The sequence below is a fragment of the Pseudomonas sp. AM4(2022) genome, from assembly GCF_036346515.1.
GTDB lineage: Bacteria > Pseudomonadota > Gammaproteobacteria > Pseudomonadales > Pseudomonadaceae > Aquipseudomonas > Aquipseudomonas paracarnis.
Map to the genome: position 1 here is coordinate 57,169 of NZ_JAOTNW010000003.1, position 56,233 is coordinate 113,401.

The window sequence follows — 56,233 nt, forward strand, 5'->3', positions numbered from 1 at the left end:
CATGAACGACCTGCAACTGCTGGGCCCGCGGGCCTATGGCGAGGCCCTGGGCAGCGCGATACTCAAGGCCACGGCCGAAGACTTCCAGGTTGATGAGGTGCTGGACATCCCGCTGACCGGCGATGGCGAGCACCTGTGGCTGTGGGTGGAAAAGCGCGGCTTGAACACTGAGGAAGCCGCACGGCGTATCGCCAAAGCCGCTGGCGTGCCGTTGCGCACCGTCAGCTATGCCGGGCTCAAGGACCGTCAGGCCTTGACCCGCCAGTGGTTCAGCGTGCAATTGCCCGGCAAGGCCGACCCGGACATGAGCGGCGCAGAAAACGACACCCTCAAGATCCTGAAAACCGCCCGTCACAAGCGCAAGTTGCAACGCGGTGCCCATTCGGCCAACGGGTTCACCCTGCGCCTGACCCAGCTGGCCGGCGACACCGCTGCCATCGACGCACGTTTGCAGTTGATTGCCCGGCACGGCATTCCCAATTATTTTGGCGCCCAGCGTTTTGGCCACAACGGCGGCAACGTGGTGGATGCTCGCGAGTGGGCTGCCCGCAACGCCCTGCCCGAGCAGCGCAACGTGCGCTCGCGCTTGCTGTCCACCGCTCGCAGTTACCTGTTCAACCAAGTGTTGGCCGCCCGCGTCGCCGACGGTTCATGGCAGCGTGCCCAAGTCGGCGATCTGCTGGCGTTTACCGACAGTCGCAGTTTTTTTCCGGCCGGGGAAGCTGAATGCAGTGACCCGCGCCTGGCGATCCTGGACCTGCATCCCACCGGCCCGCAGTGGGGCGAAGGTGATTCGCCGGCGAAAGGTCTTACATACGAACTGGAACAATCTGTCGCCGCTGGCGAAGCTGACCTACGTGATTGGCTGGTGAAGGCGGGAATGAGCCAGGAACGTCGCATTCTGCGACTGCCCATTGGCGGGTTGACGTGGCATTATCCCGGGCCTGACATTCTGCAATTGGAATTCGTCCTGCCGGCCGGATGCTTCGCCACTGTCTTGGTGCGCGAGCTTGTTGATCTGGTGCCGGTGGGGCAGACGGACAGCCCATGCGTATTCTGATATCAAACGATGACGGTGCCACCGCACCCGGTCTTGCCGCGCTCCATGCTGCGCTGCAGGATTACGCCGAGTGCGTGGTGGTTGCCCCCGACCAGGACAAGAGCGGCGCCAGCAGTTCGCTGACGCTCGACCGTCCGCTGCACCCGCGGGTCCTGGCCAATGGCTTTATCAGCGTTAACGGCACCCCCACCGACTGCGTGCACCTGGCAATCAACAGTTTGCTGGAGCACCAGCCAGACCTGGTGGTCTCGGGGATCAACCTGGGCGCCAACCTGGGCGATGACGTGCTGTATTCCGGCACCGTGGCGGCCGCCCTTGAAGGGCGCTTCCTGGGTCGCACCGGCTTTGCCTTTTCCTTTGCCTCGCGGCAATTGGATAACCTGGCGACGGCGGCGTATTACGCGCGCAAGCTGGTGGAGGCCCATGGCTCCCTGGACCTGCCGCCGCGTACGGTGCTCAACGTCAATATCCCCAACCTGCCCCTCGACCATATTCGTGGTATCCAACTAACGCGCCTGGGCCATCGCGCCCGTGCGGCGGCGCCCTTGAAGGTGGTCGACCCACGCGGAAAGGAAGGATACTGGATCGCCGCGGCCGGTGACGCCGAAGATGGCGGCGAGGGCACGGACTTTCATGCGGTGATGCAAGGCTATGTCTCCGTTACCCCGTTGCTGTTTGATCGCACCTTCAGTGATGCCTTCAGTGGCCTTGACGGCTGGCTGGAGGGACTGCGTTGATGGCTCGTGAACAAGACGACCTGTTGCGCCGTGGCATCGGGATGACCTCCCAGCGCACCCGGGAGCGGTTGATCCAGCGTCTGTATGAAGAAGGCTTGTCCAACGCACAGGTGCTGGAAGTGATCCGGCGCACGCCGCGGCACCTGTTTGTCGATGAAGCCCTGGCGCATCGCGCCTATGAAGACACGGCGTTGCCCATCGGTCACAACCAGACCATCTCCCAGCCCTATATGGTCGCGCGCATGAGCGAGCTGCTGCTGGCGGCGGGGCCATTGGACAAGGTGCTGGAGATCGGCACCGGCTCCGGTTACCAGACGGCCGTGCTGTCGCAATTGGTAGAGCGGGTGTTTTCGGTCGAGCGCATCAAGGTGCTGCAGGACCGGGCCAAAGAGCGTTTGGTGGAACTGAACCTGCGCAACGTGGTATTCCGCTGGGGCGATGGCTGGGAGGGCTGGCCGGCACTGGCGCCCTACAACGGTATTATTGTCACCGCGGTGGCCACCGATGTGCCGCAAGCCTTGCTGGATCAATTGGCGCCTGGCGGGCGTTTGGTCATCCCGGTGGGCTCCGGCGAAGTGCAACAGTTGATGCTTATTATCCGCGAGGACGAAGGCTTTTCCCGGCATGTACTCGGTGCTGTGCGTTTCGTACCCTTGCTCAACGGCCCGTTGGCCTGATCATTTATTCGCGCGCAGTGAATTCTGTAGGCGGGGATGTGTCTTACGGCGGGGTCTATTGAATCAACATGCCTGGCAGCCACGATTAAACATGATGAATTTTTCCTTTCAGTCATGTGCCAGTAAAAAGCCAATGCCCAGTTATACTTGCGTCATATTTCAAGCCTGATCCAGGCGTTAACGTTCAGCCACCACAAAGGGAGCGGCGGGTGAGTCTCACAGGTCCTGCGCAGCGAATGAGTAAAACAAGCTTTCAGCGACTGGTGCTTGGCCTTGTCTTGAGTTCCTTATTGGCAGCCTGCTCGAGCACGCCATCCGGCGGTGCACGGGTCGTTGACCGTACCAACGCAACCCCCCAGCGACCCACGGTGACCACCGGCCAATACGTCGTGCGCAAAGGCGACACCCTGTTCTCGATTGCCTTCCGTTATGGCTGGGACTACAAGGCGCTGGCCGCCCGTAACAACATTCCTGTGCCGTATACGATCCATCCGGGGCAGACCATTCGTTTCGATGGTCGCTCAGGTTCTGCACCTACGGCAGTTGTGACAAAGTCGGGTTCTTCGCCATCGTCCTCGAGCAAGACCACCATCATCACTCGGCCTGCAGGCAGCGCCACGCCTACGGTTGCGAGCAAGCCGGCACCCGCGCCGTTGCCACCTGCCGGGCCTGCGCCGACCGGTTGGGGATGGCCTTCAAACGGAGTGTTGATTGGAAAATTCTCTTCAAACGGTAGTTTGAATAAAGGCATTGATATCGCCGGGGATTTGGGACAGCCTGTTTTAGCTGCGTCTGATGGGACAGTGGTGTACGCCGGGAGTGGTTTGCGGGGCTACGGCGAGCTGGTCATCATCAAACACAGCGATACCTACGTCAGTGCCTACGGTCATAACCGCAGGTTGTTGGTTCGGGAGGGGCAGCAGGTCAAGGTCGGACAGACGATTGCCGAAATGGGGTCAACGGGCACAGACCGGGTGAAACTGCACTTTGAGATTCGCCGCCAAGGGAAGCCTGTAGATCCGCTGCAATTCCTGCCCCGTCGTTGATGTGTTGCACAGCCTGTTCCCTCACGTAGAAGGAACAGGCTCCAGCGTTGCCAAGGATAGAGGCGTCGCTTGAGCTTGAGGTCGAACTCACCAAAGGACTATAACAATGGCTCTCAGTAAAGAAGTGCCGGAGTTTGACATCGACGATGAGGTTCTCCTTATGGAGGCCGGCATCGATTTGGAAACGATGTCAGATAATGAAGGGGTATCACCACCTTCAGTTCGCACCAAATCCAAGAATGCTGCTGCATTGAAGCAGCACAAGTACGTTGACTACACGCGGGCGCTTGACGCGACCCAGCTGTACCTCAATGAAATCGGCTTTTCCCCTCTGTTGACCCCCGAAGAAGAAGTCCATTTTGCGCGTCTGTCGCAAAAGGGCGATCCGGCTGGGCGTAAGCGCATGATTGAAAGCAACCTGCGCCTGGTGGTGAAAATCGCCCGACGCTACGTCAATCGTGGGCTGTCCCTGCTGGACCTGATCGAGGAGGGCAACCTGGGCTTGATCCGGGCTGTGGAGAAATTCGACCCTGAGCGGGGCTTCCGTTTCTCCACCTATGCCACCTGGTGGATTCGCCAGACCATCGAACGGGCGATCATGAATCAGACCCGCACGATCCGGTTGCCAATCCATGTGGTCAAGGAGCTAAACGTCTACCTGAGGGCGGCGCGTGAGCTGACGCAAAAACTCGATCATGAACCTTCGCCTGAAGAAATCGCCAACCTGCTGGAAAAACCGGTAGGGGAGGTCAAGCGCATGCTGGGCCTTAACGAGCGTGTGTCTTCGGTCGATGTCTCGCTGGGGCCGGATTCGGATAAGACCCTGCTGGACACCCTGACCGATGATCGTCCGACGGACCCTTGCGAGCTGTTGCAGGACGATGATCTTTCCCAAAGTATTGACCAGTGGCTGTCAGAGCTCACGGACAAGCAGCGTGAAGTGGTGATTCGCCGCTTCGGCCTGCGCGGTCATGAGAGCAGCACCCTGGAGGATGTAGGCCTGGAGATTGGTCTGACCCGTGAGCGGGTGCGGCAGATCCAGGTAGAAGGCCTCAAGCGCTTGCGTGAGATCCTCGAGAAGAATGGCTTGTCGAGTGAGTCGTTGTTCCAATAAACGACGCAAAATAAAATGTGGGAGCGGGCTTGTGTGGGAGCTGGCTTGCCTGCGATAGCATCAACTCGGCACAGCTAGTGCACCGAGTCGATAGGATCGCAGGCAAGCCAGCTCCCACATACAGCTGCGCTCCCACATTTTTTTTGTCCGTCATTACATCGGTGTAGCGCACCAAAATTCAGGCATAAAAAAACCCCGCTTTTAAGGGCGGGGTTTTTTCGACTAAGTCAGTACAAGTTAGATAACTTGTACTTCTTCAGCTTGCATGCCTTTCTGACCGCGGGTAGCGATGAAAGAAACCTGTTGGCCTTCTTTCAGGCTTTTGAAGCCGTCGGATTGGATAGCTTTGAAGTGAACGAACAGGTCGTCACCGGATTGTGGAGTGATGAAGCCGAAGCCTTTTTCATCGTTGAACCACTTAACGGTACCAGTTTGGCGATTAGACATGGTGTATCTCCTTGGACAAAGTTAACTGCGACTCAGGAAAAGCCCTGGCCGAGACTGAGTGCAAAGAGCAGGAAAAATTCTTGGAGATGGTTGGATCGAAATTCAACATATCGTGTAGAGATTCTCAGTGACACAAGCAGCACAGTGGCGCCACCTTAACCCTTTTTCCGGAACGTGCCAATGGTATTTCCGAAGGTTTCTCTATTTTCGTGACTGGCGGTGGTATTTACAGTCATTGGCGCCCGCCATCCGGGCCCCGGCCACGCTGGCTGAGGCTTATAACCGGCAGTGCATTGATCAAGAAAACCGGTGCGGCCTTTGAACCCCAACGCCGGCCCCGGTAAGATGGCCCACAGATTTATTTCGCCTCGCTATTCAGGACACCGCCATGAGCATCAAATCGGACAAGTGGATTCGCCGCATGGCGCAGGAACACGGCATGATCGAGCCGTTCGTCGAACGCCAGATTCGTGGCGAAGGCGACGAGCGCGTGATTTCGTACGGCGTTTCCAGCTATGGCTACGACGTGCGTTGCGCCGATGAATTCAAGGTGTTCACCAACATCAATTCGGCGATCGTCGATCCAAAAAACTTCGACGAAAAGAGCTTCGTCGACGTCAAGAGCGACGTGTGCATCATTCCGCCCAACTCTTTCGCCCTGGCGCGCACCGTGGAATTCTTCCGTATTCCTCGCGACGTGTTGACCATTTGCCTGGGTAAAAGCACCTATGCCCGCTGCGGCATTATCGTCAACGTCACGCCGCTCGAGCCTGAGTGGGAAGGGCACGTCACCCTGGAGTTTTCCAACACCACCACTTTGCCGGCGAAAATCTACGCCAACGAAGGCGTGGCACAGATGCTGTTCCTGCAGTCCGATGAGGCCTGTGAAGTGTCCTACAAAGACCGTGCGGGCAAGTATCAGGGCCAACGCGGCGTCACTCTCCCACGCGCTTGATCGAAAGCGCCTACGGGTAAAGGGAATTTGTCTGCAGAAAGTGACTCTATCTAGGTGTACTGCTTCGGCGCGTGTGAAACGCGCCTGGCCATACTTGAGGAGTACCTTATGAAGATCGACCCGCGAATCAGCGCAGAACTCGCCCGGCTTGAACCCAACCAGATTGGTGTTCTGGCCTGGTCCTTGATGGCCGACCCCGCCTATGCGGGTGGCATCCCTGGTCAACCCGAACCTGATTACCCACAGCCTACCGAACCGGGTGAGCCGACCTTGCCGGACGAGCCGCCACCCGCGCCTGTTGCCTGATACCTGAGCAGGCCTTATGGATTCATTGAATCGGCCAGACCTTGTGATCGCCGATTACATAGATTCGGCAGTCCTGGGCCTGCTCCACGGCATAACCCCCTGTAAACGCGCCAAAGGCTGGCAGCAGGCTTACCCGCATGCCCACCTGGAAGCACGGCAGGCGTAGCCGTTGGCGCCCTTTACCGCGCAAGTGGTACACCGGATGCACATGCCCCGCCAGTACATGATGGCTGGCATGGGCGTCGGGCTCATGTTGCAAGGCGAAAGGGCCCATCAGCAGAGGCTCCGCGACCACGTCGATGCCCAAGTCCAGTGGTGGGTCGCCGGCACGTTTGTCGTGATTGCCGCGAATCAAGATCAAGGCCAGGGTGCGATTGCGCTCACGCCAGGCCCGGATTGCGTTCAGGGTGCCGCTGGCGTGAGAGCCGGGGCCGTGCAGGAAATCGCCGAGAAAGATCAACTGCGCGCAGGGCAGGGCCGATAACAGCCTGTCCAGGCGTTCCAGGTTGGCCGTCGTCGTGCCCTGTGGCACCGGCTGCCCCAGGCTGCGATAGGCCGACGCCTTGCCAAAATGCGCGTCGGCGATCAGCAAACATTTACGCGCGGGCCAGTACACAGCTTTCTCCGGCAATAGCCATAGCTCTTCACCTTCCAGCGTCAGTGGGTAATGCATCAGCCTTGCCCTTTGTCGGCGACTTTTTCCAGGTCCTTGACCATCCGCGCGATGCGCTCCGAGAGTTTTTCCGAGCTCATGCTTTCGCGCATCCTTTCTACCAGCAGCGGAAAGGCCAGGGGCGTGGGCCGCTGGATCCTGTGCAGGTCCAACTTCAATGTCGACAGGTGATTCAGCGTCTGTTCCAGCCGGCGAATATCGAGCTCGTCCCGTAGAACTTCTTCCCCTGCCTGGGCCAGCAGCAGGTTCTGTGGGTCATATTGCTTGAACACTTCAAAGAACAAACCGCTGGAAGCCTGCACTTGTCGCGTGCTTTTCGGCGCGCCGGGATACCCGGCAAATACCAACCCGGCGATTCGCGCAATCTCGCGAAAGCGGCGCAGGGCCAGTTCGCCGGCATTGAGGCTGGCGACCACGTCCGCCAGCAGGCCTTGGGGGCTCAGCAACCTAGTATTCAACAACTGGGGCCACTGCACCTCGGTGGCGCTTAACAGCTCCAGGCCATAATCATTCACCGCAATCGAAAAGGTCAGCGGCTGCTGCTGGCTGACCCGCCACGCCAGCAAACTGGCTAGGCCCAGGTGTACCTGGCGGCCAGCGAATGGGTACAGAAACAGGTGCCAGCCCTCCCGCGACCGCAGGGTCTCGGCCAGCAGATGTTCGCGTGTCGGCAGGCCCGACCAACGCAATTGGGTGTGCAGCAACGGTTGTACCGCCAGCATCTCCGGGCCATCGAAGTGCCCGTGCGCGGCGGCATCAAAACGCTCGACCACCGCCTGGGCCAGTTCGTTGGAAAGGGGCATACGCCCGCCATTCCAGCGTGGCACGGCGGCTTTTTTCGCGTTGCTGCGGCGTACATAGGCGGTCATGTTTTCCACGCGCACCAGTTCCAGCAACCGCCCGGCGAACAGAAACCCATCCCCCGGCTTGAGCCTTGCAATAAAGCCTTCCTCGACACTGCCCAGGTTCTTGCCGCCGCCGCCTTTGCTCCAGAACTTGAGCTGGATGCTGGCGTCACTGACGATGGTGCCCACGCTCATGCGATGGCGGCGTGCAAGGCGGGCATCCGGGACACGCCAGATGCCGTGCTCATCAGGCTCCACCCGGCGGTAATCCGGATAAGCGGTGAGTGACAGGCCACCATGGCGCACAAACCCCAGGGCCCAGGCCCAGTCCGCTTCGGTAAGGTCGCGATAGGCCCAGGCGCCGCGGACTTCGTCCAGCAGTGCCGCCGGGATAAAGCCGCCGCCCAAGGCCATGCTGACCAGGTGTTGTACCAGCACATCCAGCGGTTTGTGCGGTGATTCCCGCGCTTCGATGTGCCGTTGGGCGATCGCGTCCTGGGCGGCCGCGGCTTCCACCAGCTCCAGGCTGTGGGTTGGCACCAGCGTTATCCGTGAGGGCCGCCCTGGTGCGTGGCCGGAACGTCCGGCGCGTTGCATCAGCCGCGCTACGCCCTTGGCGGAGCCGATTTGCAGCACCCGTTCCACCGGCAGGAAGTCCACGCCCAGGTCGAGGCTGGAAGTGCACACCACTGCCTTGAGCTGTCCATCTTTCAACGCTCGCTCCACCCAGTCCCGGGTCTCTCGCGATAACGAACCGTGGTGCAGGGCAATCAAGCCGGCCCAGTCCGGACGAGCGTCCAGAATCGCCTGGTACCAGATCTCGGATTGCGCCCGGGTGTTGGTAAATACCAGGCAACTGCTGCTGGCCTCTACCTCGGCTACCACTTGCGGCAACATCTTCAAGCCGATATGCCCGGCCCAGGGAAAGCGCTCGGTGACGGGCGGCAGCAAGGTGTCGACCTTCAGTGCCTTGGCCGTTTGCCCCTGTACATTGATGCCGCCGCCCTGTGGGACCAGTACTTCCAACGCGTGGGCCTGATTACCCAGCGTCGCGGAAATACCCCACACCATCAACTCAGGATGCCAGCGCCGCAAGCGTGCCAGCGCCAGTTGCAACTGCACGCCGCGCTTGTTTCCGATCAACTCATGCCATTCATCCACGATGACCAGGCGCAGGTGTGCCAGGCTGGTCTCACTGTCGGCACGGGCCAGCATCAACGTCAGGCTTTCCGGGGTGGTGACCAGGGCAGTGGGCTGGCGGCGGGTCTGGCGTGCGCGTTCGCTGCTGCTGGTATCGCCGGTGCGCAGGCCCACGCTCCAGGGAATGTGCAGGGCCTCCAACGGTGCTTGCAGGGCGCGTGCGGAGTCAGCGGCCAGGGCGCGCATCGGCGTGATCCACAGGACGGTCAGCGGCTCGGCAGGCGGTTTGCGTTTGCCTGTGGCGGGCGGGCGGGTGATGGCGAAACGATTGAGTGCGGCAAACCATAGGGCATAGGTTTTACCCGCCCCGGTGCTGGCATGCAGTAACCCCGACTGGCCGGCCCTGACCGCGGCCCATACCTCTTTCTGAAAGGCGAATGGCTTCCAGCCTTGGGTGGCAAACCATTGCTTGGCGAAGTCGTGGGTTTTTGCCATGCGGCAGCGGACGCTCTGGAGGGGTTAGTTCAAAGACCCTTCAAGCAGTGCCGACGTTCCAACTGCCTAATGCCAGTCAGTTAAGCAGGAGCGCTGCACTGTGGCGAGGGAGCTTGCTCCCGCTGGACTGCGTAGCAGTCCCCGTCTTTTTGAACAAAGAGCGGGGCCGCTTCGCGCCCCAGCGGGAGCAAGCTCCCTCGCCACAGCAAGCTCGCTCCTACTTCAAATTGCCACTCAGAAACTGCTGCAGGCGTTCGCTTTTCGGATTGCCCAGCACATCCTCTGGCAGGCCTTGCTCCTCCACCAGGCCCTGGTGCAGGAACAGCACCTGGCTTGAGACCTTGCGCGCAAAGCTCATTTCGTGGGTCACCATGATCATGGTGCGGCCTTCTTCGGCCAGGCCCTGGATCACCTTCAATACTTCGCCCACCAGCTCCGGGTCCAGGGCCGATGTGGGTTCATCGAACAGCATAACCTCCGGCTCCATGGCCAGGGCGCGGGCGATGGCGACACGCTGCTGCTGGCCGCCGGAGAGGAACGCCGGGTATTGATCAGCCACTCGCGCCGGCAGCCCGACTTTGTCCAGGTAGCGGCGGGCACGGTCTTCGGCGTCCTTCTTGTTGCAACCCAGCACGCGGCGGGGGGCCATGGTGATGTTTTCCAGCACGCTCATGTGGCTCCACAAGTTGAAGTGCTGGAACACCATCGCCAGCCGTGTGCGCAAGCGTTGCAGCTCGGCGTCGTCAGCCACCCTCATGCCCTGGCGATCGCTGACCATGCGGATCGCTTGGCCGTCCAGGGTCATGGCGCCATCGTTGGGGGTTTCCAAAAAGTTGATACAGCGCAGGAAGGTACTCTTGCCTGAGCCACTGGCGCCGATCAGGCTGATCACATCACCGGTCTTGGCCTTGAGCGACACACCTTTGAGCACTTGATTGTCGCCATAGCTTTTGTGCAGGCCTTCAACGGTCAGTTTGTACATGGGGCATGCATCCTCAAGGCGAAAGTAGATAACCGCTGCGGTAGGCCTGTGTGCCGGCGACATGGCAGATCACCATGCCGGCCGTGGCCATGCGACGTAGCGAACGGGCGTAAAGCAGCCCGGCGTGCTGGCAGTGCACAGGCGTTACGCGGTCTGTAATGGGGTCGATGATGTCGGCGACCCATTGCCCGGCCTCCAGGTATTCGCCTGGCAGGGCGTTGAATACCAGCAAGCCACCCACCGCAGTGGTCACCGGCTCTACCGCCGCTAGCGGGGTAGCCGGGTAGGCCAGGGCAGGTAAGGGGGCTGTATCGCCGCGAATGGCGCCGAAGTGGATCAAATAATCAATGATGGCCTGGCAGTCCAACGCGGCGAGGCCGTGGTTGACATCGCCCTGGCCGCGCAATTCGACGGTCACCGAAAAGCTGCCCATGGGGATCGGGTAGCGTTCGCCGAAGCGTTGCTGCAACTGCCACCACACCAGGGTGAAACATTCATCAAAAGACTGCCCGCCGGAATCGGTGGCCAACAGGTTGGCCTGCGAACCCAGGTAGCGCGCCAACGGTTCTACCTGTGGCCAGGCTTCGGGCGTGGTGTACAGGTGCGCCACGGCTTCGAAGTCGCAATGCAGGTCCAGCACCACGTCGGCATCGCAGGCCAGGCGTTGCAGCACCAGGCGTTGGGAGTGCAACTGGGTCTGGGCGGTTTGCGCGGCCAGGGCGTGGGACAGTGCGCTGCGGATCAATTGGGCATTGCGCTGGGGATCATCGCCCAGCAGGTCTTCGACCTGGTTGCCGACGTCTTCGCTGAGGTCGACAAACAGGCGATTGAAGTTCTGCCCGCTTTCCAGTTCGTAGCGGCCCAAGGGGATATCCATCAACACCTGTTCCAGGCCCACCGGGTTGGCGACGGGCACCAGCACGATTTCGCTGCACAAGCGCCCGGCCGTTTCAAGCTCTGCCAGGCGCGCCTTTAAATGCCAGGCCACCAGCATGCCCGGCAGTTCATCGGCATGCAGAGAGGACTGGATATACACCTTGCCTTCGGGCTGCTGCGGGCCGAAGTGAAAACTGTGGATCTGCCGCGCCGTGCCGGGCACCGGCGCGATCAGGTCATGTAGCTGATGGTGCATGCAAACTCCTTAGTGGCTCGGCCCGAGAAAGGCCAGCCAGCGCCGCTCCGCCAGGCGAAACAGGCCGACCAGGGCAAAGGTCACCGTCAGATAGATCAGTGCGGCAATGCCAAATGACTGGAAGGTCATGAAGGTGGCGGAGTTGGCATCCCGCGCCACTTTGAGAATGTCCGGGATCGTCGCGGTAAAGGCCACGGTGGTCGAGTGCAGCATCAGGATCACTTCGTTGCTGTAGTAGGGCAACGAGCGTCGCAACGCGGACGGCATGATCACGTAGGCGTACAGCTTCCAGCCGCTTAGGCCATAAGCCTTGGCCGCCTCGACTTCGCCGTGGGCCATGCTGCGGATCGCCCCGGCGAAAATCTCGGTGGTGTAGGCGCAGGTGTTAAGGGCGAAGGCGAGGAGGGTGCAGTTCATCGCATCGCGAAAGAACGCATCCAGCACCGGTTGTGCTCGTACGGCGGCAAGGCTGTAGATGCCGGTGTAGCAGATCAGCAATTGGATATAGAGCGGCGTACCGCGAAACAGGTAGGTGTAGAACTGCACGGGCCAACGCACCAGGCGCTTGCGCGAAACGCGGGCGATGGACAGCGGGATCGACACCAGAAAACCGATGACCAGTGAGGCGCTGAGCAGCCACAAGGTCATGGCCAGGCCGGTGATGTGCTGGCCGTCGCTGTAAAGAAAGGGGCGCCAGTATTCCTGCAATAGCTCGATCATCGCACGGCCTCCCGGGCGCCTGCGGAGTAGCGACGTTCAAGTCGGCGCAAGACAAAGTTGGAGGCGCTGGTGATCAACAGGTAGATCAGCGCCGCCAGCACCAGGAAATAAAACAGTTGATAGGTGCTCTTGCCAGCGTCCTGGGCGGCTTTTACCAAGTCTGCCAGGCCGATGATCGACACCAGTGCGGTGGCCTTGAGCATCACCATCCAGTTATTGCCGATGCCCGGCAGCGCAAAGCGCATCATCTGCGGGAAGGTCACATAGCGAAACCGCTGCCCGCGCTTGAGCCCGTAAGCGGTGGCGGCTTCGAGTTGGCCACGGGGCACGGCGAGGATCGCACCGCGAAAGGTTTCGGTGAAATACGCACCGTAGATAAAGCCCAGGGTGATCACCCCGGCGCTGAACGGGTCGATCTCGATGTATTCCCATTCCATAAAGTCGGTAAAGCCGCTCAGCCAGGTTTGCAGGCTGTAGAAAATCAACAGCATCAGCACCAGGTCCGGCACCCCGCGAATCAGGGTGGTGTAGAGCTGGGCGGGGATACGCACAATGGCCAGGCTGGACAATTTGGCGCTGGCGCCGAGCAGGCCCAGCACTACGCTGACGGCCAGGGACAGCACCGACAACTTGATGGTCATCCAGGTGCCTTGCAGCAACAGCGGGCCGAAACCCTTCAGGCTGAATGCGCTCAGCCCGAGGGTTTGCAACAGATCTTCGAACATAAATCAGGACCTATGGCGATAAAAAAGCGCCCCACCTGAAGCAGGGCGCCCCAGGCATTATTTGCCGCTGTACAGGTTCAGATCGCCAAAGTGTTTCTTCTGGATAGTGGCGTAGGTGCCATCATCATGTAACGCTTTGATACCTTTATCCAAAAGCGCCTTGAGTTCAGTGTTACCTTTTTTGATACCGATGGCGGTTTTCGACGGCAGCAGCGGGTCGTCGATGGCGGCGCTCACTTCATAGCCAGCACCGGCTGGCGACTTGAGAAAGCCCAGTTCGGCTTGCAGCATGTCCTGCACGGAAGCGTCGAGGCGCCCGGAGGTCAGGTCGGCGTACACCTGGTCCTGGTTGGCGTAAGCCTTGGTGGTCACCCCGGCTTTATCCAGTACGGCCTTGGCGTAGGCTTCCTGGATGGTGCCTTGCTCGTAACCCACGGATTTGCCTTTGAGAGATTCTGGCGTCGAATAGCCAGCGCCTTTCTTGAACACCAGCGAAGTCGGGCCGGAGAACAGCTCGGAGGAGAAGTCGATGGCCTTCTCGCGCACTGGAGTCACGGTCATCGACGAAATCACGCCATCGAATTTATTGGCTTTCAGGCCCGGGATCATGCCGTCGAAGTCACTTTCGACCCACTTGCACTTGACCTTCAGCTCCGCGCAGATCGCATTGCCCAGGTCGATATCGAAGCCAACCAGGCTACCGTCGGCGGCCTTGGATTCGAACGGTGCGTAGGAAGGGTCGACACCAAAACGCAATTCCTTGTATTCCTTGGCTGTAGCAACACCAGCAGCCATGCACAGAGCCAGTGCAGAAAGGGTCAGCAATGCTTTTTTCATTAGGTAATCCCTGGAAACCAAGATAAGCGCTTGTGGCGCGATTAGGACTGTTACTGAACGGTGTCAGACCCATCACAAGTAGCAATTTCTGCACCATAGTTCCGGATGGGCTTTTTAAAAGGTGGGATAAGGCAAGACTGAGTGTAGGCGGTGCCCGAAAATGGGCGTCAGCAAATGAGCGCACTATTTCGGGGCAAAGGTAGACCGGCATGTGGGAGCGGGCTTGCTCGCGAATGCGTTGTGTCAGTCACTCAATAGTTGGTTGAACCACCGCATTCGCGAGCAAGCCCGCTCCCACAGGGTGCTATGTCAAGTCAGCAAGTCTTGTAGCGTGGCCAGGTTGTCCGCTTCCTCCACCGCCTTATCCTGGCGCCAGCGCAGCATCCGCGGAAACCGCACCGCAATCCCGCTCTTGTGCCGCTTGGACAGGGCAATTCCCTCGAAACCCAGCTCAAACACCATGCTCGGCGTCACGCTGCTGACCGGGCCGAACTTCTCCACCGTGGTTTTGCGCACAATGGCGTCGACCTTGCGCATTTCCTCGTCGGTCAGCCCGGAATACGCCTTGGCGAACGGCACCAGGGTGCGCTCGCTGCCTGGCGGGCCGTCCCATACGGCGAAGGTGTAGTCGCTGTAGAGGCTGGCACGTCGACCATGGCCGCGCTGGGCGTAGATCAACACGGCGTCGACGCTGAAGGGGTCGACCTTCCACTTCCACCACAGGCCCATGTCTTTGGTGCGGCCCACGCCGTAGAGGCCGTTGCGATCCTTGAGCATCATGCCTTCCACGCCCAGGCTGCGAGAGGCTTCGCGCTGCTCGGCCAAGGCTGCCCAGGTCTTGCCTTCCAGCAAGGGCGAGGGCAATAACACCGGTTCGTTGCACGCAGCGATTACCTGTTCCAATTGGGTACGGCGTTTGGCTTGGGTGTGGTTGCGCCAGTCGTCGCCCTGATACTCCAGCAGGTCGTACGCGAGCACCGCCACTGGCGCATCCTCAAGGACTTTTTTACTCAAGGTTTTACGGCCAATGCGCTGTTGCAGCAACGCGAAGGGTTGCACCGAGTCTTTCCACACCACGATTTCGCCATCGATCACCGTACCGTCGGGCAGGCCACTGACCAGGCTGTGGAGTTCAGGGAAACGTTCAGTCAGCAACTCTTCACCGCGAGACCAGACCCACAGGCGTCCCTCGCGCTTGACCAGTTGTGCGCGAATGCCATCAAATTTCCATTCCACCTGCCAATCGGCGGGCGAACCGAGCAGGGTGTCGAATTGCTCCACCGGTTGCGCCAGCCCGTGGGCAAGAAAAAACGGATAGGGTTGCCCACCACGTTGCGCGTGCTCGTCGGATGATTCGGCGGCAATCAGCTTGAGGTAGCCTTCGGCTGTGGGACGGTTCGACAAATCGGTGTAGCCCACCAACCGCTGCGCCACGCGCTTGCTGTCGAGGTCGGCCATGGCAGCGAGGGCGCGGGTCACCAGCAGTTTGGACACGCCCACCCGAAAGCTGCCGGTGATCAACTTGATGCACACCATCAGGCTCGGTTGGTCCAGTTGCGCCCACAGCGCCGGCAGCCGGTCTGCCAGGTCCAAGGGTGGCAGACCGCGCAGGGGCAGCAGTTTTTCTTCCAGCCACACGGCCAGGCCGTCTTCGGAGGTGTAGCTGGATTCTGGCAGGAGCAGGGAGATGGTCTCGGCCAGGTCACCCACGGACTGGTAGCTCTCTTCGAACAGCCAGGGTTCGATACCGGCCGCTTCGGTGGCCATGTCCCGTAGCAGGCGCGTTGGCACCAGTTGCCGTGGCCTCCCGCCGCTGAGAAAGTACACCGCCCAGGCCGCATCGGCCGGCGGCGCCTGCAGGAAGTAGGCTTGCAGGGCGGCGAGCTTGGCATTGCTGGATGTGGTGGCGTCGAGATTGGCGTACAGCTCGGCGAAGGCTTTCATGCAGTAGCCTCTTCTTCGTCATCGCCGTATTCGGTGCTGAAGCCTTGGGCATCCAAGCCCTTTTCCCGCAGATGACGCACCAACACACCGACCGAACCATGGGTGACCATCACCCGTTGTGCGCCGGTTTGTTCGATGGCCCACAACAAGCCGGGCCAATCGGCGTGGTCCGAGAGCACAAAACCACGGTCTACCCCGCGCCGCCGCCTTGTTCCGCGCAGGCGCATCCAGCCGCTGGCGAAGGCGTCGCTGTAGTCGCCAAAGCGGCGCATCCAGGTACTGCCTCCGGCGGAGGGCGGGGCGATGATCAGGGCTTGGCGCAGCAGTGGGTCGGTCTTTTTGAAGTCGCCGGCATACAGGGTCTCGGGGATGTAGATGCCCGCTTCGCGGTACACTCGGTTCAACGGCTCTACCGCGCCGTGGCTGAGGATCGGGCCGAGGCTGGCGTCTAGCCCATGGAGAATGCGTTGGGCCTTGCCGAAGGAATAGCAGAACAACACGCTGGCTTTGCCTCTGGCGATATTGGTCTGCCACCAGTCATTGATCCCGGCAAAAATCTGCGCCTGGGGCTGCCAGCGGTAAATCGGCAGGCCGAAGGTGGATTCGGTGATAAAGGTGTGGCAACGCACCGGTTCGAAGGGCGCGCAGGTGCCATCGGGCTCGACCTTGTAGTCGCCGGACGCCACCCAGACCTCGCCCTGGTATTCCAGGCGCACTTGGGCCGAGCCCAGTACATGCCCGGCTGGATGGAAACTCAAGGTCACGCCGTGATGCACCAACTGTTCACCGTAGGCCAGGGTTTGCAGGTTGATGTCCTGGCCCAGGCGCCAGCGCAGGATACCTTCGCCGGGGGCGGCGGCCAGGTAGTGTTGATTGCCGGTGCGGGCGTGGTCGCCGTGGGCGTGGGTGATGACTGCACGTTCCACTGGGCGCCAGGGGTCGATATAAAAATCACCGGCAGGGCAGTAGAGGCCTTCGGGGCGGGCGATGACAAGGTCCATGGGGTTGCCGGGGCGGTGGGCTTGTTATTTATGAGGCGGGGCTGGGTGCAGAAGTTCTATCTGAATGCAGGTTGCAAAGGTGGGCTTGCCTTCGATGTTGGCCTAGAAGCCGACACCTATCTACCTGACACCTGACGATCCAACTGTGGGAGCTGGCTTGCCTGCGATGACGGCCCCACAGCCGATGCATATCTACCTGACACCCCAACGATCCCACTGTGGGAGCGGGCTTGCTCGCGAAGGCGGCCTGGCAGGCGACGCTGTTATACCGAGTACATATCCATTCCTGCGGTAACGGCCACTTAGGGTTCCGCTTTTACAGCGGGTCACTTTTGGAAAAGAGCCCCAAAAGTAACCAAAAGGGCTCTCGCCCCACCACTCGGCACCTCGCCTAGGCTCGGTGTGCCCGAACACAGGCTTGAATCCGTGGGCCGCCGCCACGCGCCATCCATGGCGCGGGGCGGCTAACCCGGCGTCCTGCCGGGTTACCCACGAATTCAAGCCTGCGCTCGGCCAGCGTGGTTTAACGGGGCGCCTGAGATCAAGATCAAGAGCGGCTCGCTTCGCATCGTGGTTACCGTCGGCTGCTATCGCAGGCAAGCCACACAGGGTTATCCGGTTTTGTCAGTGGAAACCGGTTTACTTACCAGGCGTCAGGGTCAACCTGGCCTTGCCATACACCTTTTCAAAGTTCTGCGGCTGCATCGGGAAGCTCAGGTATTGCGCCTTCAGCGACGGGTCGATGCCGTTGGCATAGTTCGGGCTGGCCGGGTTGCCGGATTGGCCGATGCCGCCCTGGCCCATCATCGGTTCCGCCTGGCCGAAGTCGATGATCATGCGCAGCGCCGACACCTGGGTCGCGTTGAAATCCTGGCCCCAGGTGTACGGGGCCGGGTTCAGGGTGTTGTGATCGCCACCGCTGGCGAAGGGGCCGCGGATCGCCTGGCCATGGGTATCTTTCCAGGTGGTGCTGTGCAGCTTGCCCCACTGCCAGGCCTTGTGGTCGGCGCCCAGTTGGCTGTCGCCAGTAGTGATGGCGGCGGCCAGGGTGCGGGCCAGGATCGCGGGTTTGTCTTCTTTGTGCGGTGTACGCGTGTCATCCCAGAATGGGCTGTCTTCACGGCCCAGCAGGTGGTCGGCGATAGCCGAATAGGACAGGCTGGCGTTGCTGACGAAGGCTTTCCAACTGGCGCTGTTTTCCGGGCCGAGTTTGTCGAGGAAGATCTGCCGGGCGCTTTCCTGCAGGAACAGTTCATAGAGCGCCGCGTCAGCCGAGGTGGTTGCCAGCCGACCGTCGAAGGCCATCAGGCGCTCCAGTGCTTCGCGGGCCTTAGCGCGTTCCGCTGCCGGCAATGCATCGATGGCCTGCTTGAGGGGCTGGGCCATGCCGGGTGCCTGGAACATGCCCTTGAGCTTGGCGGCGAAGAGGGTGGTCTGGTCGTATTGCATGGCAATCAGGCTGCGGCTGTCATGCTTGCCGGCGTTGGCCAGTTGCGCCAGGCGCTCGCTGCGCTCCGGTGCATCCCAGGCGTTGGACAGTTGCATACCGTAACCACGCGGCGCGGTGCGCTGGTTGGCGGTGCCGATCCAGCCCTGGGCCGGGTCCTGGTCGTACGGGTGCAGCATCGCGTCGGCGTAGCCGTCCCAGTCAAAGCGCGTGTCCCAGCCCGGCGATGGCAGCAGGCCTTCGCCTTCGCGGCGGTTGGGGAAGCGGCCGGTAACCTGCCAGCCGATGTTGCTGGCGTCGGCGAAGATCATGTTCAGGGCGATGGCGCGAATCTCGCGGGTAGCATCCGAGGCCTTGCCGGCGTTTTGTGCGCGGGACAGGTCGAAGAACGCATCCAGGCTCTTGTCGTCTTTGAAGTCGGCGGTTTGCAAGGCCAGGCCAAGACCGCTGGTGAGCGCCTGGCTGCTGTTGAGCAGGGCGCCGTGGCGGGTTTCGTACACCACTTCGCGAATCGAGCGCTGGCCCCTGATGAAGAAGGTTTCGTTGCGCACGCCGGCCGGCAGCCATTTGCCGTTGTTCTCGTAATACAGCGCGCTGCCCTGGCGTTTGACCTTCTCCAGGAACAGGTCCTGGGTGTCGCCCTTGACCGCGCTCATGCTCCACGCCACTTTGCCGTTGAAACCCGACAGCAGGGTCGGCAGGCCGGCAATCGAAGCTCCGACGGCCTGGTATTTGGGCGCACGAATCTGCACGTAGTTCCATGGTGACGGTGCTTGTGGCTGCGCGGCGATATCGTTGGCCAACAAGCTTTTGCCGCTGCGGCTGCGTTGTGGGCCAATGGCCCAGTTGCTTGAGGTGGTGACGCCCAAAGCATTAAGGCCGCGCAATTGCTGGCCCACTGTCTCCAGCCCGGCGAGGCCGGTGATCTGGTTCAGGTTGACGCCATTGAGCTTGTCGGCTTCGGCCAGCGGGACGGGTTCGTCCGGTGCGCTTGGGGTGAGCCAGGCGAGTTTGTCGACGCCGACCTTTTGCGCCAGCACCAGGGACGAAAGCTCCTCCTGCAGGTTGCTCGACTGGCTGAAATTGAGCAGGCAGAACAGCAGCGCCGAATCTTCCGGCTTCCAGTACTCGGGCTTGTAGCCGCTTTGGGCCAGGTCCGCCGGCAACTTGTCACGGTAGCGGAACAGGTAGGCGTTGACGCCTCGGGCGTACACTTCAAAGAAGCGTTTGAGGCGTGGCGACGAGGCGTTGTACAACTCGCCAGCGCTTTTCTTGAGGTTGACCGCTCGCATGAAGCGGTCGACATCCAGCACTTGCGGGCCCGACATTTCCGCCAGACGGCCCTGGGCCAGCAGGCGCAGGGTGACCATCTGGGTGATGCGGTCGCTGGCGTGCACGTAACCGAGGCTGAACAGTGCGTCGTGGAAGGTGTTGCTTTCGATCAGCGGCATGCCTTGGGCATTGCGGCGCACCGACACATTCTGTGCCAGGCCCTTGATTGGCTGCACGCCAGCAACGGGCGGCAGGGTGTCCTGGGTGTTCTGGAGCTGGCAACCGGCCAGGCCCAAGGCACTGACCACTGCCGCGGCAACGCCGAACCGGGGAAGAAAATGTAAGAGGGCTGGCGAGGCCATGGCAAAGCTCCTGCGGGGGGTAGCGTCAGTAAAGGCGCTACGTTAGTGAGCGCGGCGAAACGACGCAAGCGGGAGTTTTGGGTTAAGCATTAGAACTTGAGTCAGGCGCAGACCTGTGTGGGAGCGGGCTTGCTCGCGAAAGCAGTGTATCAGTCAGTGTCTGTATCAACTGACGGAACGCATTCGCGAGCAAGCCCGCTCCCACATTTGATCGCATGCAACCTTGGATCAAGGCTGGGGCGGGGGGCCGCCGGCATTTTGATCTTCAGTGCGATTTAAGCGCCGTGGCACTTCTTGAATTTCTTCTCGCTGCCGCACGGGCAGGGATCGTTGCGACCCACGTCCTTCAACGCATTGCGCACCGGCTCTTGATGAGCGTGGCCGCAGTTCGGGCCGTGGACATGGCCATGATCATGGTGGTCGTGATCGTGGTTGCAGTCAGGACCATGGACATGAGGTTGCTGTGTCATCGATGTTGCTCCGGAATAAAATCGCCGGGGATTATCTCGCCATTGTGTGCCACCTGCACGTCATTACCGATGAATAATCCGGTTTTCAGTTCGCCCTCTAAACGATAAGGCACGGGCCGGTCGGGATTTTTCAGCATCTGCACCACCTCACGCACCTGTGGCCAGAGGTTGGTGCGCACCGAGACCTTGAAGAATTTATGCCCGCGTGGCGGCACGGTCAGCCACTCGTTGGACTCGCCTTCGGTCAACACCAGGTTGCCCAGGCTGACCTTGTAGACCAGGCCGCGCACGGTCAGGTCGGCGTCGTCGCGGTTGTCCACGCGAAAGTACAGCTTGAATTTCTGCTCCAGCAGCTTGGCCCGTACCACTTCGACCTTGACCAGGGAAACGTGCGGCGGCGGCGCGTCGTCTTCGAACCAGGACGCGCAGCCGGTCAGGCCCAGGGTCAACGCCAGCATCAAGCTATACATCCGAAGCATGGCGTTATCCCCGTCGAGTGATTAGAAGTAGCTGGAACAGCACTTCTTGAATTTCTGCCCACTGCCACACAAACAGGCATCGTTACGTCCGGCCTTCACTTCTACCGTAGGGTCGATGAAGTACCAGCGCCCTTCATTCTGTACGAAAGAAGACTGCTCGCGGTGACTATGTTCACCGGTAGCGTCATGCCAGCGCGCCGTAAAGGTGACAAAGGCGTGTTCCGGCTGGCCGCCGAACACCTCGGAGCTTTCAACCTCCAGGCCCAGCCAGGTGCTTTGGGCACTCCAGGCGGCAATGGCGTCGCGGTCCAGGCCGGCCTGTTGCGCAGGCAGCGTAGTGGCGATCAGGTAATCGACCAGGCCCAGCACATAGGCGCTGTAGCGCGAGCGCATCAATGCGCTGGCACAGGGGGCCGGGTGACCGGCGTGATAATGGCCGCAGCAGGCATCCAGCAGATTGCCGCTGCCGCACGGGCAAATGGATGTACTCATCGGGTTACCACCAATACTTTCCGAAGTTTTCCGGGTTGGCCCAGAAGCGGGCGTTGAGCCAGTCCGGCACCTGTTTATAGTCAAGCAGATCATAGGTAAACAGCGTGAGTACCTGATCATCGCGTTGGAAGCGTTCGCCGGCTTGCAGGGCCAGGGAGAAAAAGTCGGTGTCCTTCCAGTCGCAGGCACTCAGGTCGGCCAGCACGGCAATGCGGCTGGCGTTGAGGTTACGAATACCACCGAGCAAGGTCAGGCCTTGGGGTTTGGGCAGGTGCTCCAGGCAGTCGACCACCAGCGCGAGGTCAAAGCGCTGTACCGCGAGGTCTTCCGACAACGGCCCTGGCGCGGCATAGAACACTGCGGTGTCCGGGTGCGCAGCTTTGAAGGCATCCAGCGCCGGAAATTGGCTGGCGCCCACTAATAACAGGCGTTTTGGCCTGTGAAGGTCCAGCAGGGCCGCCAAGGCTTGTTGGGGCGTAGGGGCAGAAATTCCAGCGGTCATTGCAGATCCTCGCATCAAGACCGTAGAGACTAGCGCGGCTGGGCGCGCGGGCCTAGAGCGCGACGGTCGATACCCACCGAGGCAGAACTGAAGTTTTTTGATCCTTCACTGGCAAATCGCCTGTAGAAGTCGTTACTGTGCGCTCAAAGAAAAATTTGAAAACACTCAGGAGCCCCATGATGCGTAAGGTTTTTCTGTTGGCCCTGTTGGTCAGCCCCGTTGCCCTGGCCCAGAGCGTCAGTGTCGAAACCAATTCGTTGATGCGCTTGCCCAGCAGCACCAGCGTGTTGCAACTTGAGCGCCTGGACGTGGCGGACTACGGCACCTTGCTGATTCCGGCCACCATCAGCCAGGTCACGGTGGATGAGCTGCACTTGGGGCGCGACGCACGTATCACCATTGTGCCCGGCAATACCGCCTTGCAAATGCAAGTGCGCGAAGCGCAGTTGGAGCACGGTAGCCAGATCACCTCACGGGGCGCTCCTGGCACCCACGAAAAACCCGCCAAAGCTGGGCGTGACCTTACCTTGCGCATTAATTCGCTGACCGCCGAAGCGCTGTCGGTGGATGCCCGTGGCGGCGCTGGCGCCCAAGGATATGCGGGCCTGGACGGTGCCAACGGCGTGGATCCGGGTTGCACCTGGGGCTCGGCCGGGCGCGGTTTCAATGGCGATAATGGCGGCGATGGCCGGCCAGGGGCAGCGGGCGCCCAGGTACGCCTGGAGTTGCCGCAGGAGTTCCCGGCTGAACAGATCAAGGTCTGGGTCGATGGCGGGCCGGGTGGCCTGGCGGGGGTTGCGGGCAAACCCGGCAAGGGCGGGCAGTCCAAGGGTTGCCTGGTGTACCGCGCGGACGGCGGCGAAAAGGGCCGGCCAGGGCTGGAAGGGCAACCGGGGCCGGCTGGGCCTGCGGGGTCCGTGACCATTCAGCGGCTGTAGGAGCGAGCTTGCTCGCGAAAAACGTCAACGATAACGCGTACTTGCTGAATGAACGCGGCGTCTGTGAGTTTTTCGCGAGCAAGCTCGTTCCTACACGCGTTAGGGCAAGCCAACAGCTCAGAACATCGGCCGAGCCGAAGCCACCGCCACCACCACCAACCCTACAATCAGGTTTATCCCCACCAACTTTCGAATCTGCCCCAGTGCAGCCGCGCCCGCCGGCCAATCCTCAGCTGCCACCGCTGCCTTCAGTTCCGGGAATTTCAACGCCTGGATACGGATAAACAGCGCCGTCATCACCAGGTACAAGCCCATCATCACCTGTACATAGCGCGGCGCGGTTTCGAAACCACTGAAACGTAGTTGCAGCAAACCAATGCCGCTGATCGGCAAAAGCACCACCGCCACCCACACCCATACGAAAAAACGTTGAAACACATTTGCCCATAGCTTGAGTCGGGCAGGGCCCTCAAGCGCCGCCATGGCGGCGGGGCGCAGGATCATCCAGGCGAAAAACATGCCGCCGACCCAGATCAAGGCGGCCAGTACATGCAGGGTATAAGCGAGGCTAAACGCGGTCATTGTGGTACTCCGTTCTGCGCGGGATTAATTAGCGGGGTATGATAGCGGCCGATCCGAACCACTGAAAATTTATCCAGCGTTTTTTGCGCCCGACTATCCATGATCAGCACTGAACTCAAAACCACGATCCAGGGCGCCTATTCGCGTTTTCTCGAAGCCAAAAGCTTGAAGCCGCGCTACGGCCAACGCCTGATGATCGCCGAAGTGGCAAAAGTCCTCGGGGATATCGACACCGACGATGAAGGCCGCCGCGAGGGTGAGCCTGCGGTAGTGGCCGTCGAGGCCGGTACCGGTACCGGCAAGACCGTGGCCTACAGCCTGGCCGCGATCCCCACGGCCAAGGCCGCTGGCAAGCGCCTGGTGATCGCCACCGCCACCGTCGCGCTGCAAGAGCAGATTGTCTACAAAGACTTGCCCGACCTGATGCGCAACAGCGGCTTGAGCTTTACCTTCGCCCTGGCCAAGGGCCGTGGCCGCTACATGTGCCTGTCCAAGCTCGACGTATTGCTGCAGGAAGGCCACGCCCAAACCGCCACTGCCTCCTTGTTCGAAGAAGAAGGCTTCAAGATCGAGGTGGATGAGGTCAGCCAGAAGCTGTTTACCAGCATGATCGAGAAGCTGGCCGGCAATAAATGGGATGGCGACCGCGACAGCTGGCCCACCGCCCTGGAAGATTCAGACTGGGCGCGCCTGACCACCGACCACAGCCAATGCACCAACCGCCATTGCCCCAACTTCGGCCAGTGCGCCTTCTACAAGGCGCGCGAAGGCATGGGCAAGGTGGACGTCATCGTCACCAACCACGACATGGTATTGGCTGACCTGGCCCTGGGTGGCGGTGCGGTACTGCCCGACCCCCGCGACACCCTCTACGTCTTCGACGAAGGCCACCACCTGCCAGACAAGGCCATTGGCCATTTCGCCCATTACACCCGCTTGCGCTCCACGGCCGACTGGCTGGAAACCACTGCCAAGAACCTCACCAAGTTACTGGCCCAGCACCCGTTGCCCGGCGACTTGGGCAAGTTGATCGAGCAAGTGCCGGAGCTGGCACGCGAAATCAAGACCCAGCAGCAGTTCATGTTCAGCGCCTGCGAGCAGGTTGCGGACTTCAAACCCGGTGAAGACGTCGAGGGCCGCGAGCGCCCGCGCCACCGTTTTGTCGGCGGGATGATTCCCGAGCACATGCGCGAAATGGGCATCGAGTTGAAGAAAGGCTTTTCGCGCCTGACCGACCTGTTCACCCGCCTGACGGATTTGCTCAAGGAAGGCATGGATGGCGAGGTCAATATCGGCATCGCCAGCAACCAGGCCGAAGAGTGGTACCCCTTGTTCGGCAGCCTGCTGTCTCGTTCTCAAGGCAATTGGGAGCTGTGGACCGCCTTCACCGTCGAAGACCCGGAAGACAACCCGCCCATGGCCCGTTGGCTGACGTTGTCGGAAAGCGGTGCGTTGTTCGATATCGAGGTCAACGCCAGTCCGATCCTCGCCGCCGAAATGCTGCGCCGCAACCTGTGGAACGTGGCCTACGGCTGCCTGGTAACCTCGGCGACGCTGACGGCCCTGGGCACCTTTGACCGCTTCCGCATGCGCGCCGGCCTGCCGAAAAAGGCCGTCACCGCCGTGGTGCCCAGCCCGTTTCATCACGCTGACGCCGGCGTGCTGCGGGTGCCAGACCTCAAGGCCGACCCACGGGACGCGGCGGCGCACACAGCGGCGATCATTCGCGATCTGCCGTCTCTGGTGGAAGGCTCCCGGGGCACCCTGGTGCTGTTCTCGTCGCGCAAACAGATGCAGGACGTGTTCGATGGCCTCGACCGCGACTGGCGCAAGCAAGTGTTTATCCAGGGCAACCTGTCCAAGCAGGAAACCTTGAACAAGCACAAGGCGCGGGTCGACGGTGGGGATTCCAGCGTGTTGTTTGGCCTGGCCAGCTTTGCCGAAGGCGTGGACTTGCCCGGTGCTTACTGCGAACACGTGGTGATCGCCAAGATCCCATTCTCGGTGCCGGATGACCCGGTAGAGGCCGCACTGGCCGAATGGATCGAAGCCCGGGGTGGCAACCCGTTCATGGAAATTTCGGTGCCGGATGCTTCACTGAAGCTGGTGCAGGCCTGCGGGCGTCTGCTGCGTACCGAAGAAGACCGCGGCACCATCACCTTGCTCGATCGGCGCCTGGTCACCCAGCGCTATGGCAAGGCGATCCTCAATGCGTTGCCGCCGTTCAGGCGCGAAATTTCTTAAGCCACCGTGGGCGGATTCGCCCACTCTGTGGTCTATCTCATCACTATCATCAGGCCAGTCATCGGCCGTTTGGGAGAACCTTGTTCGTATGATTCGCACGCTGCCCGCTCTTTTTGCCCTGCTGTTCGCTGCGCCATTGATGGCGGCGCCCGAGGGGCAACAAACGCTGTTCAACTTCGTCCGGCCTGCCGATGTGGTCAAGGTGGCGACCCAGGACGCCAGCCTGCCGCAATACAACGCCGAACAAACGCCCGAAGGCGAGGTGCTGCGCCGCATCACCTTCAACCCAACGGCCGAGCCGAGCCTGGTGCTCAGCCCGCAGACGGGGACGTGGGATTGGTCGCAATCGAGCGCCATGAGCCTGCGTATCCAGAGCGCGATGAACTGGGCGCTGACCCTTTACGTCAAGGTGCAAAGTGCCGACGGCAAGACGCTCGTCAGCCGCGTCGACCTGCCGGCCGGCCCGGCCCAGACGTTGCTCGTCCCGCTGCAAGCCAACTCACCGCTGAGTCAGGGCATGAAGGCCGGCCCGCCGATGCCGATGACCGTGGATGGCCAGCGGGTATTGCTGGCCGCCAGCGCCGGGGAAATCGACCGCAGCCAGGTCGTCTCGGTGACCCTGTCGATGCTCAAGCCTAATGCCGCCCAGAGCATCTTGCTGGAGCGCTTCGGCGTGCAGGACAGCGAGCCGGTATTGAAGGCCGCCTACACTGAACTGGTGGACGCCTATGGCCAGTCCAACCGCGCACGCTGGCCGGAAAAGGTCAGCAGCGATGAGCAGCTCAAGGCATCGGCCGCCAAGGAGCAACAGCAGCTCAAGACCTGGCTGGCCGAGCGGGACAAGTCCTCCCTGGATCAATACGGCGGCTGGAAAAAAGGCCCGGCCTTCGACGCCAGCGGTTTTTTTCGCACCCAGAAGCGCGACGGCCGCTGGTACCTGGTGACGCCGGACGGGCATCCGTTCTACTCCCTGGGGGTGAACACCGTGGCGCCGGACAACAGCCAGACCTACGTGGCGGGGCGCGAGTGGATGTTCGCGGCGCTGCCCAAGGCCGGCGAACCCTTTGATAAGTACTACGGCAGCGACGACAGCCGCACCGGCAACGGCGCCGGCGAAGGTCGCGGCTTTGGCTCGGGGCGTTGGTACGATTTCTATGGGGCCAACTTGCAGCGCATTTACGGCGGTGACGCGTTGGACCAGCCACGCTGGGTGACCCATACCCTTGATCGCCTGCAAGCCTGGGGCTTCAACACCGTCGGGAACTGGAGCGATCCGGACCTGGCCACTGCCGACCGCGTGCCGTACACCTTGCCCCTGTCGATTGTCGGTGACTATGCCAGCATCAGCACCGGCACCGACTGGTGGGGCGGTATGCCCGACCCGTTCGACCCGCGCTTTGCCATGGCCACGGAACGCGCCGTGGCCATCGCGGCTCGCGACCATCGTGACGATCCGTGGCTGATCGGTTTCTTTGCCGACAACGAATTGGCCTGGGCCGGCCCCGGCGACGATGCAAAATCCCGCTACGCCCTGGCGTACGGCACCCTGCGCATGACCACCGACGTGCCGGCCAAGCGCGCCTTCCTCAAGCAACTGCGCGATAAATACCGCAATGAAGAGGGCCTTGCCAAAGCCTGGGGTATTCACCTGGCCGGTTGGGAGCTGATGGAAGACCCAGGCTTTGAGCCGCCGATGCCCAGCCCCGAACACCCGGAAATCGAAGCCGACTTCAAGTATTTCCAGAAGACCTTCGCCGACGCTTACTTCAAGACCATTTCCGACTCGCTCAAGTGGCACGCGCCCAACCAGCTGTTGCTGGGCGGTCGTTTTGCGGTGAGCACGCCGGAAGCTGTCGCTTCGTGCGCGCAGTATTGCGATGTGCTGAGCTTCAACATGTACACCTTGAAACCCCAGGACGGGTATGACTTCGCTGCCCTGCGTGCGCTGGACAAACCGGTACTGATCACCGAATTCAACTTTGGCTCTGCCGACCGTGGCCCATTCTGGGGCGGCGTGACGCAACTGGCCCGCGAAGAGGACCGTGGCGCGGCGTACACCACCTTCCTCAAGCAGGCGGTGGCCGAGCCGTCGATTGTCGGGGTGCACTGGTTCCAGTACCTGGACCAGCCGGTCACCGGGCGTCTGCTGGATGGTGAAAACGGCCATTTCGGCCTGGTCGGCATCACCGATCTACCCTTCCAGGGCTTTGTCGAGACGGTGCGCAAGAGCAACCTGGCCGCGCTCGACCAGTTGGGCCGTGAGGCGCAAAAAGCCAAGGCCACCCAAGCGATGCGTGAAAGTGACGCCGGCAAGCCGGGGCGCGACGGCAAAGGCGCGGGGCAGGGCGCTGGGCATGCCGGTGGACACGCTGGAAATGGTCATTGATTCATCGTTGACGGGTTCACAAAACCTACAATGGCTGAAAGAATGGCGACCACTTTTCATGGTGTTTTCCGAGGGGACTTAGGTGCAGATTCAGGGTCATTACGAGCTGCAGTTCGAAGCGGTGCGCGAAGCCTTCGCGGCCCTGTTCGATGATCCTCAGGAGCGTGGTGCCGGGCTGTGCATCCAGATTGGCGGGCAAACCGTCGTCGACCTGTGGGCCGGTACTGCCGACAAGGACGGTGCCGAGGCCTGGCACAGCGATACCATCGTCAACCTGTTCTCCTGCACCAAGACCTTCACGGCAGTGACTGCCCTGCAACTGGTGGCCGAAGGCAAGCTCAAGCTCGATGCGCCGGTGGCCGAGTACTGGCCGGAGTTTGCCGCTGCTGGCAAGGACGCGATCACGCTGCGCCAGTTGCTCTGCCACCAGGCCGGGCTGCCCGCCATCCGCGAAATGCTGCCCACCGAGGCCCTGTACGACTGGCAATTGATGGTCGATACCCTGGCGGCCGAGGCCCCGTGGTGGACACCGGGCCAGGGCCATGGCTATGAGGCGATCACCTACGGCTGGCTGGTTGGTGAACTGTTGCGCCGCGCCGATGGGCGCGGGCCGGGGGAGTCGATCGTGGCGCGGGTGGCACGCCCCTTGGGGCTGGACTTCCATGTGGGCCTGGCGGATGAAGAGTTTTATCGCGTCGCCCATATCGCGCGCAGCAAAGGCACTATGGGTGATGAAGCCGCGCAACGGTTACTTCAAGTAATGATGCGCGAGCCTGCGGCGATGACTACCCGTGCATTTGCCAACCCACCGTCTATTCTGACCAGCACTAATAAGCCCGAATGGCGACGCATGCAGCAGCCTGCGGCGAATGGCCACGGTAATGCGCGCAGCCTGGCCGGGTTTTATAGTGGTTTGTTGGACGGTAGTTTGCTGGAAAGCGACATGCTCGAACAATTGACCCGCGAGCACAGTATCGGGCTGGATAAAACCTTATTGACCCAAACCCGCTTCGGCCTGGGCTGCATGTTGGATCAACCGCAGTTGCCCAATGCAACGTTCGGCCTTGGGCCGCGTGCATTCGGGCATCCCGGGGCAGGGGGCTCAGTCGGGTTTGCCGACCCTGAACATGATGTAGCCTTCGGTTTTGTGACTAATACCCTGGGGCCTTACGTACTTATGGACCCGCGTGCCCAGAAGTTGGTCGGAATATTGGCCGGTTGTCTATAAACCCCTTGCTGTTTCACAATTTTTTGTTACAAAGGCAAGTATAAAAAAGATGCTGAACGACATGTTGTAACTTGAATGTTCTTTTAGCGTCTGTTTAACGGGTCCCGCGACCCCCTGGTTTTTTCTCATTTTGTGGATATCTCATGTTATCGAACAAGTCTTTGGCACTGGCGCTGTGCCTCACTATTACGGGTTGTGCACAAACTCCACAAAATGATGCCGAAGGTGGGCATTGGTGGTCATTTGGATCTGACAAAGCTGCAACCAAGGATCCAGTGGCCCAGACCGACGCCAAGCCGGATGCCAAACCCGACGCCAAGCCGGCGGCGGGTGCCAAGCCTGTTGAGCCTGTCGTCGCTGCTGCCGCTGCCCCGGTCGCCAAAGCCGACACCGGTTACAGCTGGTGGCCGTTTTCCACCAAGACCGCCGAAGAAAAAGCCGCCGACGCCAAGGCTGACCTGAAAGCCGACCTCAAGGCGGCAACCCCGGCCTCGGACGCGGCACCTGTCGTCGCCAAGACCGACGGTGAGCCGCGCTGGTGGTGGCCGTTCGAAAGCAAGCCAAAGCCATTGGCCAAGGTCGATGTGACCAACGTACAAATGCCTGACCCGAAAATCACCCAAGCCTGGCTGGATGAATACGAACCACGCCTGCGTGCGGCCATCAAGGATAGCAACCTGCAACTGGAGCGCCGTGACAACACTCTGGTAGTGATTGCTCCGGTAGACGGTTCCTACAACCCGAAGCGCCCGGCCATGTTGCTGCCGGTGACACTGGGCCCGTTCACGCGGGTGGCCAAGGCCGTTGAAGCTGACCCCAAGACCGCCGTACTGGTGCTGGGCCACGTTGATGCCACTGGCAGCGCTCCCGCCAGCCAGGCGTTGAGCAAGGAGCGTGCGCAGTCCATTGCCTCGATTTTCAGCCTGAGTGGTCTGAAACAGGATCGCTTGATGCTGCGTGGCATGGGCGACCTTATGCCGCGTGCCGCCAACGACAGCAATCAGGGGCGTGCGCTGAACCGTCGCATGGAAATCATGTTCACTCAGCGTACAACCATGTTGGCACTGCTGAGCAAGTACAACTCGGGCAAGACGCCGCCCGTAGCCGAAATGGTCGCGGTGCAGAATGTGCCTGCGCCAGCACCGGCGGCAAAAGCGCCTGCCAAAAAGGCCACGGCCAAGAAAGCGGCGGCCAAGCCAGCGGCTAAAAAGGCTGCGGCCAAGCCGGCTGCCAAGAAGCCGGCTACTGCAAAAGCCAAGGCGGCACCTGCTTCGAACGACCAGGCGAAAAACTGAGCTGTTGAACCACAAGGATAAAGCCGCATGACCCAGGCACTGGCCGATATGCGCCGTGACTACACACGGGACGGTTTGAGCGAGGCCCAGGCCCCGGACGAGCCGTTTGCGTTGTTCCACCAATGGTTTGGTGATGCGGTGAAAACCGAACAGCCGCCAGTGGAGGCCAATGCCATGACGCTGGCGACGGTCGACCAGGACGGTCGCCCGCACTGCCGCATCCTGCTGCTCAAGGGCCTGGATGCACAGGGCTTTACCTTCTTCACCAACTATCAGAGCGCCAAGGGTGAGCAACTCGCGGCGCGGCCGTTTGCGGCCATGACCTTCTTCTGGCCCACCCTGGAACGCCAGGTGCGCATTGAAGGGCGCGTGGTCAAGGTCACGCCTGAAGAGTCGGATGCTTATTATCAGGTGCGCCCGTTGGGCAGCCGCCTGGGCGCTTGGGCCTCTCCACAGAGCAAGGTCATTCGTGATCGCGAGGAGCTGCAGGCGTTGCTCAAGGCCACTGAAGAGCGTTTCAGCGATACCCAGCCCGATTGCCCCGAGCATTGGGGAGGGTACCGTTTACTGCCCGAGCGCATCGAGTTCTGGCAAGGCCGTGCCAGCCGCCTGCATGATCGCCTCAACTATCGTTTGCAAGACGGCCTATGGTCCCGCGAGCGTCTGGCGCCCTGAGCGTCACCTTTCGTCATCCCACCTGAATCAACCCCGTTGCGACGAAGTCTCTGTTCAAGAGACTTTGGGCGCTTTCGACTGTGCGGCTACACTGATCAAGCCGGTTATGGCATCGTTCTGTACCCTGGCTTGGTTACCGTTCGTCGAGTTATCTGGTGCTGGCAGTCTGTACTCAGGCTGAATGAAAGCAAGTTTCTGCCTGGTGCGCCGTGACACGCGCCAAGCCACAGCGTTTAATGAATACCTGTCCTTTGGAGTTGATGCTATGCGTAAGTCCGTTTTACTAGTTGCCTGCTTTACCACCCTGTCGTTGCTGTTGGGTGGCTGCGCCTCGAGTCTGACCGGCGACTCGTACTCTCGTGATGAGGCGCGTCGTGTACAGACCGTTCGCATGGGCACCATCGAATCCCTGCGCCCAGTGAAAATTGAAGGCACCAAGACCCCAATCGGCGGCGCAGCGGGTGCAGTCATCGGCGGCGTTGGCGGCAGCGCCATCGGGGGCGGCCGTGGCAGCATCGTCACTGCTGTGATCGGCGCAGTTGCGGGCGGCCTGCTGGGCTCGGCCACTGAAGAAGGCCTGACCCGTACCCAGGGCGTGGAAATCACCGTGCGCGAAGACGACGGCAGCATGCGTGCCTACGTACAAGCCGTGCAGGAAAATGAAATCTTCCGCATTGGCGACCGCGTACGCATCATGACCGTCGACGGTACCAGCCGCGTTACTCGCTAAGCCTTAAGCTTCAGGCGAAGAAAAACCCCCAACCGGGTGACCGGTTGGGGGTTTTGTTTGTAGGAGCGAGCTTGCTCGCGAAAAACGTTAACGATAACGCGTGCTCAATGAATGAACGCGGCGCCTGTAAGTTTTTCGCGAGCAAGCTCGCTCCTACAACTGACGGACTTCAATCATGCAACGACGGTTTTCTTGCGACTTGCCATCGCCGTCACCGCGTATCCGATAAAGGCCGCCAGGATCGACCCGGTCAGAATCCCCATGCGATCTTCACCGGCAAACTCACTGGCGCCTGGCACAAATGCCAGGGAACCGACAAACAGGCTCATGGTGAAGCCGATCCCGCACAGGATCGCCACGCCCATTACCTGGCCCCAATTGGCGCCGCTGGGCAGTGAGGCGATGCCGGTCTTGATCGCCAGCCAGGTGAGGCCGAACACACCGACGGTCTTGCCGATCAACAGGCCGGCAGCGATGCCCATGGGCACGGAGTGGGTGAAGCTCTCCAGGCTGACACCGGTGAGGGACACGCCGGCATTGGCGAATGCGAACAGTGGCAGGATGGCGTAGGCCACCCAGGGGTGCAGGGCGTGTTCCAGGCTCAGCAGCGGTGAGGTTTCGGCATTCTTGGTGCGCAGTGGAATGCAGAACGCCAGGGTTACGCCGGCCAAGGTCGCATGCACACCGCTCTTGAGCACGCACACCCACAGGATCAGACCGATGATCATATACGGCCCCAGCTTGATCACGCCCAGGCGGTTCATCGCAATCAGCGCAATCAAGCACGCCCCCGCGCCCGCCAGGGATGCTGTGGACAAGTCAGCGGAATAGAACAAGGCAATGACGATGATGGCGCCAAGGTCATCAATGATTGCCAAGGTCATCAGGAACAGTTTCAGCGACACCGGTACGCGCTTGCCCAGCAGGGCCAGCACGCCCAGCGCAAAGGCAATGTCGGTGGCCATGGGGATCGCCCAGCCAGCGAGGGCGGCCGGGTTGTCCTTGTTCAGTGCCCAGTAGATCAGCGCCGGCACCACCATGCCGCCGATGGCCGCTGCGCCAGGCAACACCACTTGGGAAGGCTTGGACAGATGGCCATCCAGCAGCTCGCGCTTGACCTCCAGGCCGATCAACAGGAAGAACAGGGCCATCAAGCCATCGTTGATCCAAAGCAGCGCCGGCTTGGCGATTTTCAACGCGCCTACCTGTGCAACCACCGGTGTGTCGAGAAAGGCGTTGTACAGGTGCGACAACGGTGAGTTGTTGATGATCAGCGCCAAGGCGGCAGCGGCAATCAACAACAGGCCACTGGCGGCTTCCAGCTGGAAGAAACGGGTGAAAGTGCTACGCAGAGGCAAGGGATGCTCTCCAATCCAGGTTCAATAGGTGGGTACCCTAACCCGTACCGTTAGTTGTTAAAACAAAAGTTATATTCTTATTTGTTATAAGAGATGGTCCGGGACATCGGTGGGCTAAAGACTAGCAATTGTGTGTCCAATTGCGTCGTCACTGTATCTGTGTGAAGTGTGGGAAACATCCTAAGATCACCGCTGAAAACCTTTAGAGAACCCACCATGAGCGACCACCGTACCTGGGCCCGCGAAGCTATTCGTATCATTGAAGCGGACTTCCAGCGCAGCGCCGATACCCACTTGATCCCGCTGCCATTACCGGGTTTGCCAGGCATCGAGTTGTACTTCAAGGATGAGTCCAGCCACCCCACCGGCAGCCTGAAACACCGGCTGGCGCGCTCGCTGTTCCTGTATGCGCTGTGCAATGGCTGGCTCAAGCCGGGTGCTCCCGTTATTGAAGCGTCCAGCGGCTCCACGGCGATCTCGGAAGCCTACTTCGCGCGCTTGCTCGGCTTGCCGTTTATTGCCGTCATGCCCGCTACCACGTCCCAAGAGAAGATCGCCCAAATTGCCTTCTACGGCGGCAAAAGCCATCTGGTCCAAGACCCGACGCAGATCTACGCCGAATCCGAGCGCCTGGCCCAGGAAAGCGGGGGGCACTTCATGGACCAGTTCACCTACGCCGAACGTGCCACCGACTGGCGGGCGAACAACAACATCGCCGAATCGATCTTCCAGCAGATGCGCTTTGAACAGCACCCGGAGCCGAGTTGGTTGATTTCCAGCCCTGGCACCGGCGGCACCACCGCGACCCTGGGCCGCTATGTGCGTTATCGCCAACATTGCACGCGTGTACTGTGTGCCGATGCCGAACGCTCGGTGTTCTTCGATTTCTACCAGAGTGGTGACGCCAGCCTACGCCTGGACTGTGGCTCGCGGATTGAAGGGATTGGTCGTCCACGGGTGGAGGCATCGTTTCTGCCCGCGGTGATTGACGCCATGGTCAAAGTGCCGGATGCATTGTCCCTGGCGGCCATGCATTACCTGGCGCAGCGTTTGGGGCGACGGGTTGGCGGTTCCAGCGGGACTAACCTGATCGGTGCCCTGATGGCGGCGCAACAAATGAAAGCGGTAGGGGATTCGGGGTCGATCGTTGCGATCTTGTGCGATGGCGGTGAGCGCTATGCCACAACCTATTACGATCAAGCGTGGCTGGCGGGGCAGGGCTATGAGCTGGAAGGGTTGATCGCGGCGGTTGCGGCGAGTGTCGAACGCGGTGAGGCGCTACCCGCTAACATCCTGCGCGCCAATATCTGACACCCTACAAAGCAGTGTGGGAGCTGGTAAGCCAGCACCCACACTGGATTTATGCTCACCGTCAGCGTGCTTTAGGCCTCGATGCCGAGCATATCCCGCGCCAACGCCTCGGCGATCCGAATCCCGTCGACACCCGCCGACAGAATCCCACCGGCATAGCCCGCGCCTTCACCGGCCGGGAACAAGCCTTTGACGTTCAGGCTCTGCATCGACTCGTTGCGGGTAATGCGCAGTGGTGACGAGGTGCGGGTCTCGATGCCGGTCAGCACCGCATCGTGCAGCGAGTAGCCTTTGATCTGCTTCTCGAACGCCGGCAAGGCTTCGCGGATGGCTTCGATGGCGAAGTCCGGCAAGGCCAGGGCCAGGTCACCCAACGACACGCCGGGTTTGTAGGACGGCTCCACACTGCCCAGCGCGGTGGAGGGTTTACCGGCGATGAAGTCGCCCACCAGTTGTGCGGGGGCCTCATAGTTACTGCCGCCGAGGATGTAGGCGTGGGACTCCAGGCGCTCCTGCAGCTCGATACCGGCCAGCGGGCCGCCTGGGTAATCCACCTCGGGGGTAATGCCTACCACGATGCCGGAGTTGGCATTGCGCTCGTTACGCGAGTATTGGCTCATGCCGTTGGTCACGACGCGATGGGGTTCTGAAGTCGCAGCCACGACGGTGCCGCCCGGGCACATGCAGAAGCTGTAGACCGAACGGCCATTCTTGGCGTGGTGCACCAGTTTGTAGTCCGCTGCGCCCAGCTTGGGGTGGCCAGCGTATTTGCCCAGGCGTGCGGCGTCGATCAGCGACTGCGGGTGCTCGATACGGAAACCCACCGAGAATGGCTTGGCTTCCATGTACACGCCACGGTCGTGGAGCATGCGGAAGGTGTCACGGGCGCTGTGGCCCAAGGCAAGAATCACGTGCTTGGAAAGGATCTGCTCGCCGCCGTCGATGACCACGCCGTTCAACTGGCCGTCTTCGATCAACACGTCGGTGACCCGTTGTTCGAAGCGCACTTCACCGCCCAAGGCGATGATCTGCTCGCGCATGTTTTCTACCACGCCGGTCAGGCGGAAGGTACCGATGTGCGGCTTGCTGACGTAGAGGATTTCTTCCGGCGCACCGGCCTTGACGAACTCGTGCAGTACTTTGCGACCGTGGAATTTCGGGTCCTTGATCTGGCTGTACAGCTTGCCATCGGAGAAGGTACCGGCGCCGCCTTCACCAAATTGCACGTTGGACTCTGGGTTGAGCACGCTTTTGCGCCACAGGCCCCAGGTGTCCTTGGTGCGTTGGCGCACTTCCTTGCCGCGCTCGAGGATGATCGGCTTGAAACCCATCTGTGCCAGCAGCAGGCCGGCGAAAATCCCGCAAGGACCGAAACCCACCACGATTGGCCGCTCAGCCAGGCCTTCCGGCGCCTGCCCCACCACCTTGTAGCTGACATCCGGTGCCGGATTGACATTGCGGTCGTCGGCAAACTTGAGCAGCAGGGCAGCTTCGCCCTTTACGTTCAGGTCGACGGTGTAGATGAAGCACAGCTCAGAGGTCTTTTTACGCGCATCGTAGCTGCGCTTGAACAGGGTGAAATCGAGCAGGTCATCACTGGCGATGCCCAGGCGCTGCACGATGGCCGTGCGCAGGTCTTCTTCGGGATGGTCGATGGGCAGCTTGAGTTCGGTGATTCGTAACATGACAGGATCCGGTAGGCGGCGGGCAAGAAGGCCGGCTGTTTTGCAAACCGGCGATTATAAGCCCCAATGACAACTTTCCGTCAGGTTAAAACAGCACAGGGGCTAATCAGTCGTCCCGCGAGCCGCCGAACGCCGCGCAACCACGCTGCACCTGGCCGTTCACGCGCAACTCGGCGCTCATGTGTTGCAGGCTGCCGCTCACACTGTCGACGCAGCGCTGGGGCGCCACCCACAGTTCGATGTGCTGGTTATTGGCTTCGGTCATCAGGTTGAAACGGCCGTCGCCCAGTTGCTCCTCGACGTACGGCACTGCCAAAGGAGGCTGGCCCTCTCGTTCGAGCACCATGCCCTTGGCCGTGACGTTCATCGCCCAGGCGGGTTTATGGCCGTTGGCCCGTAGGATCATGCGCTTGAAGTCCGGGTCGGAGCAGGCTGAGGTCGAGCGTTCTACGCGATATAGCTGTTGCAGGTCCACTGAACCCTGGGTGCCGCTGGCGACCCCGGAAAACTTGCCACGCAGGTCGGCAAACAGCATGCCCTGCTGGCCGGCCAGCGAGGCCGCTTCCTGCAGGACGCTGGTGCCGCCGGTATCGTTGACCACGTAGCTACGCTGGTCGCCACATGGCTGGAACAGCAGTTTGCCATCCACCGCCGTCAACTCACCCTGCATACGGGTCAGCCCGACAGTCGATGGCTTGGCCGGCTCGCTTTCGAACAATTGGCAGGCGGCGAACAGAGGAAGCAAGGCAAACAGGGCGAGGGTACGGGCGGCGCGCATTATCGGGTCTCCAGGCAAGTGCCGCCACGTTACGCAGGCTGGCCGTGCATCACAAGCCCGCTTGCCAGCTTCAGGCGTTTCTTACGGATCTCACTCTCACCCTACGATAAAGGTCTGACCGGTTTGCAGGCCCTCGACGCTTTTGGCGTAAGCCAGCGCTACATCGGCGGCCGGGGCAGGTTTGTAGCCACGGAAATAGGGAGCATAGCTGCCCATGGCTTCCAGCAACACCGTCGGGCTGACCGTATTGATGCGCAGGCCGCGTGGCAACTCAATGGCCGCCGCTTTGACGAAGGCGTCCAATGCACCGTTGACCAAGGCCGCCGAAGCGCCGGTGCGGATCGGATCACGGTTCAGAATGCCGCTGGTGAACGTGAACGAAGCACCGTCGTTGGCGTATTCACGGCCGATCAACAGCAGGTTCACCTGGCCCATCAGTTTGTCACGCAGGCCCAGTTCGAAATCGCTGTCGTTCATGTCTGCCAGGGGCACGAAGTTGACGCTGCCGGCCGCGCAGATCAGCGCGTCGAACTTGCCGGTCTGTTCGAACAGCGTGCGGATCGAGGTGCTATCGCTGATATCCACCTGGAAGTCACCGCTGGTGCGGCCGATGCTGATCACTTCGTGGCGCTGGGCCAACTCTGCCTTGACCGCTGAACCGATGGTGCCGCTGGCACCAATCAATAGGATTTTCATCGTGCTGTTCCTCTGGGGCTGATTCCCTGTAGGAGCGAGCTTGCTCGCGAAAAACTCAAGATCGCCGGCGTGTAGTCAGGCTTACCGCGTGATCGTTGACGTTCTTCGCGAGCAAGCTCGCTCCTACAGGGGTTGGGATTTGCATTCAGTCTAGTGTGGCTTTTTAACTGGATAAACGTGCTAATAGGCAACCTTTGGTTTTTAAATGGAAACAGTCCATGAGCGAAATGGATGACCTGGCGGCGTTCGCCGTGCTGATCGAAGCCGGCAGTTTCACCGTGGCGGCCGCACAATTGGGCTGCAGCAAAGGGCAGTTGTCCAAGCGCATCAGCCAGTTGGAGGCGCAGTTTGCCGTGGTCCTGCTGCACCGCACCACGCGCAAGCTGAGCCTTACTGCTGCCGGCGCGGCGTTGCTGCCCCAGGCACAAGCATTGGTGGTGCAGGTGGAGCGCGCGCGCCAGGCCTTGGCGCGGCTCAAAGATGATTTGGCCGGCCCTGTGCGTATGACCGTCCCGGTGTCGTTGGGCGAAACCTTCTTCGATGGTTTGTTGCTGGAATTTGCCAAGCAATACCCGCAGGTGCAGATCGAACTGGAGCTTAACAACAGCTACCGGGACCTGGCGCGCGACGGCTTTGACTTGGGCGTTCGCTCGGGCGCCATCGAGCATGAACGCTTGGTGGCCAAACCTTTGCTGGCCTGGCATGAGATGACCTGCGCCAGCCCGGCTTATCTGGAACAGCATGGCGAGCCGCAGACCCCGGCGGACCTGGCGGCGCACAGCTGTTTGCTCAACAGTCATTACAGTGGCCGCGAGGAATGGTTGTACCACCAGCAACACGAATTGCTGCGGGTAAAGGTGAGCGGCACCTTCGCTTCCAACCACTACAACCTGCTGAAAAAAGCCGCGTTGGTCGGCGCCGGTATTGCCCGCCTGCCGTCCTACGTTCTACCCAGGGAGCTGGCTGACGGCCGATTGCGCTGGCTGCTGCGCGACTATCAGACACGCAGCATGCCGATGTACCTGGTGCACCCCTATCAGGGTGGCTTGCCACGGCGCACCCAGGTGTTGGCCGACTACCTGGTGGACTGGTTCAAGCGCAGCGGCGAAGCGCTGGATCGGCTTCAGCGATAGCGACGGGCAATCAGGTGGTCGATGGACAGGCAGCCTGGGCCTTTGGCAAGCAACAGCAATAACAGCGCAAGCCAGGTGCCGTGAGTGGGATAGGCGTCAGGGTAGACGAACAGCTGGATGGTCAGGGTCATGCCGATCAAGGCCAGGGCCGAAAACCGCGTGGCGAACCCCAGTAGGATCAATACCGGGAAAAAGTGCTCGGCAAAGGTTGCCAAGTGCGCGGCCACCTGCGGCGACAGCAGAGGCAGTTGGTATTCGCTGCGAAACAAAAACAGGGTCGAGGCGGCAAGTTTGGGCTCGCCCCATTGGAAGGTGCCGCTGATCAGGTCAATGGCAAAGCCTTCGACCTTGGTCTGGCCGGACTTCCAGAACACCGCCGCAATGGAGAAGCGTGCGATAAAGGCGATCAGGCTGTAGGGGATTTTTTCAAATAGTGCGACGGTTCGCTTTACCAGGCAGGGAGCGGGAATGTTCATGGCAATACCTCTGGTTGCAGATGCAAATGGGTGATGGCGTCGTGGCTGATCAACAGCGTGAGACATTGGTGCAAATCGAATTCGGTCGTGGCTTCCAGGGCATCAGCTATGGCCATCTCCAGTCCGGCGCCTTGGTTGAGGCGGTTGATAAAGGTCACAGACCCGCGGTCGATGGCGAACACCTTGACCGCTAACCCTTGGCGTAAGACCAGCGCGCCCTGGGCATACCAAGGGTTCAAAGTGGCGATAGCCCCGTCGACCTGATGCGCCGCCCAAACCGATACCACCGCGTAGGAAGATTCCAGCGTGGCAAGTGACGGATGCAGTCGTACACGCAGTTGCCCCAGTTGGGCGCAGCCTTGCAGTTGCCGAAGTACGCAGTGCTGATCCAGAACCTGGCAATCCGCCGCGTGATAAGCGCGGACCCTCAAGCGTTCCAGCCGGGCGACATCGGCCAGGTAGGGCACGCTCGAGGCCGGTTCGAAAGCCTGGATAAAGTCAGAGAACGTGCTGCCGTACTCACTGATCAACGGGCTGGTGGGCGGATGAGCCTGGGCATACAGGCCGGCCATGGCGCGGAAAAACTCATCGCCGACCAGTTGCCGCGCCACCGGGTAGGCGGCTGCCAAAGCATTGATCAACGCGCTATGGACATTGTTTCGATACACCGCAAAGCGGCTCGCCGGCTCAGCACCGTTGCTGCTGAACACGCCCTCGGGGCAGGTTGCTTGCGGGGCCAGTAAAGCCTCGGCGAATGTTTGCTGAATACTCATCGTGCCACCTGCGACAAATACCATTGGGCCTGCCGGGCCTCTGCTTGCAGCACGCTGAACGCGGGCACCTGATTATCCCGCTCGATCAGCGTCGCCACCGCTCCGGTCCGCGCCAGTACCTGTGCGTACAGCTGCCACACGGCGTTATCAATCGGCGCGCCGTGGTCATCGATCAGCAGGCGGTCGCCCAGGTTGTCGGTGTCTTCGGCAAAACCGGCCAGATGTATCTCGCCCACTGCGTGCAATGGCAAGGCGTCGATGTAGGCCAGCGGGTCGCGCTGATGATTGATGCAGGATACGTAGACGTTGTTGACGTCAAGCAACAGGCCGCAACCGGTACGGCGGACGATCTCGCTGATAAAGTCGGTTTCGTCCAAAGTAGAGCGCTGGAACTGCAGATAGGTGGACGGGTTTTCCAGCAGCATCGGGCGCTTGAGCGTGCTCTGTACCTGGTCGATGTGTTCGCATACCCGCTCCAGGGTGCTGGCGTCGTAGGCCAGGGGCAGCAGGTCGTTGAGAAACACCGGGCCGTGGCTGGACCAGGCCAGGTGTTCGGAAAAAGACTGGGGTTGGTAGCGTTCGATCAGCGTGGCCAAGCGTGCCAGGTGCTCGCGGTCCAGAGGACCTTCGCCACCGATGGACAGGCCGACGCCGTGCAGTGACAGGGGGTACTGCGCACGAATCAACCCCAGGTAGTGATGAAACGGGCCGCCGGCCACCATGTAGTTTTCGGCGTGTATTTCGAAAAAACCGATGTCGGGGCGGGTCTCGAGCACCTCGGTGAAGTGCTCGGTCTTGAGCCCGAGCCCGGCTCGATAGGGGAGCCCGGGCGCCTGAGCCGGTGCGACCGCGAGTTGGGCTGTAAGCGTCATCATCAGTACTCAGGCTGCGCGGGGTTCAGGATTTGGCGGTGAAGGCTGCTTCCTGGCCAAAACCGGTCGGCGAGGTGGTGCTTGGGGTCTGGGTGCAAGTGCCGGTAGGGACCAGTTTCCAGGCATTGGCCTGGTCTTTGGTTTTGGAGGTGCCAGCGCAGGAAGTGCCGGCGCCTGCGGCGCAGTCATTCTTGCCGGCTTCAGCCACGCCGAAGCATTTCTGCATGTCGTCGGCCGCGTGGGCGGTGGTGGTCAGGGCGGACAGGCTCAGGGCAGAACCAAGGGCCAGAACGAGGGTGGCAGCGGACAGTTTGGTGGTCATGGTGTGTCTCCAGCAGTGGTTGAATGCGCAGGCTTGATTGCCTGCATGCACCACTAGAGAGGGCTCGACGAATTGCGTTACACAAACTTCGAAAATAAATTCAATATTGCGGTTCACACCAAACAAATGTGGGAGCGGGCTTGCTCGCGAATGCAGCGTGTCAGCCAACAGTTCCCTGGCTGATTCACCGCATTCGCGAGCAAGCCCGCTCCCACATTTTTGATCCGGTTCCTATAGCAGCCTTCGTTTAGCCGCCGAGGTACGCCTCCCGCACCTTCGGATCCGTCAGCAATTGCTCCCCGGTGCCCTGCATCACCACCCGGCCATTCTCCAGCACATAGGCACGGTCAGCGATTTTCAGCGCCTGGTTGGCGTTCTGCTCCACCAAAAACACCGTCACACCGTCCTTGCGCAGCTGTTCGATGATGTCGAAGATCTGCTGGATGATGATCGGTGCCAGGCCCAGGGAAGGCTCGTCCAGCAACAACAGCTTGGGCTTGCTCATCAGCGCCCGGCCGATGGCGAGCATTTGCTGCTCGCCGCCGGACATGGTGCCGCCGCGCTGGCTGAAGCGTTCCTTGAGGCGGGGGAACAGGTGCAGCACCTTGTCCATCTGCTCTTGGTAATCGCCCTTGTCGGTGAAGAACCCACCCATGGCCAGGTTCTCTTCCACGGTCAGGCGCGAAAACACCCGACGGCCCTCTGGCACCACCGCAATGCTCTTGCGCATGATCTCGGCGGAGTGCTTGCCCACCAGCTCTTCACCCATGTAGCGGATGCTGCCACTGTAGGCTTGCGGCGAACCGCACAAGGTCATCAGCAAGGTCGATTTACCAGCCCCGTTGGCGCCGATCAGGGTCACGATCTCACCCTGGCGTACTTCGACGTTGACGCTGTGCAGGGCCTGGATCTTGCCGTAGAAAGTGGAAACGTTTTCGAATTGCAGCATTTTACGCTTCCCCCAAGTAGGCTTTGATCACTTCAGGATTGTCGCGGATCTGCTCCGGCGTCCCGTTGGCCAGTGGCGTGCCCTGGTTGATCACCACGATGTGGTCGGAGATGCTCATGACCAGTTTCATGTCGTGTTCGATCAACAGCACCGTGGCGTTGTTTTCCTCACGCAGCACACTGATCAGCGCCTTGAGGTCTTCGGTTTCCTTGGGGTTCAGGCCGGCAGCGGGTTCGTCGAGCATCAGGATGCGCGGGCGGGTCATCATGCAACGGGCGATTTCCAGGCGACGTTGCTGGCCGTAGGCGAGGGTGCCTGCCGGGCGGTTGGCGAACTCGGTCAGGTTGACCTTGTCCAGCCAGTACGCCGCGTATTCCATGGCCTCGCGCTCGCTCTTGCGGAACGCCGGGGTCTTGAACAGACCTGCGAAGAAGTTGGTGTTCAAGTGACGGTGCTGGGCGATCAACAGGTTCTCGACCGCCGTCATGTCCTTGAACAACCGCACGTTCTGGAAGGTGCGCACCACGCCTTTGCGGGCGATTTCATGGCCGGCCAGGCCCTGGATAGGCTGGCCGTCCAGCAGGATGCTGCCACCGCTCGGCTTGTAGAAGCCGGTGAGGCAGTTGAACACCGTGGTCTTGCCGGCGCCGTTGGGGCCGATCAGCGCTACCACTTGTTTCTCTTTGACGGTCAGGGCCACGCCATTGACCGCCAGCAAACCGCCGAAGCGCATGCTCAGGTTTTCGACTTTCAGGATCTCGCGGCTCATTTGCGCAGCTCCATGTGTGGACGTTGCATGGGCAGCAGGCCTTGAGGGCGCCAGATCATCATCAGCACCATCATGGCGCCGAACATCAACATGCGGTATTCGCTGAACTCACGCATCATTTCCGGCAGCAGGATCATCACGATGGCCGCCAGGATCACGCCCAGTTGCGAGCCCATGCCACCCAATACCACGATGGCGAGAATGATCGCCGACTCGATAAAGGTGAACGATTCCGGCGTCACCAGGCCTTGGCGAGCGGCGAAGAAGCTGCCGGCAAAGCCTGCGAACGCAGCGCCCAGGGTGAATGCGGAAAGCTTGATGATGGTCGGGTTCAGGCCCAGGGCGCGGCAGGCGATTTCATCTTCGCGCAACGCTTCCCAGGCGCGGCCGATGGGCATGCGCAGCAAACGGTTGATCACGAACAGTGCCGCCAACGCCAATAGCAGCGCCACCAGGTACAGGAACACCACTTTGCTCACCGGGTTGTAGGCGATCCCGAAGTACTCGTGGAAGGTCTGCATGCCTTCGGCGGCGGTGCGGTCGAACGACAGCCCGAAGAACGTCGGCTTGGGGATGCTGCTGATACCGTTAGGGCCACCGGTGATATCGGTGAGGTTACGCAGGAACAGGCGAATGATTTCCCCGAAGCCCAGGGTCACGATGGCCAGGTAGTCACCGCGCAGGCGCAGCACCGGGAAGCCCAGCAGGAAGCCGAACGTGGCCGCTGCCATACCGGCCAGTGGCAGGCAGATCCAGAAGCTCCAGCCCAGGTAATGCGAGAGCAGCGCGTAGGTGTAGGCACCCACGGCGTAGAAGCCCACATAACCCAGGTCGAGCAGGCCTGCCAGGCCCACCACGATGTTCAGGCCCAGGCCCAGCAGCACGTAGATCAGGATCAGCGTGGCAATGTCGACCGCGCCGCGCGAACCAAAGAACGGCCAGATCAGCGCCGCGATGATCAGCCCGATGATGATGTAGCGCTGGGTGCGCGGCAGGGTCAGAAATTGGCTGACTTTGGGCGACACCAATGGGCCACGGTTGCCCTTGAACAAGGCACCGACCTGCTGGGTGAACAGTACACGCAGGAACATCAGCACCGAACACAGCGCGATGACGGTCAGGGTCACAGGCCCGGTGCCATGCACTTCCAGATTGATGCCGACAATGCTCAGCTTGAGGCCGAGTACCGGGAAGGCCACGGCCCACACCAGCAGGGCGCTGAAAAACGCCGATTTAAGATATCTGCTCATACTTTCTCAACCTCCGGACGGCCCAGGATGCCGGTCGGACGGAACAACAACACCAGAACCAACAGGCCGAACGCGACGACGTCCTTGTACTGGTCACCGAAGATATCGGCGCCAAAGGCTTCGGCCACACCCAGCACCAGCCCGCCGAGCATGGCGCCCGGAATGCTGCCGATGCCGCCCAATACCGCTGCGGTAAAGGCCTTGAGGCCCACCAGGAAACCGGCGTTGGGGTTGATCACGCCGTATTGCATGCTCAGCAACACGGCCGCCACGGCCGCCAGCGCAGCACCAATGACGAAGGTCAGGGCGATGATGTTGTTGGTGTTGATGCCCAGCAGGTTGGCCATCTTGATGTCTTCGGCACAGGCCCGGCAGGCGCGCCCCAGACGGGAGCGGGAGATGAACAGCGTCAGGCCCAGCATGGCCACCAGGGTGACCACGAAAACCAGAATCTGCATGTACGAAATCAGCACTTCTTGTGCGCCACCCGGGCCGAAGGAGATGCTCCCCGGAATCAGGTTGGGAATGGACTTGTCCTTGGAGTCCTGGGATAGCAATACGGTGTTTTGCAGGAAAATCGACATGCCGATGGCAGAAATCAGCGGGATCAAACGGTTGCTGCCCCGCAGGGGACGGTAGGCAACCCGCTCGATGCTGTAGCCATAGGCACTGGTCACGATGATCGACGCCAGGAACGCAGCGGTCATCAATAGCGGCAGGGAGTGGATCCCCATCATGGCCAGCCCGGCAAGGGCGATGAAGGCCACGTAGGAACCAATCATGTACACCTCGCCATGGGCGAAGTTGATCATTCCAATGATGCCGTAAACCATTGTGTAGCCAATGGCTATCAAGGCATAGGTGCTGCCAATGGTCAGGCCATTAACCAGCTGTTGGAAAAAATGATAGATCTCAGGCATTACAGCGCTCCTAAAAACCCGATACGCATTTCACTGGTGGAGTCATTTCCGGCTTGGTGCCCTGTTCTGTGACCAGGTTGCACAAAGCGTTTGCCAGCGAACCGCTGGTGACGGTTTTAAGATTTTCAGGTGAGCCAGCGCCCGGATCGCGGGTGACATGGCCCATAAACCTCGTAAAACAAAGCCCACTGCTTGCACAGTGGGCTTGTTGACCAGTAACGCCTGGCTTACTGAGGGGAAACTTCGGTTTTTGGTTTACCGAAATGCCATTCGTAGACCACGAACTTGAAGTCCTTCAGGTCGCCCTTGGCGTCGAAGCTCAGGTCGCCCGTAGGGGTCTTGAAGGTACCGGCGTGGATGGCCTCGGCCACCTTGGCGGTATCTTCGCTTTTGGCTGCGGTGATAGCGCCGGCAATGACTTCAACCGCCGAGTAGGCCGGGAACACGAACGGACCGGTTGGGTCCTGCTTGTTCTTGGCGAACTCTTCGACGATGGCTTTGTTGGCAGGGTCGGTGTCGAAGGATTTCGGCAGGGTCACCAGCAGGCCTTCGGAAGCGCCCTGGGCGATTTGCGAAATGGAGTCGTTACCCACGCCCTCTGGGCCCATGAACTTGGCGTTCAGGCCTTTTTCCTTGGCTTGGCGCAGGATCAGGCCCAGCTCAGGGTGGTAGCCGCCGTAGTAGACGAAGTCGACGTTGGCTTGCTTGAGTTTCTGGATGATCGAGGAGAAGTCTTTGTCACCGGCGTTCAGGCCTTCGAAGACGGCAACCTTGGTGCCTTTTTCTTCAAGGGTCTTCTTCACGGCGCTGGCGATACCTTCACCGTATTGCTGCTTGTCGTGCAGGACGGCAACGATTTTCGGCTTCACGTGGTCGGCGATGTAGTTGCCGGCTGCCGGGCCTTGTGCGCTGTCCAGACCAATGGTGCGGAAGATCAGCTTGTAGCCACGGGAAGTGATTTCAGGGCTGGTGGCAGCCGGGGTAATCATGATGACGCCTTCGTCTTCATAAATATCCGACGCTGGCTGAGTGGAGCTGGAGCAGAGGTGGCCGACGACGAACTTGACGCCATCATTGACCACTTTGTTGGCAACGGCCACGGCTTGCTTTGGATCGCAAGCGTCGTCGTATTCCTTGGCCTCAAGCATCTTGCCGTCTACGCCGCCCTTGGCGTTGATGTCTTTGATGGCTTGCTTGGCACCCATGAATTGCATGTCGCCGTATTGCGTCACCGGACCGGTCTTAGGACCGGCGATGCCGATCTTGATGGTGTCGGCTGCGAACGAATGGCCGGCAACCCCAGCCAGGACCATAGCGGCAAACAGTTTGGAAATCTGCTTAGTAGCCTTATTCATAGTGCTCCACTCTTACTGTTGTATTTTTTATAGTTCTAGCGGCCTTGTGAGCTGCAGAACCGGATCAGATATCGCGGATATCCCCCCGGCATTGCCCTGGCAACTGTACCGGTACAGTGTAGAGCGCCGGTTGATCGCTTGAAAAGCTGGCAGTTGGGGGCAAAACCTGGACATGTCGCTTAAGTGAAAGAAAAAGACAGAATTGCGTCGGGCTGCTAACCGCTTTCAAGGCATTCCTTGGCTTTCCTGGCAGTTTCAATCGCTACCTCATTTGCTACTGGGTTTTTCTGCCTGTGCGACGGAGCTATGATTGCGCCGATTTTTTACTCAGGTGAATTCCCATGACGCAAGAACCAAGCACCCTCTATGCCAAGCTACTCGGTGAAACCGCCGAAATTTCCTGGAAGGAGCTTGAACCGTTCTTTGCCAAGGGTGCCCTATTGTGGGTCGATGCCGGCCTGGATTTGATCGAGGCCGCCGAAGGCATGGCCGAAGACAACCGTGACAAAGTCGCCGCCTGGCTGGCTGCAGGCACCCTTGGCGAGGTGTCTGCGACGCGGGCATTGGACCTGGTCGAACGGGATCCAAGCTTATGGGCGGTGGTGGTCTCGCCATGGATCCTGATCCAAGAAAGGGCGAGGTAAGAATGTCGCGCACGAAAAAGGTGCGTATTTTTCACGCGCTGAAGTGTGTAGCCGAGTAACCGCTCAACGCGTGATGGCACCTTGCCGTAGAGAAAGGTCACAGCCGAGGGTGACGTAAGCGTCACGGGAACAGTTGAGGGCTGAAGGAATGAGTGGCGCAATTGTTTCCAGGTATGACCCGGCGTGAAGAGAAGCAACGATCACACCACCACTCCCCGTGCCTGGGTCTCAGCGAATCGGCCTGACAATAGAAGGCGGGCCGATACGCCCTGGCGCCGGGTCTTTTGACTGCGCAGCGTCGTTGCCCTCCACGCTGAGCGGATATAGCGGATTACGCATGGCAATCCCTTGCATCACGCCGATGATGTCATCGAAAGGCACCGCGGGGCTGAGCAGGTAGCCCTGAATGTAGTCACAGCCATGCTTGAGCAACAGCTCGAACTGCGCCTGGGTTTCCACGCCCTCGGTGACCACCTGCAAGTGCAGGGTGTGGGCCATGCCAATAATCGCCTGGACAATTTCACTGTCTGCGGTGGACTTGGGGATGTCCTGGATAAACGAGCGGTCGATCTTCAAAGTGTTGAGCGGCAAGCGCTTGAGATAAGCCAGCGACGAATAGCCGGTGCCGAAGTCATCGATGGCCAGTGACACACCCAGGGCGCGGATCTGCCGCAACAGTGCCAGGGTGCTGCTGATGTTGCCCATCAACGCGTTTTCAGTGACTTCCAGTTCCAGGCGGTTGGTGCCTATGCCGGCGAAGCGCAGGGCGTCTTCGATTTCGTCGGCCAGTTCGTCGCGCGCCAGGTTCAACGCCGAGCAGTTCACCGCCATGATCAGCTCGGTGTAGCCCCGGTCAGACAACAGGCTCAGGTCATGACAGGCTTGGCGCAATACCCAGTGGTCCAGTTCGGCGATCAGCCCGTTGTTCTCGGCGATGCCGATAAAGCGGTCCGGGGCCAGCAGCCCGTGTTGGGGGTGCTGCCAGCGCACCAGGGCTTCCAGGCGTGTGACCTTGCCCAGCTTCATGTCAAAGATCGGTTGATAAAACAGCACCAGCTGGCTGCGCGTACGCAAGGCGGCGCGCAGTTCTTCTTCCAGTTGCAGCTCAAGAAAGGCACGGGTTTTAAGGTTGGAACTGAAGAAGTTCAAACAGTTGCGCCCGGCATCCTTGGATTGGTACAGCGCCAGGTCGGCGGTTTTCAGCAGCTCTTCGCAGGTGTGGCCGTCCTCGGGAAACAGGCTGATACCGATGCTGGTGGTCATCACCATGCGTCGGCCGGCCAGTTCGATGGGCTCTTTCATCTTCTGCATGATGCGCTGGGCCATGTGCCGGGCTTCGTCGCGGTGATGAATATTGACCAAGATGCAGAACTCATCGCCGCCAAAGCGTGCCACTACATCTTCATGGCTGCGTATCGAGCCCTTGATATGCCCGGCGAGCACCGTGAGCAACTGGTCGCCCGCATCATGGCCCAGGCTGTCATTGATACGCTTGAAATGGTCTATATCAAGGAAGATCACCGCCAGCATGCCTTGGCTTCTGGTTTTTTCCGCGACTTTTTCCGCGAAGATCTGATTGAAACCACGACGATTGAGCAGGCTGGTCAGCGCGTCAAAGTGGGCCACTTGTTGCAGTGAAGCGCGGGCCTGGTCGAGTTCGCTGAGCAGCGCGTTGACCCGGCGCAGGTCGCGCTCCTTGTGTTGCAGCTTCTTGTCGGCCAGGGCTGCGCTGACGCTGCTGCCGATCACCAGCAAGGTAATCATCGCGACCGAAAGGCCCAGTTGAATCGGGTTGTTATCCGCCGGCAACGAAAGATCTGCGCCACTGGGCACCAACATTTGCATAGCCGCCATGCCGGTGAAGTGCATGCTCAGAATCCCGGCGCCCAGCACCAGGCTGGCGGCGTATTTGAGCAGTTGGTGAAACACGCCGGCACCGTTGCGCAGGTAACTGGACAGCAACAATGCGGCCAGGCTGGCGCCTATGGCAATCGCCACCGAGGCCAAAAACAGCCGTGTTTCGAAGTACACCTGGGCCTGGGAACGCATGGCTGACATGCCCACGTAGTGCATCAACGCGATACCCAGCCCCATCCACACCGAAGCCAGCAGGTACTGATGAAAACGCAGGTGGGTATGACTGAGGGTCTGCATGGCGAGCAGCGAGGCGATCAGGGCGATCAGCAGCGAGGCGAACGTCATGAACAATTCGTAGTGAATGGCGATGGGGGCCTGGAAGGCCAGCATGCTGATGAAGTGGGTCGACCAGATGCCGCCTGCCAGGCAACCCGCACCCAGCCAGCGCCAATGGCGTCGGGCGGTGGGGTCTTCGACATGGCCCACACGTTCGGCCATGTCCAGCGTACCGAAACCCGCCGCGCAGGCGACCAGGTACGCCAGCAGCACCAGAAACGGGTTATGACTGCAGTTGAGCAATAAATGCCCGCTGTCTGGAAGGTCGGTAAAAAAATGCTGCCCCAGCCATTCCATAGCTTATCCCGTCACAGAGCCATGTCACTGCCAGCGGCGATGACCTATGAGGTCGAGTATAGAAGTCTCTCTAGATTTGCCATGAGTAATGGCGTTTTGATCTCAAATTATTTTGATATGCCTTCCATAGCGTTTGGTGCTAAGCGCTGATGGGCAGGTCGAGTTCGAAGTGCAGGGCCTCCAGCGGGGCCAGGCCAAATGCGGCACGGGCGGCGTCGCAATCGACATTTTGCACGCCCTGGCTCCAGGACGCCTCGAACTCGCGACACACGCTGGAGCGCTGCTCATAAATTGAGCAACTGGTGGCCTGTCCGACTTCACCTTCAAGGCTGCAGCACCGTGCCGGTTTGCGGTCGGTGCCGATCATCGCCACGCGGCTGGGGTTGATCTGCACCACCAGGTCATCGGGCACCGTGCCCCCGGACGAGGCGCACTCACCCCAAAAGAAAGACACGCGAAAGTGTGAACAGCAGGCACCGCAATTCAGACACGGACTGGCTTCGGACATGGGCGTCATCAATAAGAAAAGTAGGAGGAGGGTGCTGCGAAAGGCTCGCCATTCTATCCGTGCCATGGCCGTTGGGAAGAGGGGCACGCACTTATATTTTCGTGGGCAAAATCCCCTGCTGCCTGGGTGAAATCATGCCCTATCAGCTTTACGAATCATTACAGACAATCACCGCCAGCCTGACTATGTTGCAGTGACCTGAGCAGGATGCACCGGGCATCACAGCTCTCATAACAATAAAAGAGACGGACCCATGCAGAACTCGACCCAAGCGGCGAATGCCTGGCGCATTCTGTTCCTGCTGTTCCTGGCCAACCTGTTCAACTTCTTCGATCGCACCATCCCCGCGATTATCATCGAGCCGATCCGCATGGAATGGCACTTGAGCGACTTTCAGCTCGGTATCATCGGCACCGCCTTTACCATCGTCTACGCCATTGCCGGGCTACCGCTCGGGCGCCTGGCCGACACCGGCTCACGCAGCAAGTTGATGGGCTGGGGCTTGTTCGCCTGGAGCGGGCTGACTGCGGTTAACGGCATGGTCGGCAGTTTCTGGACCTTCCTGCTGGTGCGCATGGGCATTGGCATCGGCGAAGCCAGCTATGCACCAGCGGCCAATTCGCTGATTGGCGACCTCTTTCCCGCCCATCGCCGCGCCCGCGCCATGGGGATTTTCATGCTTGGCCTGCCATTGGGCCTGTTGCTGGCGTTCTTTACCATCGGCGCGATGGTCAAGGCGTTCGACAGCTGGCGTGCGCCCTTCTTTATCGCGGCGGTGCCGGGGCTGATCCTGGCGGTGTTCATGTTCTACATAAAAGAACCCAAGCGCGGCGCGGCGGAAACCGTGCAAGTCTCCCAGGAGCGCGTTGACCGCCCGATCCGCCGCGTGCTGGCCGTGCCGACCTTCCTGTGGCTGGTGCTGGCCGGGCTGTGCTTTAACTTTGCCACCTATGCGTGCAACTCATTCCTGGTGCCGATGCTGCAACGCTATTTCCTCATGCCGTTGCAGGACGCGGCCGTCGCGACGGGCGTCATTGTCGGCCTGACCGGGTTGGTGGGCCTGACGCTGGGTGGCTGGATTGCCGACAAGATTCATCAGCGGGTCGCCAACGGCCGATTGTTGTTTGCCGCATTCAGCTTGATCATCTCCACGGTCACCACCGCCTGGGCATTGCATGCCGGGCGCGTCGAGATCGGAGTGTTTGTCGCGCTGTTCAGTGTGGGCTGGTTGTTTGCCTACAACTTCTATACCTGCGTGTATACCGCGATCCAGGACGTGGTCGAACCGCGTTTGCGCGCGACGGCGATGGCGCTGTTCTTTGCTGGGCTGTATTTGCTCGGCGGTGGCATGGGGCCGGTGGTGGTCGGGGCGCTGTCCGATCACTTTGCCCATTCGGCGATGTATGCGGCCGGGGCGCAGCAGATGACCGAGGCTTATAAAGCGGTGGGCTTGCATGACGCCATGTACCTGATTCCGGTGGCGCTGTTCTTGACCATGCTGTTTCTGTTCCAGGCCTCGCGCAGTTTTGTGCGGGATGCCAAGCGGATGAAGGAAGGGCTGAGTGCAGTTGAGGTGCCGGCAACTGCGGTAACGGCGTGAGACCGCGGTGACCCTTTCGCGAGCAAGCCCACAGGAGAATGTATTTCAAAATGTGGGAGCGGGCTTGCTCGCGAAGAGGCAATTACAGGCTCCGGTATTCTCAAGTGAATAAAAAGGCCCGCACTAAGCGGGCCTTTTACGTTCAGCGGATTATCAACCCGCCACCAACACTCGAATCGCTTCCAGTCGCAACGCGGCTTTATCGAGCATGGCCAGGCCTTGCTCGCGCTGGTTGCGCAGGGCAACCAACTCGCTGTCACGCACGGTCGGGTTGACCGCTTGCAGCGCGGTCAGGCGCGCCAGCTCTTCGTCGGTGTCTGCCGCCAGGCGACGCTTGGCTTCGGCCACACGCTCGGCGTGACGCGGGGCGATCTTCTCTTCACCGGCGTTGATGCGCGGTGTGAGTTGGTCACGCTGCGCCTGCACGAATTTGTTCGCGCTGGCCCGTGGCACGCTTTCCAGCTGGTCATTCAAGGTCACGAACGACACGCGGCCCGACAGGTCATTGCCGTTGGCATCCAGCAGGCAGCGCAAGGCGGCCGGCGGTAGGTAGCGGCCCAGTTGCAGGGAGCGCGGGGCGACCACTTCGCTGACATACAGCAGTTCAAGCAATACGGTGCCTGGCTTGAGCGCCTTGTTCTTGATCAGCGCCACGGCGGTGTTGCCCATGGAACCGGACAGCACCAGGTCCATGCCGCCTTGCACCATCGGGTGCTCCCAGGTGATGAATTGCATGTCTTCGCGCGACAGCGCCTGGTTACGGTCGTAGGTGATGGTCACACCTTCGTCGTCGCCCAGGGGGAAGCTGGCGTCGAGCATTTTTTCGCTGGGCTTGAGGATAAGCGCGTTTTCCGAATGGTCTTCGCTGTCGATGCCGAACGCGTCGAACAGGGTTTCCATATAGATCGGCAGGGCGAACTGGTCGTCTTGTTCGAGGATGTCCTCGACCAGTGCATCGCCTTCGCCGGCGCCGCCGGAATTGAGTTCCAGCAAACGGTCACGACCGGTGTGCAGCTCCTGCTCCAGGCGCTCGCGCTCGGCACGGGCTTCGTCGATCAGGGCTTGCCACTCGCCGTCGTCGGCGGCTTCCAGCAAGGGCAGCAGGCGCGGGCCGAACTGATGCTGCAAAGCGTTGCCGGTCGGGCAGGTGTTGAGGAAGGCATTGAGCGCTTCGTGGTACCACTGGAACAGGCGTTCTTGCGGGCTGGTTTCCAGGTACGGCACGTGCAGTTCGATCACGTGTTTCTGGCCGATCCGGTCCAGACGCCCGATACGCTGTTCCAGCAGGTCGGGGTGGGACGGCAGGTCGAACAGCACCAGGTGATGGGAAAACTGGAAGTTGCGGCCTTCACTGCCGATTTCCGAGCAGATCAGCACCTGGGCGCCGAACTCTTCATCGGCAAAGTAAGCGGCGGCGCGGTCACGCTCGAGGATGTTCATGCCCTCGTGGAACACCGTGGCCGGGATGCCGGAGCGCACGCGCAGGGCGTCTTCCAGGTCCATGGCGGTTTCGGCGTGGGCGCAGATCACCAGGACCTTGGTGCGCTTGAGCATTTTCAGCTGGTCGATCAGCCACTCGACCCGCGGGTCGAAGCGCCACCAGCGGTTCTCTTCCTCGACATCCGGTTGCGCCTGGAAGCTGACTTCCGGGTACAGCTCGGCGTGTTCGCCCAGGGGCAGTTCGAGGTATTCGTCCGGGTTCGGCAGCGGGTAGGCGTGCAGCTTGCGCTCCGGGAAGCCTTGCACCGCGGCACGGGTGTTGCGAAACAGCACGCGGCCGGTGCCGTGGCGGTCCAGCAGCTCACGCACCAGGCGGGCACTGGCTTCGGTGTCGCCATCGTTGACGGCGGTGAGCAGGGCTTCACCTTCGTCACCGAGGAAGCCTTGAATGGTCTTGTGCGCGGTCGGCGACAGGCGGCCCTTGTCCAGCAGCTCCTGCACGGCTTCGGCCACCGGGCGATAATTTTCGCTCTCGGCGCGGAAGGCTTGCAGGTCGTGGAAGCGGTTCGGGTCCAGCAGGCGCAGGCGCGCAAAATGGCTGTCCTGGCCCAGTTGTTCCGGGGTGGCGGTCAGCAGCAGCACGCCAGGAATCACTTCGGCCAGTTGTTCGACCAGCGAGTATTCGGCGCTGGCCTTGTCTTCGTGCCACACCAGGTGGTGGGCTTCGTCGACCACCAGCAAGTCCCAGCCGGCAGCAAACAGCGCGTCCTGGGCCTTCTCGTCGTCCACCAGCCATTCCAGCGCAACGAGTGCAAGCTGGGTGTCTTCGAACGGGTTGGTGGCATCGCTTTCGATAAAGCGCTCTTCATCGAACAGCGCAACCTGCAGGTTGAAGCGGCGGCGCATTTCCACCAGCCATTGGTGCTGCAGGTTTTCCGGAACCAGGATCAGTACGCGGCTGGCGCGGCCCGAGAGCAGTTGGCGATGGATCACCAGGCCTGCTTCGATGGTCTTGCCCAAACCCACTTCGTCCGCCAGCAACACGCGTGGCGCGATACGGTCAGCGACTTCGCGAGCGATGTGCAGTTGGTGGGCAATCGGTTGGGCGCGTACGCCACCCAAGCCCCACAGCGAGGACTGCAACTGGCGGCTGGTGTGTTCCAGGGTGTGGTAGCGCAGCGAGAACCACGCCAGCGGGTCAATCTGCCCGGCGAACAGACGGTCGCTGGCCAGGCGGAACTGGATGAAGTTGGACAGTTGGGTTTCCGGCAGGGTGACCTGCTCGTTCTGCCCATTGAGGCCGTGGTAGACCAGCAGGCCATCGACGTCGTCGACTTCCTGTACGGTCATTTTCCAGCCTTCGAAATGGGTGATGGTGTCACCCGGCGAAAACCTCACGCGAGTGAGGGGCGCATTCCGTAGCGCATACTGGCGAGTGTCGCCAGTGGCCGGATAGAGCACGGTCAACAAGCGGCCGTCCTGTGCCAGAACGGTGCCTAACCCCAGCTCTGCTTCGCTGTCACTAATCCAGCGTTGCCCCGGTTGATACTGCTGCGCCATGCTGCCTGACTCCCGCCGTGAAAAAGCCGACTATGTTAACGGAACACGGCCCGGCGCCCAAGAACTCTGACAAAAACTACGCTGTTTGTACGGGCAGGCGGAAATTGAATCGACGGGTGGCGGGCACTTGAGAGTGTCGACTGAGTCACAGCTTGGCACGCGGGTGCTCAAGTCGCCCTGCCACCCGCCGACAGCCTGTTGATCAGGAGAGTAATTATCATGCTGCCACCCATGCTGCCCGTCAGTGTTGTGCCGGTCACGTCGCAACTCGACCCGGCACGCCAGAAGCCGGATATTCCGCCGGTGGTGCCCGTTCAACCGGGCTCCAACGAGAGCACGATCGACCTGAAAAAAGGCGATGCCGAGCAATCGACCTTTCTGCTGCGCGAAGAGCAGCGTCGCCAGCAGGAGCAGCAGAAACGCCGGCGCGAAGCCGATGACGACGCGCAGCAGCATTTGCCGATTCCCGGCGACTTGCTCAACGCTGACAACACCGTGCCCGTGGCGCCGCTGATCGAAGACGCGCCGCGCCAGGGCCTGTGGGTGGATATCGAGGTTTAACCGTTCAGTTCGCGCAGGGCCTTCACCAGTAACTCAATCTCGTCATCGGTGTTGAGCGGGCTGACGGAGATGCGTGCAGCGCTGGTCAACCCGCGTGCTTGCATGTCCAGCGGGGTGTAGGCCACGCCATTGGCGCCGATGTTGATGCGCTTGCAGCCCAGGCGTTGCTTGAGTTCAAAGCTATCCCAGCCGGCCAGGTTGAACGCGATCAAGCCTGAATGCGTGTTGCCCAAGTCATGCAGGGTAATTCCCGGTATCTGACGCAGTGCTTCACGGATTCGCGCTCTGGTTTGCGAGACCCTTTGCCATACCCGCTCAATCCCCAGTTGATTGATCTCGTGCAACGCATTGCCCAGGCCGGCCAGCAGGGCGAAAGACATTTCGCTGGTTTCAAAGCGCCGGGCGTCGTTGCGCAGGTCGAAGCCTTCGGCGGTCCAGGGCGCTGAAAACACGTCGCGCTGGGCCGGGTTCAGGTGCGCAAGGAAATCCGGCCTGATGTACAGCAGTGCGGTACCGCGAGGCCCGCGCAGGTGTTTGCGGCCGGCAGACTTGAGCACATCGCACTGCAACGCTTGCACATCCACCGGCAGCTGGCCGACGGCTTGGCCCGCGTCGATGAAGTAGGGGATGGCATGCCGCCTGGCCACATCGCCGATGGCCTGGGCCGGGTTGATCAAACCCCCGTTGGCCGGCAGCCAGGTGAGGTCGATCAGCTTCACCTTGGCATCCAGCATCGCCTCCAACGCCATCGGGCAGACCGCGCCGCTGGCATCACAGGGGATGACCTCCACCCGCGCCCCGGCTTGAATGGCCAGTTCCATGCTCGCCAGGTTACCGCCCCATTC

At 60.8% G+C, this 56,233-nt stretch carries 53 protein-coding genes (2 of these 53 running past the window's edge); 20 read left to right on the forward strand and 33 right to left on the reverse strand.

Annotation, left to right across the window (positions count from 1 at the left end):
* The 6 genes from ispF to rpoS form a co-directional block, all read left to right on the forward strand.
* Positions 1-5: the final stretch of a 2-C-methyl-D-erythritol 2,4-cyclodiphosphate synthase gene (gene ispF / locus ODQ19_RS04945; RefSeq protein ID WP_003189207.1), read on the forward strand. Its footprint begins 469 nt before the window's first position; the window shows 5 of its 474 coding nt (coding positions 470-474); its start codon lies off the left edge, out of view; the stop codon is at positions 3-5.
* Complete coding sequence (gene truD / locus ODQ19_RS04950; protein WP_330209463.1) at positions 2-1,060, forward strand: tRNA pseudouridine(13) synthase TruD; 1,059 nt, start codon at positions 2-4, stop codon at positions 1,058-1,060. Before ispF ends, truD begins: the two co-directional genes overlap by 4 nt.
* The gene (surE, locus tag ODQ19_RS04955; RefSeq protein ID WP_014717247.1) at positions 1,048-1,797 is read left to right on the forward strand and encodes a 5'/3'-nucleotidase SurE; all 750 of its coding nucleotides are present in this window, start codon (positions 1,048-1,050) and stop codon (positions 1,795-1,797) included. The genes truD and surE overlap by 13 nt, the downstream gene beginning before the upstream one ends.
* A 41-nt stretch (positions 1,798-1,838) precedes the next feature.
* Positions 1,839-2,474 carry a protein-L-isoaspartate(D-aspartate) O-methyltransferase gene (locus ODQ19_RS04960; protein WP_169850588.1) on the forward strand — a complete coding sequence of 212 codons (636 nt, stop codon included), beginning with the start codon at positions 1,839-1,841 and terminating at the stop codon, positions 2,472-2,474.
* Positions 2,475-2,683: 209 nt separating this feature from the next.
* Positions 2,684-3,520 (forward strand): peptidoglycan DD-metalloendopeptidase family protein, encoded by an 837-nt coding sequence (locus ODQ19_RS04965; RefSeq protein ID WP_003189213.1) that lies wholly within the window; start codon positions 2,684-2,686, stop codon positions 3,518-3,520.
* Between the two features lie 106 nt (positions 3,521-3,626).
* Positions 3,627-4,634, forward strand: a complete 1,008-nt coding sequence (gene rpoS, locus ODQ19_RS04970; RefSeq protein ID WP_003189214.1) for an RNA polymerase sigma factor RpoS — start codon at positions 3,627-3,629, stop codon at positions 4,632-4,634.
* Positions 4,635-4,871: 237 nt separating this feature from the next.
* On the opposite strand, the gene ODQ19_RS04975 is transcribed toward rpoS, so the two are convergent.
* On the reverse strand, positions 4,872-5,081 hold the full coding sequence (locus tag ODQ19_RS04975; RefSeq protein WP_002554837.1) for a cold-shock protein: 210 nt from the start codon (positions 5,079-5,081) through the stop codon (positions 4,872-4,874).
* 388 nt (positions 5,082-5,469) lie between these two features.
* On the opposite strand from ODQ19_RS04975, the gene dcd reads away from it, so the two are divergent.
* Entirely contained in the window at positions 5,470-6,036 is a 567-nt protein-coding gene (gene dcd, locus ODQ19_RS04980) for a dCTP deaminase (protein ID WP_003189215.1), read from the forward strand.
* Positions 6,037-6,144: 108 nt separating this feature from the next.
* Positions 6,145-6,342 (forward strand): hypothetical protein, encoded by a 198-nt coding sequence (locus tag ODQ19_RS04985; protein ID WP_010212420.1) that lies wholly within the window; start codon positions 6,145-6,147, stop codon positions 6,340-6,342.
* Between the two features lie 22 nt (positions 6,343-6,364).
* Here ODQ19_RS04985 and pdeM read toward each other — a convergent pair whose 3' ends face one another.
* The 14 genes from pdeM to ODQ19_RS05055 form a co-directional block, all read right to left on the reverse strand.
* A complete protein-coding gene (gene pdeM / locus ODQ19_RS04990) occupies positions 6,365-7,015 on the reverse strand; it encodes a ligase-associated DNA damage response endonuclease PdeM (RefSeq protein WP_330209464.1) in 651 nt (216 codons plus the stop codon).
* Positions 7,015-9,495: a ligase-associated DNA damage response DEXH box helicase gene (locus ODQ19_RS04995; protein ID WP_330209465.1), complete on the reverse strand. Its 2,481-nt coding sequence runs from the start codon at positions 9,493-9,495 to the stop codon at positions 7,015-7,017. The genes pdeM and ODQ19_RS04995 overlap by 1 nt, the downstream gene beginning before the upstream one ends.
* Before the next feature lie 217 nt (positions 9,496-9,712).
* Complete coding sequence (locus tag ODQ19_RS05000; protein WP_330209466.1) at positions 9,713-10,477, reverse strand: ABC transporter ATP-binding protein; 765 nt, start codon at positions 10,475-10,477, stop codon at positions 9,713-9,715.
* 13 nt (positions 10,478-10,490) lie between these two features.
* A complete protein-coding gene (locus ODQ19_RS05005) occupies positions 10,491-11,609 on the reverse strand; it encodes a succinylglutamate desuccinylase/aspartoacylase family protein (RefSeq protein WP_330209467.1) in 1,119 nt (372 codons plus the stop codon).
* 9 nt (positions 11,610-11,618) lie between these two features.
* Positions 11,619-12,329: an ABC transporter permease gene (locus ODQ19_RS05010; RefSeq protein ID WP_003189226.1), complete on the reverse strand. Its 711-nt coding sequence runs from the start codon at positions 12,327-12,329 to the stop codon at positions 11,619-11,621.
* On the reverse strand, positions 12,326-13,054 hold the full coding sequence (locus ODQ19_RS05015; protein WP_014717254.1) for an ABC transporter permease: 729 nt from the start codon (positions 13,052-13,054) through the stop codon (positions 12,326-12,328). Before ODQ19_RS05015 ends, ODQ19_RS05010 begins: the two co-directional genes overlap by 4 nt.
* A 57-nt stretch (positions 13,055-13,111) precedes the next feature.
* A complete protein-coding gene (locus ODQ19_RS05020; RefSeq protein WP_014717255.1) occupies positions 13,112-13,891 on the reverse strand; it encodes a transporter substrate-binding domain-containing protein in 780 nt (259 codons plus the stop codon).
* A gap of 309 nt (positions 13,892-14,200) precedes the next feature.
* Positions 14,201-15,835, reverse strand: coding sequence for an ATP-dependent DNA ligase (locus ODQ19_RS05025; RefSeq protein ID WP_330209468.1), 1,635 nt, complete (start codon positions 15,833-15,835; stop codon positions 14,201-14,203).
* Entirely contained in the window at positions 15,832-16,836 is a 1,005-nt protein-coding gene (locus tag ODQ19_RS05030; protein ID WP_330209469.1) for a ligase-associated DNA damage response exonuclease, read from the reverse strand. Before ODQ19_RS05030 ends, ODQ19_RS05025 begins: the two co-directional genes overlap by 4 nt.
* 639 nt (positions 16,837-17,475) lie before the next feature.
* Positions 17,476-19,917: a penicillin acylase family protein gene (locus ODQ19_RS05035; protein WP_330209470.1), complete on the reverse strand. Its 2,442-nt coding sequence runs from the start codon at positions 19,915-19,917 to the stop codon at positions 17,476-17,478.
* A gap of 275 nt (positions 19,918-20,192) precedes the next feature.
* Entirely contained in the window at positions 20,193-20,387 is a 195-nt protein-coding gene (locus ODQ19_RS05040; protein WP_154988615.1) for an SEC-C metal-binding domain-containing protein, read from the reverse strand.
* Positions 20,384-20,866 (reverse strand): LEA type 2 family protein, encoded by a 483-nt coding sequence (locus tag ODQ19_RS05045; RefSeq protein WP_054897983.1) that lies wholly within the window; start codon positions 20,864-20,866, stop codon positions 20,384-20,386. The genes ODQ19_RS05040 and ODQ19_RS05045 overlap by 4 nt, the downstream gene beginning before the upstream one ends.
* A gap of 21 nt (positions 20,867-20,887) precedes the next feature.
* Positions 20,888-21,358 carry a YchJ family protein gene (locus ODQ19_RS05050; RefSeq protein WP_116665859.1) on the reverse strand — a complete coding sequence of 157 codons (471 nt, stop codon included), beginning with the start codon at positions 21,356-21,358 and terminating at the stop codon, positions 20,888-20,890.
* A gap of 4 nt (positions 21,359-21,362) precedes the next feature.
* Complete coding sequence (locus ODQ19_RS05055; RefSeq protein ID WP_330209471.1) at positions 21,363-21,860, reverse strand: DUF6231 family protein; 498 nt, start codon at positions 21,858-21,860, stop codon at positions 21,363-21,365.
* A 179-nt stretch (positions 21,861-22,039) separates the two neighbouring features.
* On the opposite strand from ODQ19_RS05055, the gene ODQ19_RS05060 reads away from it, so the two are divergent.
* The gene (locus ODQ19_RS05060; protein ID WP_330209472.1) at positions 22,040-22,798 is read left to right on the forward strand and encodes a collagen-like protein; all 759 of its coding nucleotides are present in this window, start codon (positions 22,040-22,042) and stop codon (positions 22,796-22,798) included.
* A gap of 117 nt (positions 22,799-22,915) precedes the next feature.
* Here ODQ19_RS05060 and ODQ19_RS05065 read toward each other — a convergent pair whose 3' ends face one another.
* Positions 22,916-23,380: a CopD family protein gene (locus tag ODQ19_RS05065; protein WP_116665862.1), complete on the reverse strand. Its 465-nt coding sequence runs from the start codon at positions 23,378-23,380 to the stop codon at positions 22,916-22,918.
* Positions 23,381-23,479: 99 nt separating this feature from the next.
* Here ODQ19_RS05065 and dinG point away from each other — a divergent pair, with 99 nt between their 5' ends.
* From dinG to ODQ19_RS05095, 6 genes are all read left to right on the forward strand, one after another.
* Positions 23,480-25,624: an ATP-dependent DNA helicase DinG gene (gene dinG / locus ODQ19_RS05070; RefSeq protein WP_003189244.1), complete on the forward strand. Its 2,145-nt coding sequence runs from the start codon at positions 23,480-23,482 to the stop codon at positions 25,622-25,624.
* An 88-nt stretch (positions 25,625-25,712) separates the two neighbouring features.
* Positions 25,713-28,010: a beta-galactosidase gene (locus ODQ19_RS05075; RefSeq protein ID WP_330209473.1), complete on the forward strand. Its 2,298-nt coding sequence runs from the start codon at positions 25,713-25,715 to the stop codon at positions 28,008-28,010.
* Positions 28,011-28,092: 82 nt separating this feature from the next.
* On the forward strand, positions 28,093-29,238 hold the full coding sequence (locus ODQ19_RS05080) for a serine hydrolase domain-containing protein (RefSeq protein WP_060764380.1): 1,146 nt from the start codon (positions 28,093-28,095) through the stop codon (positions 29,236-29,238).
* A 143-nt stretch (positions 29,239-29,381) separates the two neighbouring features.
* A complete protein-coding gene (locus ODQ19_RS05085; protein ID WP_330209474.1) occupies positions 29,382-30,533 on the forward strand; it encodes an OmpA family protein in 1,152 nt (383 codons plus the stop codon).
* 27 nt (positions 30,534-30,560) lie between these two features.
* Positions 30,561-31,208, forward strand: coding sequence for a pyridoxamine 5'-phosphate oxidase (gene pdxH / locus ODQ19_RS05090; RefSeq protein ID WP_116665866.1), 648 nt, complete (start codon positions 30,561-30,563; stop codon positions 31,206-31,208).
* A 265-nt stretch (positions 31,209-31,473) separates the two neighbouring features.
* Positions 31,474-31,938, forward strand: coding sequence for a glycine zipper 2TM domain-containing protein (locus tag ODQ19_RS05095; RefSeq protein WP_003189251.1), 465 nt, complete (start codon positions 31,474-31,476; stop codon positions 31,936-31,938).
* A gap of 173 nt (positions 31,939-32,111) precedes the next feature.
* Here the strand turns inward: ODQ19_RS05095 and nhaA are convergent, their stop codons facing one another.
* Entirely contained in the window at positions 32,112-33,296 is a 1,185-nt protein-coding gene (gene nhaA, locus ODQ19_RS05100) for a Na+/H+ antiporter NhaA (protein WP_116665867.1), read from the reverse strand.
* A 216-nt stretch (positions 33,297-33,512) separates the two neighbouring features.
* Here nhaA and ODQ19_RS05105 point away from each other — a divergent pair, with 216 nt between their 5' ends.
* Complete coding sequence (locus tag ODQ19_RS05105; protein ID WP_330209475.1) at positions 33,513-34,607, forward strand: PLP-dependent cysteine synthase family protein; 1,095 nt, start codon at positions 33,513-33,515, stop codon at positions 34,605-34,607.
* A gap of 71 nt (positions 34,608-34,678) precedes the next feature.
* Here the strand turns inward: ODQ19_RS05105 and ODQ19_RS05110 are convergent, their stop codons facing one another.
* The 3 genes from ODQ19_RS05110 to ODQ19_RS05120 form a co-directional block, all read right to left on the reverse strand.
* The gene (locus tag ODQ19_RS05110) at positions 34,679-36,292 is read right to left on the reverse strand and encodes an NAD(P)/FAD-dependent oxidoreductase (protein WP_019817841.1); all 1,614 of its coding nucleotides are present in this window, start codon (positions 36,290-36,292) and stop codon (positions 34,679-34,681) included.
* Positions 36,293-36,398: 106 nt separating this feature from the next.
* Positions 36,399-37,070, reverse strand: a complete 672-nt coding sequence (locus ODQ19_RS05115; protein ID WP_032895666.1) for a COG3650 family protein — start codon at positions 37,068-37,070, stop codon at positions 36,399-36,401.
* A gap of 96 nt (positions 37,071-37,166) precedes the next feature.
* Positions 37,167-37,766: a short chain dehydrogenase gene (locus tag ODQ19_RS05120; protein WP_330209476.1), complete on the reverse strand. Its 600-nt coding sequence runs from the start codon at positions 37,764-37,766 to the stop codon at positions 37,167-37,169.
* A 218-nt stretch (positions 37,767-37,984) separates the two neighbouring features.
* On the opposite strand from ODQ19_RS05120, the gene ODQ19_RS05125 reads away from it, so the two are divergent.
* Positions 37,985-38,899: a LysR family transcriptional regulator gene (locus ODQ19_RS05125; protein ID WP_330209477.1), complete on the forward strand. Its 915-nt coding sequence runs from the start codon at positions 37,985-37,987 to the stop codon at positions 38,897-38,899.
* On the opposite strand, the gene ODQ19_RS05130 is transcribed toward ODQ19_RS05125, so the two are convergent.
* The 9 genes from ODQ19_RS05130 to ODQ19_RS05170 form a co-directional block, all read right to left on the reverse strand.
* Positions 38,890-39,375 (reverse strand): DoxX family protein, encoded by a 486-nt coding sequence (locus ODQ19_RS05130; RefSeq protein ID WP_073522609.1) that lies wholly within the window; start codon positions 39,373-39,375, stop codon positions 38,890-38,892. The two genes, ODQ19_RS05125 and ODQ19_RS05130, sit on opposite strands and share 10 nt — an antisense overlap.
* Positions 39,372-40,148 (reverse strand): HvfC/BufC N-terminal domain-containing protein, encoded by a 777-nt coding sequence (locus tag ODQ19_RS05135; protein ID WP_330209478.1) that lies wholly within the window; start codon positions 40,146-40,148, stop codon positions 39,372-39,374. The genes ODQ19_RS05130 and ODQ19_RS05135 overlap by 4 nt, the downstream gene beginning before the upstream one ends.
* The gene (gene bufB / locus ODQ19_RS05140; RefSeq protein WP_330209479.1) at positions 40,145-41,023 is read right to left on the reverse strand and encodes an MNIO family bufferin maturase; all 879 of its coding nucleotides are present in this window, start codon (positions 41,021-41,023) and stop codon (positions 40,145-40,147) included. The genes ODQ19_RS05135 and bufB overlap by 4 nt, the downstream gene beginning before the upstream one ends.
* A gap of 22 nt (positions 41,024-41,045) precedes the next feature.
* Positions 41,046-41,342 carry a BufA1 family periplasmic bufferin-type metallophore gene (locus ODQ19_RS05145; RefSeq protein ID WP_116665875.1) on the reverse strand — a complete coding sequence of 99 codons (297 nt, stop codon included), beginning with the start codon at positions 41,340-41,342 and terminating at the stop codon, positions 41,046-41,048.
* A gap of 247 nt (positions 41,343-41,589) precedes the next feature.
* Positions 41,590-42,291 (reverse strand): ABC transporter ATP-binding protein, encoded by a 702-nt coding sequence (locus ODQ19_RS05150; protein WP_003193540.1) that lies wholly within the window; start codon positions 42,289-42,291, stop codon positions 41,590-41,592.
* Between the two features lies 1 nt (position 42,292).
* Positions 42,293-43,060, reverse strand: a complete 768-nt coding sequence (livG, locus tag ODQ19_RS05155; protein ID WP_003193538.1) for a high-affinity branched-chain amino acid ABC transporter ATP-binding protein LivG — start codon at positions 43,058-43,060, stop codon at positions 42,293-42,295.
* A complete protein-coding gene (locus ODQ19_RS05160) occupies positions 43,057-44,310 on the reverse strand; it encodes a high-affinity branched-chain amino acid ABC transporter permease LivM (RefSeq protein WP_034125955.1) in 1,254 nt (417 codons plus the stop codon). Before ODQ19_RS05160 ends, livG begins: the two co-directional genes overlap by 4 nt.
* Positions 44,307-45,230, reverse strand: a complete 924-nt coding sequence (gene livH, locus ODQ19_RS05165) for a high-affinity branched-chain amino acid ABC transporter permease LivH (RefSeq protein ID WP_003193535.1) — start codon at positions 45,228-45,230, stop codon at positions 44,307-44,309. Before livH ends, ODQ19_RS05160 begins: the two co-directional genes overlap by 4 nt.
* 227 nt (positions 45,231-45,457) lie before the next feature.
* The gene (locus tag ODQ19_RS05170) at positions 45,458-46,585 is read right to left on the reverse strand and encodes a branched-chain amino acid ABC transporter substrate-binding protein (protein WP_116668150.1); all 1,128 of its coding nucleotides are present in this window, start codon (positions 46,583-46,585) and stop codon (positions 45,458-45,460) included.
* A 341-nt stretch (positions 46,586-46,926) separates the two neighbouring features.
* On the opposite strand from ODQ19_RS05170, the gene ODQ19_RS05175 reads away from it, so the two are divergent.
* Positions 46,927-47,229 carry a DUF2288 domain-containing protein gene (locus tag ODQ19_RS05175; protein ID WP_014717281.1) on the forward strand — a complete coding sequence of 101 codons (303 nt, stop codon included), beginning with the start codon at positions 46,927-46,929 and terminating at the stop codon, positions 47,227-47,229.
* 228 nt (positions 47,230-47,457) lie between these two features.
* On the opposite strand, the gene ODQ19_RS05180 is transcribed toward ODQ19_RS05175, so the two are convergent.
* Positions 47,458-49,719, reverse strand: a complete 2,262-nt coding sequence (locus ODQ19_RS05180) for a putative bifunctional diguanylate cyclase/phosphodiesterase (RefSeq protein ID WP_330209480.1) — start codon at positions 49,717-49,719, stop codon at positions 47,458-47,460.
* A 139-nt stretch (positions 49,720-49,858) separates the two neighbouring features.
* The gene (locus ODQ19_RS05185; protein ID WP_330209481.1) at positions 49,859-50,227 is read right to left on the reverse strand and encodes a YkgJ family cysteine cluster protein; all 369 of its coding nucleotides are present in this window, start codon (positions 50,225-50,227) and stop codon (positions 49,859-49,861) included.
* A gap of 253 nt (positions 50,228-50,480) precedes the next feature.
* Here ODQ19_RS05185 and ODQ19_RS05190 point away from each other — a divergent pair, with 253 nt between their 5' ends.
* Positions 50,481-51,827 carry a spinster family MFS transporter gene (locus ODQ19_RS05190; RefSeq protein WP_116668153.1) on the forward strand — a complete coding sequence of 449 codons (1,347 nt, stop codon included), beginning with the start codon at positions 50,481-50,483 and terminating at the stop codon, positions 51,825-51,827.
* A gap of 153 nt (positions 51,828-51,980) precedes the next feature.
* Here the strand turns inward: ODQ19_RS05190 and rapA are convergent, their stop codons facing one another.
* Positions 51,981-54,827, reverse strand: coding sequence for an RNA polymerase-associated protein RapA (gene rapA / locus ODQ19_RS05195; protein ID WP_330209482.1), 2,847 nt, complete (start codon positions 54,825-54,827; stop codon positions 51,981-51,983).
* Positions 54,828-55,046: 219 nt separating this feature from the next.
* Between rapA and ODQ19_RS05200 the strand changes: the two genes are divergently transcribed.
* Positions 55,047-55,388: an aspartate-semialdehyde dehydrogenase gene (locus tag ODQ19_RS05200; RefSeq protein WP_116668154.1), complete on the forward strand. Its 342-nt coding sequence runs from the start codon at positions 55,047-55,049 to the stop codon at positions 55,386-55,388.
* Here ODQ19_RS05200 and ODQ19_RS05205 read toward each other — a convergent pair.
* On the reverse strand, positions 55,385-56,233 hold the 3' portion of the coding sequence (locus ODQ19_RS05205; RefSeq protein ID WP_330209483.1) for an aminotransferase class V-fold PLP-dependent enzyme. Its footprint extends 333 nt past the window's final position; only the last 849 of its 1,182 coding nucleotides appear in the window; its start codon lies off the right edge, out of view; its stop codon occupies positions 55,385-55,387. The two genes, ODQ19_RS05200 and ODQ19_RS05205, sit on opposite strands and share 4 nt — an antisense overlap.

Coding starts and splice junctions, on each gene's coding strand:
- ODQ19_RS05160 (WP_034125955.1), bottom strand. CDS start 44,310: ATGAGCAGATATCTTAAATCGGCGTTTTTCAGCGCCCTGCTGGTGTGG.
- ODQ19_RS05060 (WP_330209472.1), top strand. CDS start 22,040: ATGCGTAAGGTTTTTCTGTTGGCCCTGTTGGTCAGCCCCGTTGCCCTG.
- ODQ19_RS05020 (WP_014717255.1), bottom strand. CDS start 13,891: ATGAAAAAAGCATTGCTGACCCTTTCTGCACTGGCTCTGTGCATGGCT.
- ODQ19_RS05150 (WP_003193540.1), bottom strand. CDS start 42,291: ATGCTGCAATTCGAAAACGTTTCCACTTTCTACGGCAAGATCCAGGCC.
- livG (WP_003193538.1), bottom strand. CDS start 43,060: ATGAGCCGCGAGATCCTGAAAGTCGAAAACCTGAGCATGCGCTTCGGC.
- ODQ19_RS05000 (WP_330209466.1), bottom strand. CDS start 10,477: ATGTACAAACTGACCGTTGAAGGCCTGCACAAAAGCTATGGCGACAAT.
- dcd (WP_003189215.1), top strand. CDS start 5,470: ATGAGCATCAAATCGGACAAGTGGATTCGCCGCATGGCGCAGGAACAC.
- ODQ19_RS05025 (WP_330209468.1), bottom strand. CDS start 15,835: ATGAAAGCCTTCGCCGAGCTGTACGCCAATCTCGACGCCACCACATCC.
- ODQ19_RS05065 (WP_116665862.1), bottom strand. CDS start 23,380: ATGACCGCGTTTAGCCTCGCTTATACCCTGCATGTACTGGCCGCCTTG.
- surE (WP_014717247.1), top strand. CDS start 1,048: ATGCGTATTCTGATATCAAACGATGACGGTGCCACCGCACCCGGTCTT.
- ODQ19_RS05010 (WP_003189226.1), bottom strand. CDS start 12,329: ATGATCGAGCTATTGCAGGAATACTGGCGCCCCTTTCTTTACAGCGAC.
- ODQ19_RS05190 (WP_116668153.1), top strand. CDS start 50,481: ATGCAGAACTCGACCCAAGCGGCGAATGCCTGGCGCATTCTGTTCCTG.
- ODQ19_RS05175 (WP_014717281.1), top strand. CDS start 46,927: ATGACGCAAGAACCAAGCACCCTCTATGCCAAGCTACTCGGTGAAACC.
- pdeM (WP_330209464.1), bottom strand. CDS start 7,015: ATGCATTACCCACTGACGCTGGAAGGTGAAGAGCTATGGCTATTGCCG.
- ODQ19_RS05120 (WP_330209476.1), bottom strand. CDS start 37,766: ATGAAAATCCTATTGATTGGTGCCAGCGGCACCATCGGTTCAGCGGTC.
- ODQ19_RS05015 (WP_014717254.1), bottom strand. CDS start 13,054: ATGTTCGAAGATCTGTTGCAAACCCTCGGGCTGAGCGCATTCAGCCTG.
- ODQ19_RS05125 (WP_330209477.1), top strand. CDS start 37,985: ATGAGCGAAATGGATGACCTGGCGGCGTTCGCCGTGCTGATCGAAGCC.
- rapA (WP_330209482.1), bottom strand. CDS start 54,827: ATGGCGCAGCAGTATCAACCGGGGCAACGCTGGATTAGTGACAGCGAA.
- ODQ19_RS05055 (WP_330209471.1), bottom strand. CDS start 21,860: ATGACCGCTGGAATTTCTGCCCCTACGCCCCAACAAGCCTTGGCGGCC.
- ODQ19_RS05145 (WP_116665875.1), bottom strand. CDS start 41,342: ATGACCACCAAACTGTCCGCTGCCACCCTCGTTCTGGCCCTTGGTTCT.
- ODQ19_RS05035 (WP_330209470.1), bottom strand. CDS start 19,917: ATGGCCTCGCCAGCCCTCTTACATTTTCTTCCCCGGTTCGGCGTTGCC.
- ODQ19_RS05130 (WP_073522609.1), bottom strand. CDS start 39,375: ATGAACATTCCCGCTCCCTGCCTGGTAAAGCGAACCGTCGCACTATTT.
- ODQ19_RS05085 (WP_330209474.1), top strand. CDS start 29,382: ATGTTATCGAACAAGTCTTTGGCACTGGCGCTGTGCCTCACTATTACG.
- dinG (WP_003189244.1), top strand. CDS start 23,480: ATGATCAGCACTGAACTCAAAACCACGATCCAGGGCGCCTATTCGCGT.
- ODQ19_RS05095 (WP_003189251.1), top strand. CDS start 31,474: ATGCGTAAGTCCGTTTTACTAGTTGCCTGCTTTACCACCCTGTCGTTG.
- ODQ19_RS05005 (WP_330209467.1), bottom strand. CDS start 11,609: ATGCACCATCAGCTACATGACCTGATCGCGCCGGTGCCCGGCACGGCG.
- ODQ19_RS05180 (WP_330209480.1), bottom strand. CDS start 49,719: ATGGAATGGCTGGGGCAGCATTTTTTTACCGACCTTCCAGACAGCGGG.
- ODQ19_RS05185 (WP_330209481.1), bottom strand. CDS start 50,227: ATGTCCGAAGCCAGTCCGTGTCTGAATTGCGGTGCCTGCTGTTCACAC.
- ODQ19_RS05115 (WP_032895666.1), bottom strand. CDS start 37,070: ATGCGCGCCGCCCGTACCCTCGCCCTGTTTGCCTTGCTTCCTCTGTTC.
- ODQ19_RS05105 (WP_330209475.1), top strand. CDS start 33,513: ATGAGCGACCACCGTACCTGGGCCCGCGAAGCTATTCGTATCATTGAA.
- ODQ19_RS05030 (WP_330209469.1), bottom strand. CDS start 16,836: ATGGACCTTGTCATCGCCCGCCCCGAAGGCCTCTACTGCCCTGCCGGT.
- rpoS (WP_003189214.1), top strand. CDS start 3,627: ATGGCTCTCAGTAAAGAAGTGCCGGAGTTTGACATCGACGATGAGGTT.
- ODQ19_RS05135 (WP_330209478.1), bottom strand. CDS start 40,148: ATGAGTATTCAGCAAACATTCGCCGAGGCTTTACTGGCCCCGCAAGCA.
- ODQ19_RS05200 (WP_116668154.1), top strand. CDS start 55,047: ATGCTGCCACCCATGCTGCCCGTCAGTGTTGTGCCGGTCACGTCGCAA.
- livH (WP_003193535.1), bottom strand. CDS start 45,230: ATGCCTGAGATCTATCATTTTTTCCAACAGCTGGTTAATGGCCTGACC.
- ODQ19_RS04960 (WP_169850588.1), top strand. CDS start 1,839: ATGACCTCCCAGCGCACCCGGGAGCGGTTGATCCAGCGTCTGTATGAA.
- ODQ19_RS04995 (WP_330209465.1), bottom strand. CDS start 9,495: ATGGCAAAAACCCACGACTTCGCCAAGCAATGGTTTGCCACCCAAGGC.
- ODQ19_RS05170 (WP_116668150.1), bottom strand. CDS start 46,585: ATGAATAAGGCTACTAAGCAGATTTCCAAACTGTTTGCCGCTATGGTC.
- truD (WP_330209463.1), top strand. CDS start 2: ATGAACGACCTGCAACTGCTGGGCCCGCGGGCCTATGGCGAGGCCCTG.
- ODQ19_RS05045 (WP_054897983.1), bottom strand. CDS start 20,866: ATGCTTCGGATGTATAGCTTGATGCTGGCGTTGACCCTGGGCCTGACC.
- pdxH (WP_116665866.1), top strand. CDS start 30,561: ATGACCCAGGCACTGGCCGATATGCGCCGTGACTACACACGGGACGGT.
- ODQ19_RS04975 (WP_002554837.1), bottom strand. CDS start 5,081: ATGTCTAATCGCCAAACTGGTACCGTTAAGTGGTTCAACGATGAAAAA.
- ODQ19_RS05050 (WP_116665859.1), bottom strand. CDS start 21,358: ATGAGTACATCCATTTGCCCGTGCGGCAGCGGCAATCTGCTGGATGCC.
- ODQ19_RS04985 (WP_010212420.1), top strand. CDS start 6,145: ATGAAGATCGACCCGCGAATCAGCGCAGAACTCGCCCGGCTTGAACCC.
- ODQ19_RS05040 (WP_154988615.1), bottom strand. CDS start 20,387: ATGACACAGCAACCTCATGTCCATGGTCCTGACTGCAACCACGATCAC.
- bufB (WP_330209479.1), bottom strand. CDS start 41,023: ATGATGACGCTTACAGCCCAACTCGCGGTCGCACCGGCTCAGGCGCCC.
- ODQ19_RS05075 (WP_330209473.1), top strand. CDS start 25,713: ATGATTCGCACGCTGCCCGCTCTTTTTGCCCTGCTGTTCGCTGCGCCA.
- ODQ19_RS05110 (WP_019817841.1), bottom strand. CDS start 36,292: ATGTTACGAATCACCGAACTCAAGCTGCCCATCGACCATCCCGAAGAA.